Annotated in this window: 66 protein-coding genes and 2 tRNA genes (2 of these 68 cut by a window edge); 40 read left to right on the top strand and 28 right to left on the bottom strand. The window is 66.7% G+C overall.

Translation table 11 applies throughout. From position 1 onward, the window contains the following. The 3 genes in view from treY to OHB26_RS37325 are tightly spaced (at most 11 nt apart) and all read right to left on the bottom strand, a layout consistent with a single transcriptional unit that may run on beyond the window. A protein-coding gene (treY, locus tag OHB26_RS37335) for a malto-oligosyltrehalose synthase (RefSeq protein ID WP_330181945.1) crosses the window boundary here: on the bottom strand, positions 1-192 show its 5' portion. 2,217 nt of this gene lie to the left of the window's left edge; the window shows 192 of its 2,409 coding nt (coding positions 1-192); the start codon lies at positions 190-192; its stop codon lies off the left edge, out of view. Between the two features lie 11 nt (positions 193-203). Further along, on the bottom strand, positions 204-2,321 hold the full coding sequence (gene glgX, locus OHB26_RS37330; protein ID WP_330181944.1) for a glycogen debranching protein GlgX: 2,118 nt from the start codon (positions 2,319-2,321) through the stop codon (positions 204-206). A 9-nt stretch (positions 2,322-2,330) separates the two neighbouring features. Further along, a complete protein-coding gene (locus tag OHB26_RS37325; protein ID WP_330181943.1) occupies positions 2,331-2,726 on the bottom strand; it encodes a GNAT family N-acetyltransferase in 396 nt (131 codons plus the stop codon). 164 nt (positions 2,727-2,890) lie between these two features. Here OHB26_RS37325 and OHB26_RS37320 point away from each other — a divergent pair, with 164 nt between their 5' ends. After that, positions 2,891-4,159 (top strand): adenosylmethionine--8-amino-7-oxononanoate transaminase, encoded by a 1,269-nt coding sequence (locus OHB26_RS37320; protein WP_330181942.1) that lies wholly within the window; start codon positions 2,891-2,893, stop codon positions 4,157-4,159. A 3-nt stretch (positions 4,160-4,162) separates the two neighbouring features. On the opposite strand, the gene OHB26_RS37315 is transcribed toward OHB26_RS37320, so the two are convergent. Then, on the bottom strand, positions 4,163-4,474 hold the full coding sequence (locus OHB26_RS37315; protein ID WP_330181941.1) for a hypothetical protein: 312 nt from the start codon (positions 4,472-4,474) through the stop codon (positions 4,163-4,165). A gap of 75 nt (positions 4,475-4,549) precedes the next feature. On the opposite strand from OHB26_RS37315, the gene OHB26_RS37310 reads away from it, so the two are divergent. The 8 genes from OHB26_RS37310 (at position 4,550) to OHB26_RS37275 (ending at position 10,217) form a co-directional block, all read left to right on the top strand. After that, positions 4,550-5,704, top strand: coding sequence for an 8-amino-7-oxononanoate synthase (locus tag OHB26_RS37310; protein WP_330181940.1), 1,155 nt, complete (start codon positions 4,550-4,552; stop codon positions 5,702-5,704). Further along, complete coding sequence (bioD, locus tag OHB26_RS37305; protein ID WP_330181939.1) at positions 5,701-6,384, top strand: dethiobiotin synthase; 684 nt, start codon at positions 5,701-5,703, stop codon at positions 6,382-6,384. The genes OHB26_RS37310 and bioD overlap by 4 nt, the downstream gene beginning before the upstream one ends. Before the next feature lie 282 nt (positions 6,385-6,666). Continuing rightward, positions 6,667-7,902 (top strand): sensor histidine kinase, encoded by a 1,236-nt coding sequence (locus OHB26_RS37300; protein WP_330181938.1) that lies wholly within the window; start codon positions 6,667-6,669, stop codon positions 7,900-7,902. A gap of 62 nt (positions 7,903-7,964) precedes the next feature. After that, positions 7,965-8,444 carry an SRPBCC domain-containing protein gene (locus OHB26_RS37295; protein WP_330181937.1) on the top strand — a complete coding sequence of 160 codons (480 nt, stop codon included), beginning with the start codon at positions 7,965-7,967 and terminating at the stop codon, positions 8,442-8,444. A gap of 104 nt (positions 8,445-8,548) precedes the next feature. After that, entirely contained in the window at positions 8,549-9,700 is a 1,152-nt protein-coding gene (locus OHB26_RS37290) for an alpha/beta fold hydrolase (protein ID WP_330181936.1), read from the top strand. 90 nt (positions 9,701-9,790) lie between these two features. Beyond that, positions 9,791-9,865 (top strand) — tRNA-Met (locus OHB26_RS37285). Between the two features lie 3 nt (positions 9,866-9,868). Beyond that, positions 9,869-9,940 (top strand) — tRNA-Lys (locus tag OHB26_RS37280). 28 nt (positions 9,941-9,968) lie between these two features. Next, positions 9,969-10,217, top strand: coding sequence for a TetR family transcriptional regulator C-terminal domain-containing protein (locus tag OHB26_RS37275; protein ID WP_442943065.1), 249 nt, complete (start codon positions 9,969-9,971; stop codon positions 10,215-10,217). A gap of 15 nt (positions 10,218-10,232) precedes the next feature. Here OHB26_RS37275 and OHB26_RS37270 read toward each other — a convergent pair whose 3' ends face one another. Further along, positions 10,233-10,817 carry a TetR/AcrR family transcriptional regulator C-terminal domain-containing protein gene (locus OHB26_RS37270; RefSeq protein WP_330181934.1) on the bottom strand — a complete coding sequence of 195 codons (585 nt, stop codon included), beginning with the start codon at positions 10,815-10,817 and terminating at the stop codon, positions 10,233-10,235. Between the two features lie 107 nt (positions 10,818-10,924). Here OHB26_RS37270 and bioB point away from each other — a divergent pair, with 107 nt between their 5' ends. The 5 genes from bioB (at position 10,925) to OHB26_RS37245 (ending at position 14,404) form a co-directional block, all read left to right on the top strand. After that, positions 10,925-11,962: a biotin synthase BioB gene (gene bioB / locus OHB26_RS37265; RefSeq protein ID WP_330181933.1), complete on the top strand. Its 1,038-nt coding sequence runs from the start codon at positions 10,925-10,927 to the stop codon at positions 11,960-11,962. A gap of 37 nt (positions 11,963-11,999) precedes the next feature. Then, a complete protein-coding gene (bsaP, locus tag OHB26_RS37260) occupies positions 12,000-12,227 on the top strand; it encodes a biotin synthase auxiliary protein BsaP (protein ID WP_442942806.1) in 228 nt (75 codons plus the stop codon). Further along, positions 12,227-12,952, top strand: a complete 726-nt coding sequence (locus tag OHB26_RS37255) for a DUF2567 domain-containing protein (protein WP_330181932.1) — start codon at positions 12,227-12,229, stop codon at positions 12,950-12,952. The genes bsaP and OHB26_RS37255 overlap by 1 nt, the downstream gene beginning before the upstream one ends. 69 nt (positions 12,953-13,021) lie before the next feature. After that, positions 13,022-13,198, top strand: coding sequence for a hypothetical protein (locus tag OHB26_RS37250; protein ID WP_330181931.1), 177 nt, complete (start codon positions 13,022-13,024; stop codon positions 13,196-13,198). A 33-nt stretch (positions 13,199-13,231) separates the two neighbouring features. Beyond that, positions 13,232-14,404: a hypothetical protein gene (locus OHB26_RS37245; RefSeq protein WP_330181930.1), complete on the top strand. Its 1,173-nt coding sequence runs from the start codon at positions 13,232-13,234 to the stop codon at positions 14,402-14,404. 309 nt (positions 14,405-14,713) lie between these two features. On the opposite strand, the gene OHB26_RS37240 is transcribed toward OHB26_RS37245, so the two are convergent. Then, positions 14,714-15,118: a VOC family protein gene (locus tag OHB26_RS37240; protein ID WP_330181929.1), complete on the bottom strand. Its 405-nt coding sequence runs from the start codon at positions 15,116-15,118 to the stop codon at positions 14,714-14,716. Positions 15,119-15,173: 55 nt separating this feature from the next. Continuing rightward, positions 15,174-15,563: a VOC family protein gene (locus tag OHB26_RS37235; RefSeq protein WP_330181928.1), complete on the bottom strand. Its 390-nt coding sequence runs from the start codon at positions 15,561-15,563 to the stop codon at positions 15,174-15,176. Positions 15,564-15,898: 335 nt separating this feature from the next. On the opposite strand from OHB26_RS37235, the gene OHB26_RS37230 reads away from it, so the two are divergent. After that, the gene (locus tag OHB26_RS37230) at positions 15,899-16,576 is read left to right on the top strand and encodes a hypothetical protein (RefSeq protein WP_330181927.1); all 678 of its coding nucleotides are present in this window, start codon (positions 15,899-15,901) and stop codon (positions 16,574-16,576) included. A 25-nt stretch (positions 16,577-16,601) separates the two neighbouring features. Here OHB26_RS37230 and OHB26_RS37225 read toward each other — a convergent pair whose 3' ends face one another. The 6 genes from OHB26_RS37225 to OHB26_RS37200 form a co-directional block, all read right to left on the bottom strand. Continuing rightward, complete coding sequence (locus OHB26_RS37225) at positions 16,602-18,290, bottom strand: tetratricopeptide repeat protein (protein WP_330181926.1); 1,689 nt, start codon at positions 18,288-18,290, stop codon at positions 16,602-16,604. A gap of 105 nt (positions 18,291-18,395) precedes the next feature. Further along, positions 18,396-18,980 carry a dihydrofolate reductase family protein gene (locus OHB26_RS37220; RefSeq protein WP_330181925.1) on the bottom strand — a complete coding sequence of 195 codons (585 nt, stop codon included), beginning with the start codon at positions 18,978-18,980 and terminating at the stop codon, positions 18,396-18,398. A 304-nt stretch (positions 18,981-19,284) separates the two neighbouring features. After that, entirely contained in the window at positions 19,285-20,019 is a 735-nt protein-coding gene (locus OHB26_RS37215) for a TIGR03086 family metal-binding protein (RefSeq protein ID WP_330181924.1), read from the bottom strand. Next, positions 20,019-20,423: a DUF732 domain-containing protein gene (locus tag OHB26_RS37210; protein WP_330181923.1), complete on the bottom strand. Its 405-nt coding sequence runs from the start codon at positions 20,421-20,423 to the stop codon at positions 20,019-20,021. The genes OHB26_RS37215 and OHB26_RS37210 overlap by 1 nt, the downstream gene beginning before the upstream one ends. Positions 20,424-20,470: 47 nt before the next feature. Beyond that, the gene (locus tag OHB26_RS37205) at positions 20,471-20,812 is read right to left on the bottom strand and encodes a hypothetical protein (RefSeq protein ID WP_330181922.1); all 342 of its coding nucleotides are present in this window, start codon (positions 20,810-20,812) and stop codon (positions 20,471-20,473) included. Between the two features lie 186 nt (positions 20,813-20,998). Beyond that, positions 20,999-21,817: a TIGR02452 family protein gene (locus tag OHB26_RS37200; RefSeq protein WP_330181921.1), complete on the bottom strand. Its 819-nt coding sequence runs from the start codon at positions 21,815-21,817 to the stop codon at positions 20,999-21,001. 274 nt (positions 21,818-22,091) lie between these two features. Between OHB26_RS37200 and OHB26_RS37195 the strand changes: the two genes are divergently transcribed. Beyond that, complete coding sequence (locus OHB26_RS37195; protein ID WP_330181920.1) at positions 22,092-22,976, top strand: class I SAM-dependent methyltransferase; 885 nt, start codon at positions 22,092-22,094, stop codon at positions 22,974-22,976. Between the two features lie 30 nt (positions 22,977-23,006). Here OHB26_RS37195 and OHB26_RS37190 read toward each other — a convergent pair whose 3' ends face one another. From OHB26_RS37190 to OHB26_RS37180, 3 genes are all read right to left on the bottom strand, one after another. Further along, complete coding sequence (locus OHB26_RS37190; RefSeq protein WP_330181919.1) at positions 23,007-23,216, bottom strand: DUF397 domain-containing protein; 210 nt, start codon at positions 23,214-23,216, stop codon at positions 23,007-23,009. Continuing rightward, positions 23,213-24,106: a helix-turn-helix domain-containing protein gene (locus OHB26_RS37185; RefSeq protein WP_330181918.1), complete on the bottom strand. Its 894-nt coding sequence runs from the start codon at positions 24,104-24,106 to the stop codon at positions 23,213-23,215. Before OHB26_RS37185 ends, OHB26_RS37190 begins: the two co-directional genes overlap by 4 nt. Before the next feature lie 638 nt (positions 24,107-24,744). Further along, positions 24,745-25,182: a hypothetical protein gene (locus OHB26_RS37180; protein ID WP_330181917.1), complete on the bottom strand. Its 438-nt coding sequence runs from the start codon at positions 25,180-25,182 to the stop codon at positions 24,745-24,747. Positions 25,183-25,305: 123 nt separating this feature from the next. On the opposite strand from OHB26_RS37180, the gene OHB26_RS37175 reads away from it, so the two are divergent. Next, entirely contained in the window at positions 25,306-25,659 is a 354-nt protein-coding gene (locus OHB26_RS37175) for a VOC family protein (protein WP_330181916.1), read from the top strand. A gap of 12 nt (positions 25,660-25,671) precedes the next feature. On the opposite strand, the gene OHB26_RS37170 is transcribed toward OHB26_RS37175, so the two are convergent. Then, a complete protein-coding gene (locus OHB26_RS37170) occupies positions 25,672-26,460 on the bottom strand; it encodes an NUDIX hydrolase (protein ID WP_330181915.1) in 789 nt (262 codons plus the stop codon). Between the two features lie 77 nt (positions 26,461-26,537). Between OHB26_RS37170 and nadA the strand changes: the two genes are divergently transcribed. From nadA to nadC, 3 genes are read left to right on the top strand one after another with little or no spacing between them, the layout of a single operon-like run. Then, positions 26,538-27,599, top strand: coding sequence for a quinolinate synthase NadA (nadA, locus tag OHB26_RS37165; protein WP_330181914.1), 1,062 nt, complete (start codon positions 26,538-26,540; stop codon positions 27,597-27,599). A 36-nt stretch (positions 27,600-27,635) separates the two neighbouring features. Next, positions 27,636-29,279, top strand: coding sequence for an L-aspartate oxidase (locus tag OHB26_RS37160; protein ID WP_442942805.1), 1,644 nt, complete (start codon positions 27,636-27,638; stop codon positions 29,277-29,279). A gap of 56 nt (positions 29,280-29,335) precedes the next feature. Beyond that, positions 29,336-30,196 carry a carboxylating nicotinate-nucleotide diphosphorylase gene (gene nadC, locus OHB26_RS37155; RefSeq protein ID WP_330181912.1) on the top strand — a complete coding sequence of 287 codons (861 nt, stop codon included), beginning with the start codon at positions 29,336-29,338 and terminating at the stop codon, positions 30,194-30,196. 56 nt (positions 30,197-30,252) lie between these two features. Here the strand turns inward: nadC and OHB26_RS37150 are convergent, their stop codons facing one another. The 3 genes from OHB26_RS37150 to OHB26_RS37140 all read right to left on the bottom strand — a co-directional run bounded on the left by OHB26_RS37150 (position 30,253) and on the right by OHB26_RS37140 (position 32,497). Then, a complete protein-coding gene (locus OHB26_RS37150) occupies positions 30,253-30,432 on the bottom strand; it encodes a hypothetical protein (RefSeq protein ID WP_330181911.1) in 180 nt (59 codons plus the stop codon). Between the two features lie 83 nt (positions 30,433-30,515). Further along, entirely contained in the window at positions 30,516-31,001 is a 486-nt protein-coding gene (locus OHB26_RS37145; protein WP_330181910.1) for a tellurite resistance TerB family protein, read from the bottom strand. Between the two features lie 317 nt (positions 31,002-31,318). Continuing rightward, positions 31,319-32,497: a winged helix DNA-binding domain-containing protein gene (locus OHB26_RS37140; RefSeq protein ID WP_330181909.1), complete on the bottom strand. Its 1,179-nt coding sequence runs from the start codon at positions 32,495-32,497 to the stop codon at positions 31,319-31,321. An 89-nt stretch (positions 32,498-32,586) separates the two neighbouring features. Between OHB26_RS37140 and OHB26_RS37135 the strand changes: the two genes are divergently transcribed. The 4 genes from OHB26_RS37135 to OHB26_RS37120 all read left to right on the top strand — a co-directional run bounded on the left by OHB26_RS37135 (position 32,587) and on the right by OHB26_RS37120 (position 37,289). Next, positions 32,587-33,540, top strand: a complete 954-nt coding sequence (locus OHB26_RS37135; protein ID WP_330181908.1) for an alpha/beta hydrolase family protein — start codon at positions 32,587-32,589, stop codon at positions 33,538-33,540. Between the two features lie 268 nt (positions 33,541-33,808). Further along, the gene (locus tag OHB26_RS37130) at positions 33,809-34,726 is read left to right on the top strand and encodes an arylamine N-acetyltransferase family protein (protein ID WP_330181907.1); all 918 of its coding nucleotides are present in this window, start codon (positions 33,809-33,811) and stop codon (positions 34,724-34,726) included. A gap of 270 nt (positions 34,727-34,996) precedes the next feature. Then, positions 34,997-36,589: a serine/threonine-protein kinase gene (locus OHB26_RS37125; protein ID WP_330181906.1), complete on the top strand. Its 1,593-nt coding sequence runs from the start codon at positions 34,997-34,999 to the stop codon at positions 36,587-36,589. Between the two features lie 100 nt (positions 36,590-36,689). Continuing rightward, complete coding sequence (locus OHB26_RS37120; RefSeq protein ID WP_330181905.1) at positions 36,690-37,289, top strand: maleylpyruvate isomerase family mycothiol-dependent enzyme; 600 nt, start codon at positions 36,690-36,692, stop codon at positions 37,287-37,289. On the opposite strand, the gene OHB26_RS37115 is transcribed toward OHB26_RS37120, so the two are convergent. Next, positions 37,286-38,134 (bottom strand): helix-turn-helix transcriptional regulator, encoded by an 849-nt coding sequence (locus tag OHB26_RS37115; protein ID WP_330181904.1) that lies wholly within the window; start codon positions 38,132-38,134, stop codon positions 37,286-37,288. The two genes, OHB26_RS37120 and OHB26_RS37115, sit on opposite strands and share 4 nt — an antisense overlap. Positions 38,135-38,255: 121 nt before the next feature. Next, positions 38,256-39,695 (bottom strand): alpha/beta hydrolase, encoded by a 1,440-nt coding sequence (locus OHB26_RS37110; protein ID WP_330181903.1) that lies wholly within the window; start codon positions 39,693-39,695, stop codon positions 38,256-38,258. Positions 39,696-39,931: 236 nt separating this feature from the next. Between OHB26_RS37110 and OHB26_RS37105 the strand changes: the two genes are divergently transcribed. The 4 genes from OHB26_RS37105 to yidC all read left to right on the top strand — a co-directional run bounded on the left by OHB26_RS37105 (position 39,932) and on the right by yidC (position 42,523). Beyond that, complete coding sequence (locus tag OHB26_RS37105) at positions 39,932-40,966, top strand: aldo/keto reductase (RefSeq protein ID WP_330181902.1); 1,035 nt, start codon at positions 39,932-39,934, stop codon at positions 40,964-40,966. 44 nt (positions 40,967-41,010) lie between these two features. Next, positions 41,011-41,298 carry a putative quinol monooxygenase gene (locus tag OHB26_RS37100; RefSeq protein WP_330181901.1) on the top strand — a complete coding sequence of 96 codons (288 nt, stop codon included), beginning with the start codon at positions 41,011-41,013 and terminating at the stop codon, positions 41,296-41,298. Between the two features lie 66 nt (positions 41,299-41,364). After that, entirely contained in the window at positions 41,365-41,661 is a 297-nt protein-coding gene (locus OHB26_RS37095; protein ID WP_330181900.1) for a DUF6412 domain-containing protein, read from the top strand. A gap of 82 nt (positions 41,662-41,743) precedes the next feature. Next, the gene (gene yidC / locus OHB26_RS37090; protein WP_330181899.1) at positions 41,744-42,523 is read left to right on the top strand and encodes a membrane protein insertase YidC; all 780 of its coding nucleotides are present in this window, start codon (positions 41,744-41,746) and stop codon (positions 42,521-42,523) included. Here the strand turns inward: yidC and OHB26_RS37085 are convergent, their stop codons facing one another. Beyond that, a complete protein-coding gene (locus tag OHB26_RS37085; RefSeq protein ID WP_330181898.1) occupies positions 42,524-42,691 on the bottom strand; it encodes a hypothetical protein in 168 nt (55 codons plus the stop codon). It lies immediately after the preceding gene. 21 nt (positions 42,692-42,712) lie between these two features. Here OHB26_RS37085 and hisD point away from each other — a divergent pair, with 21 nt between their 5' ends. From hisD to OHB26_RS37060, 5 genes are all read left to right on the top strand, one after another. After that, positions 42,713-44,050 carry a histidinol dehydrogenase gene (hisD, locus tag OHB26_RS37080; protein ID WP_330181897.1) on the top strand — a complete coding sequence of 446 codons (1,338 nt, stop codon included), beginning with the start codon at positions 42,713-42,715 and terminating at the stop codon, positions 44,048-44,050. Continuing rightward, entirely contained in the window at positions 44,047-45,177 is a 1,131-nt protein-coding gene (locus tag OHB26_RS37075; protein ID WP_330181896.1) for a histidinol-phosphate transaminase, read from the top strand. The genes hisD and OHB26_RS37075 overlap by 4 nt, the downstream gene beginning before the upstream one ends. A gap of 38 nt (positions 45,178-45,215) precedes the next feature. Continuing rightward, complete coding sequence (hisB, locus tag OHB26_RS37070; RefSeq protein ID WP_330181895.1) at positions 45,216-45,830, top strand: imidazoleglycerol-phosphate dehydratase HisB; 615 nt, start codon at positions 45,216-45,218, stop codon at positions 45,828-45,830. Continuing rightward, the gene (hisH, locus tag OHB26_RS37065) at positions 45,827-46,459 is read left to right on the top strand and encodes an imidazole glycerol phosphate synthase subunit HisH (protein WP_330181894.1); all 633 of its coding nucleotides are present in this window, start codon (positions 45,827-45,829) and stop codon (positions 46,457-46,459) included. Before hisB ends, hisH begins: the two co-directional genes overlap by 4 nt. Positions 46,460-46,658: 199 nt before the next feature. Then, positions 46,659-47,012, top strand: coding sequence for a hypothetical protein (locus tag OHB26_RS37060; RefSeq protein WP_330181893.1), 354 nt, complete (start codon positions 46,659-46,661; stop codon positions 47,010-47,012). 8 nt (positions 47,013-47,020) lie between these two features. Here OHB26_RS37060 and OHB26_RS37055 read toward each other — a convergent pair whose 3' ends face one another. Next, positions 47,021-47,461 carry a nuclear transport factor 2 family protein gene (locus OHB26_RS37055; RefSeq protein WP_330181892.1) on the bottom strand — a complete coding sequence of 147 codons (441 nt, stop codon included), beginning with the start codon at positions 47,459-47,461 and terminating at the stop codon, positions 47,021-47,023. A gap of 99 nt (positions 47,462-47,560) precedes the next feature. Here OHB26_RS37055 and OHB26_RS37050 point away from each other — a divergent pair, with 99 nt between their 5' ends. The 6 genes from OHB26_RS37050 (at position 47,561) to hisI (ending at position 51,471) form a co-directional block, all read left to right on the top strand. After that, the gene (locus tag OHB26_RS37050) at positions 47,561-48,013 is read left to right on the top strand and encodes a MarR family winged helix-turn-helix transcriptional regulator (protein ID WP_330181891.1); all 453 of its coding nucleotides are present in this window, start codon (positions 47,561-47,563) and stop codon (positions 48,011-48,013) included. An 88-nt stretch (positions 48,014-48,101) separates the two neighbouring features. Continuing rightward, a complete protein-coding gene (locus OHB26_RS37045; protein WP_330181890.1) occupies positions 48,102-48,635 on the top strand; it encodes a hypothetical protein in 534 nt (177 codons plus the stop codon). 115 nt (positions 48,636-48,750) lie between these two features. Further along, positions 48,751-49,482, top strand: a complete 732-nt coding sequence (priA, locus tag OHB26_RS37040; RefSeq protein ID WP_330181889.1) for a bifunctional 1-(5-phosphoribosyl)-5-((5-phosphoribosylamino)methylideneamino)imidazole-4-carboxamide isomerase/phosphoribosylanthranilate isomerase PriA — start codon at positions 48,751-48,753, stop codon at positions 49,480-49,482. Between the two features lie 6 nt (positions 49,483-49,488). Then, positions 49,489-50,328, top strand: a complete 840-nt coding sequence (locus OHB26_RS37035) for an inositol monophosphatase family protein (protein WP_330181888.1) — start codon at positions 49,489-49,491, stop codon at positions 50,326-50,328. Between the two features lie 4 nt (positions 50,329-50,332). Continuing rightward, positions 50,333-51,106 carry an imidazole glycerol phosphate synthase subunit HisF gene (gene hisF, locus OHB26_RS37030; RefSeq protein ID WP_330181887.1) on the top strand — a complete coding sequence of 258 codons (774 nt, stop codon included), beginning with the start codon at positions 50,333-50,335 and terminating at the stop codon, positions 51,104-51,106. After that, a complete protein-coding gene (gene hisI, locus OHB26_RS37025) occupies positions 51,103-51,471 on the top strand; it encodes a phosphoribosyl-AMP cyclohydrolase (protein WP_330181886.1) in 369 nt (122 codons plus the stop codon). Before hisF ends, hisI begins: the two co-directional genes overlap by 4 nt. A gap of 20 nt (positions 51,472-51,491) precedes the next feature. Here the strand turns inward: hisI and OHB26_RS37020 are convergent, their stop codons facing one another. From OHB26_RS37020 to OHB26_RS37005, 4 genes are all read right to left on the bottom strand, one after another. Next, the gene (locus tag OHB26_RS37020; RefSeq protein WP_330181885.1) at positions 51,492-51,989 is read right to left on the bottom strand and encodes a MarR family winged helix-turn-helix transcriptional regulator; all 498 of its coding nucleotides are present in this window, start codon (positions 51,987-51,989) and stop codon (positions 51,492-51,494) included. Between the two features lie 190 nt (positions 51,990-52,179). Next, entirely contained in the window at positions 52,180-52,788 is a 609-nt protein-coding gene (locus tag OHB26_RS37015; protein ID WP_330185898.1) for a permease, read from the bottom strand. A 109-nt stretch (positions 52,789-52,897) separates the two neighbouring features. Next, positions 52,898-53,356 (bottom strand): peroxiredoxin, encoded by a 459-nt coding sequence (locus OHB26_RS37010; RefSeq protein WP_330181884.1) that lies wholly within the window; start codon positions 53,354-53,356, stop codon positions 52,898-52,900. 106 nt (positions 53,357-53,462) lie between these two features. Next, positions 53,463-53,774, bottom strand: a complete 312-nt coding sequence (locus OHB26_RS37005) for a hypothetical protein (protein WP_330181883.1) — start codon at positions 53,772-53,774, stop codon at positions 53,463-53,465. Positions 53,775-54,416: 642 nt separating this feature from the next. Between OHB26_RS37005 and OHB26_RS37000 the strand changes: the two genes are divergently transcribed. Continuing rightward, positions 54,417-54,626 carry the 5' portion of an anthranilate synthase component I gene (locus tag OHB26_RS37000; protein WP_330181882.1) on the top strand. Its footprint extends 1,338 nt past the window's final position, so only the first 210 of its 1,548 coding nucleotides appear in the window; the start codon lies at positions 54,417-54,419; its stop codon lies beyond the right edge, outside the window.

Genomic DNA, 54,626 nt, shown 5'->3' with positions numbered 1-54,626 from the left:
CGTGGAGCCGCGGGTGGCGGTGAGTACGGGGGACAGGTACAGGTGCGAAATCCCCAGTTGCTGCAGGTATTCGGCGATGCCTCGGGCATCGGCGAAGGTCAGTGCGTCGGGGCGCAGCTGCAGACGATAGGTGCTGCGCACGGGCGTCTGCCGCGCGATGGGGCCGGTGTGATGTTCGGGCGTGCTGGTCATGGCCTTCTGAATCATGCCGTACGGCGCAGGACGAGGAGACAGCGTGCGGGCACTGCCATGGTGGACGAGGCGGGAAACTGCTGGTCGTGCGCTGCCGCACCGGTGGGTGTGGAGCAGTCCAGCTCCACCGACCAGACCGCGCCGTGTTCGGCGGGCGGGAGGGTGAAGGCGAGGTCGGCGTCATGGGCATTGAAGCAGAGCAGGAACGAGTCGTCGCCGATGCGCTCCCCGCGCGGCCCTGGTTCGCGTATCCCGTCGCCGTTGAGGAAGACGGTGAGCGAGCGACCGAAGCCGGTTTCCCAATCGGCATCGGTCATTTCGGCCCCGGCGGGGGTGAACCAGGCGATGTCGTCGGGATGGTCATGGGTGGTCGCGGGCCGTCCGTCGAAGAACCGCCGCCGCCGGAACACCGGATGCGCGGTGCGGACGGCGACCGCGCGGCGGGTGAATTCGAGCAGTTCGGTATTGGTATGCATGAGGGACCAGTCCATCCACGACAGCGGTGAGTCCTGACAGTAGACATTGTTGTTGCCGCCCTGGGTGCGGCCGAGTTCGTCACCGTGTAGCAGCATCGGGGTGCCCTGGGAAAGCAGCAGGGTGGCAAGCAGATTGCGGCTCTGCCGAGCGCGCACGGCCAGAATCTCCGGATCGTCGGTGGGGCCTTCGACGCCGCAGTTCCAGGAGCGGTTGTAGTTCTCGCCGTCGCGATTGTCCTCACCGTTGGCGTCATTGTGTTTGTCGTTGTAGGACACCAGATCCGCGAGGGTGAAGCCGTCGTGTGCGGTGATGAAATTGATACTGGCGCTGGGGCGGCGGCCGGTGGCCTCGTACAGATCGGAGGAGCCGGTGAGCCGAGAGGCGAACTCGCCCAATGTGGCCGGTTGTCCGCGCCAGTAATCCCGCACGGTGTCACGGTATTTGCCGTTCCACTCGGTCCAGGCGACCGGGAAATTGCCGACCTGATAGCCGCCCTCGCCGACATCCCAGGGTTCGGCGATGAGCTTGACCTGGCTCACCACCGGATCCTGGTGCACCAGGTCGAAGAAGGTGGAAAGCCGGTCCACATCATGCAATTCGCGTGCCAGGGTGGCGGCCAGATCGAAGCGGAAGCCGTCGACATGCATCTCGAGCACCCAGTAGCGCAGCGAGTCCATGATCAGTTGCAGGGTGTGCGGATGCCGCACATTGAGGCTGTTCCCGGTGCCGGTGTAATCCATGTAGTGCTGTGGATCATCGTCCACCAGACGGTAATACGCGGCATTGTCGATACCCCGGAGGGACAGCGTCGGCCCGAATTCATTGCCCTCGGCGGTGTGGTTGTAGACCACATCGAGAATCACCTCGATGCCCGCGGCGTGCAATGCCCGCACCATGGCCTTGAATTCGGTGACGGCCGCACCGGGGGTCTTGCTCGCGGCGTACTCCAGATGCGGGGCGAAGTAGCCGAAACTGTTGTAGCCCCAGTAGTTTCGCAGTCCGCGATCGAGCAGGACGCGGTCGTGCAGGAACTGGTGTACGGGCATGAGTTCGACGGCGGTGATACCCAGGCTCCGCAGATGCGCCACGATCGCCGGATGCGCCATTCCGGCGTAGGTGCCGCGCAGCTCCGGCGGCACGTCCGGATGTGTGATGGTCATACCCTTGACGTGGGTCTCGTAGATGACCGTCTCGTGGTACGGGCGTTTGGGCGCGCGGTCGTCGGCCCAGTCGAAGAACGGGTTGATGACCACACCGGTCATGGTGTGCCCGAGGGTGTTCTGTCCGTAATTGTAGGGTGCGGCATCGGCCCCGAAATCGCCCTCGAACGCCTTGCCGTAGGGATCGAGGAGCAGTTTGCTCGGATCGCAGCGCAGCCCGCGCGCGGGATCGAAGGGCCCGTGCACGCGGAAGCCGTAGCGCTGTCCCGGGCCGACTCCGGGCAGATAGGCATGCCAGACATATCCGTCCACCTCGTCGAGGGGGATGCGCGTCTCGCGATCGTCCACGCCCAGTAGGCAGAGATCGACCCGCTTGGCGACCTCGGAGAAGACCGAGAAATTGGTGCCCGCGCCGTCATAGGTGGCGCCCAGTGGATAGGCGGTTCCCGGCCAGACACCGAGCGGTGCCGTATCGGTAGTCGCGGGAGCCATGCCCAGACCCTATCGGTCCGGATCGGCTCCCGAATCAAGTGCCCTCCGCCAGGTCCGGCCGAGCAGATCCACGCCGAAGCTGTGATGCGGATTCGATTCCACCAGTTCGAATCCGGCGCGGTGGTGGATGTGCCGTGCGGAGGTGCGGACATCATTGGTCCAGAGCACGATCTCGCGGTATCCGGCGGCGGTGGCGAAGCGCGGGCATTGTTCGACCAGGGCGCTGCCGACGCCGAGGCCGCGCGCTGAGGTTTCCACCGGCAGCAGGCGCAGCCGGGCGGCGTCATCGCGCATGCAGTAGACGCAGCCGACCGGTGCGCCGTCGTACTCGGCGATCCAGGCTCGTTCTCGTTGTGGGTCATGGGAATTCAGGAAGTCCGCGACAATCCGCTCGATGGTGTGCACGGCCCCGACCAGCCGGGTGTGGTATCGGGGGAGTGCGATCGCAGGAGTTCGCCGATCTGGCGCTGGGTGAGTTCGTCGACTTCGAATATGTCTTCGACGTTCGTCGTGGACCGGTTCTGGTAACTTGAACAGCGTTCAAGCCGCCGCCCGTGAAGGAATCTCCCGTGGCACTGACACCTGACGAGATCACCGCCATCGATACCGCGCACGTGTGGCATCCGTACGGCGGCTTCCCGGCGACCACCGAACCGCTGATCATCGCCTCCGCCTCCGGCACCCGGCTCACCCTCGCCGACGGTCGTGAGCTCGTGGACGGTATGAGCTCATGGTGGGCGGCGGTGCACGGGTATCGGCATCCGGTGCTCGATGCCGCGCTGCTCGCCCAGTCCCGGCGCATGAGTCACGTGATGTTCGGCGGGCTCACACACGAGCCCGCGGCGCGGCTCACCCAGCTGCTCGTCGAGCTCACCCCCGAGGGGCTGGACAAGGTCTTCCTCTGCGACTCCGGTTCGGTCTCGGTCGAGGTCGCGGTGAAGATGTGCCTGCAGTATCAGCGCGCGATCGGGCGGCCCGGGAAGAGCCGCCTGCTGACCTGGCGCGGCGGATACCACGGCGACACCTTCACACCCATGAGCGTCTGTGATCCCGAGGGCGGTATGCATTCGCTCTGGACCGATGTGCTCGCCCGGCAGATCTTCGCGCCCGCACCGCCGAGTGACTATGCGCCGGAATACGTTTCGGAGCTGGAACGGCTGATATCAACGCACGCGGGCGAATTGGCGGCGGTGATCGTGGAGCCGGTGGTGCAGGGTGCGGGCGGTATGCGCTTCCACGATCCGCGCTACCTCGCCGAGCTGCGCAGGCTCTGCGATGCGAACGACGTACTGCTGGTCTTCGATGAGATCGCCACCGGATTCGGCCGCACCGGAACGCTTTTCGCCGCCGAGGCCGCCGGGGTGCGCCCGGATGTGATGTGCGTGGGCAAGGCGCTCACCGGCGGATATATGACACTGGCCGCGGCGCTGTGCACCTCGGAGATCGCCGAGAGCATCAGTCGATCGCACGGCGGGCTCATGCACGGGCCGACCTTCATGGGTAATCCGCTCGCCTGTGCGGTGGCGGTGGCCTCGATCGAGCTGCTGCTGTCCCGGGACTGGCAGGGTGAGGTGCGGGAGATCGAGGCCGGGCTGCGCGCGGGTCTGGCTGGCGCACAAGATCTTTCCGGTGTCGCCGAGGTACGAGTGCGCGGCGCGATCGGCGTCGTCGAACTCGATCATGACGTGGATATGCGCAAGGCCACTCACGCCGCGGTCGAGTCCGGCGTGTGGTTGCGGCCGTTCCGCAACCTCATCTACACCATGCCGCCCTTCATCAGTTCGGCACAGGACGTCCAGCGCATCACCGCCGCGGTGCTCGCCGCCGCGGCGGTGTGACGCTCACCGACTGGCGCGTTTCTCCCGGGCTCGATCGGGATTATCGCTGTCCGACAGCACTTCCCAGACGCGGAAGACGCAGTGGTAGTCGTCGGACCAGCCGCGTGCGATCAGCATGAAGGTGTCACCGTCGCGCAGGATGGTGCGGCGGCTGATCAACTTCGGATGATCGGGAATGAATTTCTGGACGAGATCGGGCACCTTGGCGAGGGCTTGTTCGCGGGTGCCGACCACTTCGGTGAGAACCTTCGGTGACCAGGTTTTGCTGTCTCCGAAGCCGGTCGTCTGCTCGACCACTATTGCCCATCGTGGCATCGCGCAGCCTCCTTATGGCTTCCAGCATAGCCCGGCGGATGCCTCCTGAACGGTGTTCAAGTATGCTGCGGAGCTGTGAGTGCCGATCCCCTGAGTTGGTTGGACGAACGCGCCGCCGAGCGCGTGGACGCCGGGCTGCGCCGAGAGCTGCGCCCCCGCGCACCGGAGACCGCCACCATCGACCTGGCCTCCAATGACTACCTCGGGCTGGTCCGGCATCCGGAGGTGATCGACGGCGCGGTCGACGCGGTCTGCAAATGGGGCGCGGGCTCCACCGGATCGCGACTGGTCACCGGCACCACCGCCGAACACGAACTCCTCGAGGCCGAACTCGCCGAATTCGTCGGCGCCGAGGCCGGATTGGTCTTCGCCTCCGGTTACGCGGCGAACCTGGGCGCGGTCACCGCACTGGCCGGGCGCGGATCACTGGTGGTCTCGGACGCGGGCAGTCACGCCTCCCTGGTGGATGCCTGCCGTTTGTCCCGGGCGCGCGTAGAGGTTGCCGCACACCGGGATCCGGCCGCGGTGGATCGATTGCTGGCCGAGCGCACCGAGGAGCGGGCCCTGGTGCTCACCGACTCGGTCTTCAGCGCCGACGGCGACCTCGCGCCCCTGACCGAACTGCACCGGGTGACCCGGGCCAATGGCGCGGTGCTCATTGTCGACGAGGCGCACGGCCTGGGCGTGCGCGGCGCGGGCGGTCGCGGTCTGGTCCACGAGGTCGGCCTCGCCGGTGAACCCGATCTGGTGATCACCGCCACGCTCTCCAAAGCCCTTGCGGCACAGGGCGGTGTGGTCCTGGCCAGCGCCCGGGTGCGCGCCCACCTCATCGACTCCGCCCGCACCTTCATCTTCGACACCGGTTTGGCTCCGGCGGCCGTCGGCGCGGCCCGTGCCGCCCTGCGCGTGCTGCGCCGCGACCCCGACATGGCCGGGCGCGTGCTGGCCCGCGCCGCCGACCTCGCTCGCATAGCCGGTGTCCCCGAACCGGATTCGGCCGTCGTCTCGGTCGTCCTGGGTGAAGCCCAGATCGCCTACGACGCCGCACAAGCCTGCCTGGCCCGCGGCCTCAGCGTCGGCTGCTTCCGCCCACCCTCGGTCCCCGAAGGCACCTCCCGCCTGCGCCTGACCGCCCGGGCGAACCTCACCGAGCACGACATCGCCACCATCGCGACGATTCTCACCGAGGTGCTGGACGAGGCCCGCGGTCGTACAGCGGCGGTGTCATGAGCCTGCTGTTCATCACCGGCACCTCCACCGATGTCGGCAAGACCATCGTCACCGCGGCGCTCGCTGCCACCGCCCGTGCGGCGGGTGCCACCGTCGCGGTCTGTAAACCCGCCCAAACAGGCGTGGCCCCGGGCGAACCCGGCGACCTGGCCGAGATCACCCGGTTGTCCGGCGTCACCCGCACGGTGGAGTTGGCCCGCTACCCGGAGCCCCTCGCCCCGGACACCGCCGCCCGCCGCTGCGGCCAACCCCTGCTCACCCTCGCCGAAACCGTGGCGGGCATCGAATCCTGCGCCGACGCCGACCTCACCCTGGTCGAGGGTGCGGGCGGCTTGCTGGTCCGCATCGGCGAATTCACCCTCCTGGACCTGGCTCAAAAGCTGAACGCCCCGGTGCTACTGGTAGCGGCGGCAGGTCTGGGCACCCTGAACCACAGCGAACTGACAACGCGCGCACTGCAATCCGCCGGCGTCCCCTGCGCGGGCCTGGTCATCGGCTCCTGGCCCGAAACCCCGGACCTGGCCTCCGAATGCAACCGCACCGACCTCCCCGCCGTCACCGGCGTCGACATAGTCGGCACCCTCCCCGCGGGCGCGGGCTCCTGGGACGCCCCCCGCTTCACCACCACCGCCCCCACCTGGTTCGCCCCCACCTGGACTGCCCGATACCTCCACCCCTGACTCCAGCTGAGCGGCACTCATCGCCCAGCTGCGCCGCAAACTCGGCGAACCGGCACTGATCGACACCGTGCGCGGAGTCGGCTTCACGATCGCCGAATCCCCGTGAACGACAGCCGCTCCCGGCCGCGCAGCTCGGGCGCGAGTGCGCTCGCCCCGGGGTGGTTCGCGGGGACGGCTCGTTTCGTCCGGGGCTGGCTCGCGCGGCTGCGCGCTGGTGCACCGGGGCGTCTCCGATTGCGCCGCAACCGTAGTGGCGCGCCGACCTCGCCCCGCACACGCGGGGTGAACCCGACCACTCCCGGGCGGCTGCGGCGTATGCGCTGGTTGCTCACCGCGCTTTTCACCGTCCTCACCGCAGCCTGCCTGCTGGTGCCGGCCACGGTCGCCGCCTCGATCGATACGCAGTCGCGGGAGCGGGCGCTCGATGCCGGGGTGGATCGGGTGGTCACCGGATTGGCGCGGGTCGTGTACTGGAATGACGACGGCGCCATCGATTTGGAGACGCTGCGGGAAGACGATCTGGCGCAGGGCAACTCCGCCGTCGCGGTCCTGGTACGCGGGACCGATGGGCGGTGGCGGGAAGGGTATGGGCACCTGCGTTCCACGCTGCCCGGGGATCTGACCGCATCCGCCGATGAGACGGCCACGGCGGAGGAGACCGTGCTCAGCACCATGAGTGATGGTGCGGGGCACCGTATTCGGGTGGCCGCGGCCCCGGTGTACGACAATGACGCCGCCATCAGCGCCGTGGTTTTCGCCGGTTCGGACCCCGCACCCTCCCAGCGCGATCATCGAAGGCTGGTGCTGGCACTGGAATTCGGCGGTCTGGCACTGATCGCCATGGCGGCCGTCATCGGTCACCTGCTCTCGGGGGTGAGTACCCGCCCGGCCGTGCGCATGCTCGCCGAACAGGAGCGATTCCTGGCCGACGCCTCGCATGAACTGCGCACCCCGCTCGCCACGCTGCGCCTGTATCTCGATGCGGCACTGCGCGATCCGCAGGACAACCGGCGCGCGGTCACCGAGGCGCGCTCGCTCACCGATCGGATGGGCCGCCTGGTGACGGGCCTGCTGGCGCGCACTCGCGCCGAGACCGGGTTCGGCGAACTCGATGCGGAGCGACTGCATCTCGACCAGCTCGTGGAGGGCGTGGTCGCCGAATGCGATATCCCCGGAATCGAATTGCGCACCGAACCCACCGTGGTGCGGGCGGATCCGGATCTGCTCGCCCTGGCGGTGCGCAATCTCATAGACAATGCCGTCGTACACGGCGGTACGCCCGTGGAGATCACCGTCGCCGAACACTCGGTCACGGTGCGTGATCACGGTCCAGGTCTGGACCCGGCGCTGGCGGATCCGTTCGCGCACGGCTCCACCGGTGCGGGCGGTCGCCACGGCATCGGATTGTCGCTCGTGCGGTGGGTGGCGCGGGCGCACTCCGGTTCGGTGGCCATCGGTTCCGCACCCGATGGCGGCACGATAGCCACGCTCACCCTGCCCGCCCCACCCCAGCTCTGACCTGCGCGCTGTCCACTCGAACCGGCCTCGCGGCGTCGTACACCCGGCGTATGGTCGCGGCCATGAACTCCACCCGCGTCGAGTGGTTCGTGAGTGCTCCCCGCCCGAATGTCTTCCGGGCGCTCCTCGATGCGCGGTCCGTGCGAACGTGGATGGTCCCCGATGGGATGACCAGTCGCATCCACGAATTCGACCCGCGCGTCGGAGGCCGCTTCCGAATCTCACTCAGCTACGACATCCCCACCGCGGCGGGTAAGACCTCCGCGCATACCGATACCTTCCACGGCCACTTCGTGCGCCTCGTCCCCGATACGGAGGTGGTGCAGAGCGTCGAATTCGAAACCGAGAATCCGGAGCTATGCGGCGAAATGACCATCACCTACTTACTGCAGTCCGAACGCGGCGGCACCCGCGTCATCGCCCGGCACGAGAACCTCCCACCGGGCCTGTCCCCGGACGACAACGAGATCGGCTTCCGCATGTCCCTGGCCAAGCTCGCCGACCTGGCCGAGCGAGAGGAAGCGGACGCGCCACCGAGCTGAACACCTCCGGGCGGCAAGGAGAACCTGGTCCGGGGCGTCTTCCGGTCCAGCATGGGTAGCGGGCGGATGCGCGATCACCGCTCGAGTGCCTATGGTGGATTGGTATGGCGCTGCCGGGCTATCCACGTCCGTCCACTGCCTCCGAATACGACGATCGGCGGCGGCAGGCTCGCCTGCGCGAATCCCGGCTCGGCCGCGGTTGGGTGGATTGGCGGCGCACCCGGCTGATCCTGGTGCGCGGCAGCCTGATTCCCCTGGTGCTGCTCGGCCTGTTCGCCCAGTATCTGGCCTGGGATGTCATGCCCGAGCGCACCCGGCTGGCGCGCACCGAACCGGCGGTCATGTCGATCGCCGGTCCCTCCACCCCGCAGGCCGCCGATACCGCCGTCTTCGATCTGGTCGGACTCGGCGTCCTCGATGCCGGTGATACCGCGCGCGCCCTGCCGTCGCTGAGCGAACTCGGTTCGGTCTGGGCGGTGCGCTATGACAATTCCGGTATCGACACCAAGGTCATCGCGGATCTGATCGTGAAGGTGGCCGAGGCGGCGAGGGCCTCGAACGTCATCCTGGTCGGGCACAGTATGGGCGGAGTCATCGCTCTGGAGGTCGCCAGCCATCTGCATACCGGGAGTGATCGCCGCGTCCAGGCTGTCGTCCTGGATTGCACGCCGGTGGACCTGCACGCGGTTCGCCCCGAATCTCGAGATCAGGGCGAGGAGATGCTGCGCTGGAGTGGCTGGATTCCCGGCGCGCGAGAAAGTCGCCTACTGCGGTTCATCGCCGAAATGTATGCCCGCCACGGCAATTACATCGGTGGCGGCCGTTACGGTTTTCGCGCCGATCGCCTGCGCGAGGCCATCATGAATGTGCTGCAGGACAAGATCCTGAGCACCGATGTCGCCAGCAACGGACTTATCGAGGCCCAATTCAAGGCGATCGTGGCCGGCGGCGCGATAGACGATCTGCGAGCGCTGGCCAAACCCGCGAAAGGTAAGCCTCGTCCCGCCGTAGTCTTCATCCGACCGCATGACGCCTACCGTGACCCGATTGTCAACGTCGATTACTCCCAACGCGTACTCATCGAACAATCCGGTGGCGTCAACGGCACACTTCTGGTGGTCACCACCCGAACCACCGCCCACGCCAACCCGATTCAGCGCCCGCGGGAGTACAACGCGGTCATCGATCAGCAGGTGGTTCCCTTCATCCGCCTCACTCAGCGTGAGCCGATCTCCGTCGCCGCGGAACCCCGCTGAACCCCGTCGGATTAATTCGGTTGCCGCAATTCACGATCACTGCGAATCTTGTTTCACCGCCGATTCATTCGAATCAGCGGAACACAACACAGCGGTGTAGCGCAGTTCGGTCAGCGCGACGGGCTCATAACCCGTAGGCCGCCGGTTCGAATCCGGCCACCGCTTTATGCCTCCGTAGCTCAGTGGCAGAGCTTTCGCCTCTTAAGCGAAATGTCGTGCGTTCGATCCGCACCGGGGGTACGTAAGCCTTTGTAGTGGCCGACCGGCCATCGAGGCGGCGGTCCGCGAACATATCGGTGAACTGGCCGGAGTCATCACCGAAATCGTGGTCAGAGGCCAGCGCGAGGGTGATCTGCGCGCGGATCTCGACCCGGAGGCAGCCGCCTGGATGGTGCTGTCATTCCTATCGGCACACGGCTTCCGTGCCGCCGTCATGCCGAACCGGCGTCACCTCGAAGAGCATCTGGCCGCGATGACCCTGCGCGTGCTGGTGAATCCGGACGCCGCACCCGAGTGACCGGGCGGCGCACCTTCAGCGGATGCGGCTACCCAACAGGTGGCGCACGCCCGAGATGAACAGTTGCAGGCCGAAGTCGAAGCGGGAGGTCGCGTCCGGGCTGTCGTAGAGGGGGGAGCTCTCCTCGGAAAGGGCTCCGACGGAGTCCATTTGGATGCGGGACTGCTCATCGACGGTTTGGCCGAGGACGTAGTAGAGCAGGGTGTAGGCGGCGAGGTCGGCCTCCTCGCGGGTCATGCCCGCGCGAATCGCGGCCCCGGCCAGGCGTTCCCGGCCCTTGCTGGTGGTGAGCCTGGAAGCGTATGTGGCGGAGACCAATTCGGCGCCGTCGCGGTAGGCGAGCAGGCAGGAGCGCAGGCGGTGCGCCAATTCGGTGATCTGGCCGGACCATTCGGTGGTCTCGACCGGCTCGTCCATGGGCGCGAGAATCCGGTCCGCGACCGCGCCGAGCAGGGCCTGCTTGTTGGGGAAGTGCCAATACAGCGCACCGGGCTGCACATGCAGTGATCCCGCCAATCGGCGCATGGTCAGGTCGGCGAGCCCGTACTGGTCGAGAATGGCGATGGCCCCGTCGACCACGTCCGTGCGGTGCAGTTGCACTGAAATCCGACCCCTTCGTGTTCCGGCTCACGTTCCGGACTGCTAGCCTACCCTGAACACCGTTCAAGTTGCTCGGCCACACCGGCCGGACGAAGGGATTCGAGCGAATGACCCAGGCAGCCGTCAGGACCGAAGCCGACAGCGCGGCAGGCGAAGACATTCTGACGATCGCCCGCGAGCAGGTGCTCGAGCGCGGCGTCGGCCTCACCCAGGAGCAGACCGTGCAGGTGCTGCGCCTCGGCGACGATCGGCTCGAGGAGCTGCTCGCCCTCGCCCATGATGTGCGCATGAAGTGGTGCGGACCCGAGGTCGAGGTCGAGGGCATCATCTCGCTCAAGACCGGCGGCTGCCCCGAGGACTGCCACTTCTGTTCACAGTCCGGCCTTTTCCAGTCGCCGGTGCGCGCCGCCTGGCTCGATATCCCGAGCCTGGTCGAGGCCGCCAAGCAGACCGCCAAGACCGGCGCCACCGAATTCTGCATCGTCGCCGCCGTGCGCGGCCCGGACGAGCGGCTGATGGCGCAGGTCGCCGCCGGTGTCGAGGCCATTCGCAATGAGGTCGACATCCAGGTCGCCTGCTCGCTGGGCATGCTCAACCAGGAGCAGGTCGACCAGCTCGCCGCCATGGGCGTGCACCGCTACAACCACAATCTCGAGACCGCCAAATCGCACTTCCCGAACGTGGTCACCACGCACTCCTACGAGGAGCGCTGGGACACCCTGCGCATGGTGCGCGAGGCCGGTATGGAGGTGTGCTCCGGCGGCATCCTCGGTATGGGCGAATCCATCGAGCAGCGTGCCGAATTCGCCGCGCAGCTGGCCGAATTGGAGCCCGACGAGGTGCCGTTGAACTTCCTCAACCCGCGCCCCGGCACCCCCTTCGGCGACCTCGAGGTGCTGCCCGCCGCCGACGCCCTGCGCGCCGTCGCCGCCTTCCGTCTCGCCCTGCCGCGCACCATCCTGCGCTTCGCGGGCGGTCGTGAGATCACCCTCGGCGATCTCGGCGCCAAGCAGGGCATCCTCGGCGGTATCAATGCCGTCATCGTCGGCAACTACCTCACCACCCTGGGCCGACCCGCCGAAGCCGATATCGATCTGCTCGGCGAGCTCAAGATGCCGATCAAGGCGCTCAACGAAACCCTCTGAGATCAGCGGGTTATCGAAGACCGGTAGATTCACACAGGTGGGCGTGAACGTGGATATAGAGGAGCGCTACAACCCCTTCACAGGTAAGCGAGTGGTGCCGGGTCTCGACGATCCGGTTCCGCCCGCCGCCGCCATGGGGTTGGAGCCGCCGCGGTTCTGTGAACACTGCGGCCGCCGCATGGTGGTGCAGGTGAGCCCCGACGGCTGGTGGGCCAAGTGCTCGAGGCATGGCGTGCTCGAATCACATCAGCTGGAACGCCGCTAGTGGCAACCGTATTCACCGCCGCCGAGCAGCCCTGGACGCGTAACGACAGTCTGATGCGTGAAGGGCGCGCGGCGGCGGTGGTGTTCGCCGCCACTGCCGCGGTGAGCGCGCTGGGCGGGGTGCTGTGGGGATTCCTCGCGCCCGCCGAGCAACTCCTGGTCGTCGATCCCGAGCGGGGTGCGGCGCTGACGGGGGAGAGCACGCATCGATTCGACGCGGTCGCGATCTTCGTACTCATCGGCGTGGTGATCGCGGTGCTGTCCACCGCCGCGGCCTGGCGGTGGCGGAGTGCGCGCGGGCCGGTACTGCTGCTCGGGCTGCTGGCCGGATCGGCGCTCGGCTCATCGGTCATGCGCTGGGTGGGCGAAGCCATTGCCCAGCAACGACATTCGCGTCCTTCGCATCCGGCGATCCATACCATCGTCGAATTCGCGCCGACCGTGGAGGGGTGGCCCGCCCTACTGGTGCAGCCGCTGCTCGCGGTTCTGGTCGTGCTGATCATGGCGGCGCTGAGCACCTCCGACGACCTCGGCAGCGGGCAGTTCCTCCCGTTCGGTGGTCGTCCGCCCGAGCCGGTCGTCCTGGCTCCCGGACAGTACGGCTCCGCGATCAGCTACGGCCCGTACGGTGGTCCGGCGGGCGGAAACGTCGGCGCCGATTATGGTCCTCGCGATCCGGTCGTACCCTTCGACGCACCCGGCTCCAGCCCCGAGACCACCCGCTGAAATTCGCTGGATCCGGCGGCCGAATCCCCCTACCGTGGTGTTCTCACGACATCGCAGGGGGGATCGGCCATGAAAGCCGCACCACACGCCGATCGTGCCCCGGATACCGCGACGGTCCCGGCGGAACGACCGGACCTCACCGCTTGGCGGCAGCGCCATGCCATCCGGCAATCCAATGCGGCGCAACCGATTCCGAGTGCGCGCAAGTACAAGCGCACGTCCAAGCATCGCAATCGCGGTTGGTGATCTTTTCGTAGGCCGAGCCGGTACGTTCGGGTGATGGGGAGTCCGTCCGGCCCGGTGCGCCGGTTGCAGAGATTTCGTCGTCCGGTCGCGATCATTGCCGGGCTGGTGGCGGCGCTGCTCGTCGTGGTGCTGGTGCCGAACCGATGGTGCGGTCGCGATGCCGATGCGTGGTTCCAAGGCGATCCGGTCCGCATGCGCGCCCTCGCCGAAGAGCTGGTCGTCTTCGAGGCCGATGACGATCAGCAGCGCGCCACCGGCGGCGGTGCACTTGCCGATATGTGGGGTCTGCTCACCCATCAGATGACAGCGCTGGGCCTGGCGCAGATCTGCCTGTCCCATCCAGAATGGCGAGATCGATACGCCCCCATCGCAACACGTGCCGCGGCCAAAACGCTGCTGCCCGAAATGCGCTCCGCCTTCACCGCCGCCTGGCACGGCGAAGACGGTCTGACGGTCCCCGACAGCCCGCACGGCCACGCCTACCTGTCCTACCCGGCCCTGGCTCTGGGTATGGCGCGCCTGGTCGATCCGGCGTTCCCGGCCGACCTTGCCGCGCAACAGGACACGATCATCGCTTCGTACGAGCGTCGCGTTCTGGCCTCTCCGACCGCCCTGCTGGACACCCTGCCCGGTGAGGCGTACCCCACCGATATGGCGGCGGTAGCCGCCGCGATCGCGGTGCACGGTCGCGCGACCGGCACCGACCATTCGGCGGTGCTGGCGCACTGGGCGCAACAGGTCCGCGCGGTCCAACTCGATCCGGCCACCGGACTTGTGGTGCAGCGCATGGGCACCGACGCCCACCCGCACGATGCTCCCCGGGCCTCGGGTACCGGTCTGGCCGCCTACTTCGCCGGTTTCGCCAACCGCTCCCTGGCTGCCGAGCTGACAGCCGCCTTCTCTCACCAGGAGCGAACCCTCTTGGGTTTCAGCGCAATTCACGAGTACGCCCCCGGTACCACCGGCCCCGCCGATATAGACAGCGGCCCGGTGGTGCTGGGAATCTCGGTCTCCGCCACCAGTTTCGGCCTGGCGACGGCCCGATCCCTGGGCAACCGCCCGCTCTTCACCCGTCTGTTCCGCACCGCCGACCTGCTCGGGCTTCCCCAGCGCACCGGCTCGCGCCTGCGCTTCACCACGGCCGGAGCGACCGGTAACGCCCTGCTGCTGGCCTTCCTCACCTCCGGTCCGGAGCTGGCCTCATGACCGCATCCCGTCCGCCGCGGCCAACCGCGGAACCTCGGATCCGCGATGCCCGGCAACGTTTCGCGCGGAGGCTTCGCACGCCTTGGCTGCTCGCCAGCTGGCGGCACCTCCGCATACCCCTGGTCCTGCTGGTGCTGTACCTCGCGATCAAGCCAGTCCTCGCGGCACTTTCAGCCCGCCACGGCTTCGGTTCCCCCGACGGTCTGAGCATCACCTACCTGGCCGTAGCCGCCCTGACACTGCTCCTACGCGTACTGCTCCTGGTCGTCGTGCCTGCTGTCCTCGCCTACCGTCTCGTGGCCGGATCGGTCAGGTACCTTCTGCGCCAACCCGATTCGTCGCCGCAACCCGCCGCCGAAGCAGGCAGAACTCATTCCCCTCCGGATCGGCCAGCACATGCCACGACTCGGCCCCGGTCTGCCCGATATCAACCTTCCGCGCCCCCGCGGCAAGCAACCGCTCCAACTCCGCATCCTGATCGCGATCGGTCGGATTCACATCGAGATGCATCGGCAGCTTCCCCCGCCGCGGATCCGCACTGCGACTGAACAACAGCGTGATCGCGGGCCCACCCGCACCGGACCCCGGCGGCCCGATCTCCACATCGCCGTCATCCCAATCGATTTCGACATAACCGAGCACTTCGCACCAGAACTCCGCCAGCCGCCGCGGGTCGGCACAATCAATGACAAGTTCGGTAATCCTGCATGCCATGCGCCCGACCTTACGCGCGGGGCCCGCGGCGACGGGTCATCGCGCCGAACGACCCTCAGCCGAACGCTGAATCAGCGAGACGCCAGGGGGGATTGCGCCGATTGTCCCCGCCGTGGAACAGACACAGCAGGTGTCCGTCCGGATCGCGAAGCCGCGTCTCCCGCCACAACCACGGCTGATCGCTCGGCGGGTGGTCGAACACAATCCCCGCCTCCCGCAACCGCGCGCATCGATCGTCGAGATCATCGGTCTCGAAGTAGAGGGTCACCTGCTCATCGTCCGGGACGGACGGGACCAGATCGACCGAGAACGTGCTGTCTCCGTCCGGACACTCGAAGCGCAGGTAGTGGTCGTTCTTGACGATAAGTCTCAGTCCGAGAAGCAGATAGAACCGCTCGGAACGAGCGAGGTCGGTGCCACCCACGGTGACCTGATTGAGCCGCATCCACCGATGGTGCAACCTCGAGTGTGGTCGAGGTCAATAGATCAGGTCGACGCAGGCTGTCCACGCTCATCGGTCGTCGGTGCCGGTGGATCGGTATTGCGGTGCCCGTCATGGGAATTCGCGTGACCAAGGACCCTGGTCGGTCTAGTACGCGAGCGGTGCAATGGGGGAGTGGCCGGTCCCGTGATATCCGAGAACCTGAAAACCCGCAGACGCTCCGGTCGGCCACGCGCCGTACCGTTCCCCGAGTCGGAGACGGCGGACCGGCGGCAATGACAGAAGAACAGGAGACCGAAGAACCTCGCACCGTGGGTATTCGGTCGACCGTACGGCGCGTGGCGACTATGCGGAACCTGGCCGCCACAGTCGGCGTATCGGCTGGCGTCGGGGGCTTGGTCCACGGCATAGGGGAGCTACTACAGGGCAGCGGTCCACCTCGTGGTGTCGTCTTCGATTCCTGGACTCAGGGCCGCATTGCGACGAACCTCGGAGGTGAGCCCGCGCTGACGATCATCCCCGACCTGCTCGCCACCGGTGTGCTCGCCACCGTAGCTTCCGCGGCTGTCGCGTTGTGGGCCACGCTATTTCTCGATCGCAGGTTCGCAGCGGCAGGACTGGCCTTGTTGTCCGTGCTGCTGTTGCTGCTCGGCGGCGGGTTCGGGCCACCGGTGCTGGGCCTGCTCGCCGCGCTGGTGGCCTCGGGTTCGCACCGCGGTCGTCATCGCAGCCACAGCTGGGTGCGGGACCGGCTCGGTCGAGTACTCGCTGCCATGTGGTCACCCCTGTTCTGGCTGTGCCTCACCGATGCGGTGTTCCTGGTCCTCGGATCGGTCGTCACCGGTGTGGTGTTGAACCTCGACATCTCGGCCGCCTTCGTCTACGCCCTCTTCCTCGCCGTCCTCGCCATGCCGATAGCCACCATCGCTGGAATGGCGCACGACATCGCCGTTGGCGATGGTCAGGCACGGAATGAGCCCCGGCCGCCTGATACTCAACCGAAGCCGTACAGCTAGGGCACCGGTGTGGCGACCCTTCCTGCTACCGGTTTGTAGGGCGTGCTTCGGCGCGCTGCGCGAGCACCAACGCTTCTCGCGTGACAGCGGTGTACCGGTGGTCCGCACCGAAGACTCGGACGCGGTCGGCCAGGGCGCGGGTGAGGGTGGTGATCGCGGCGTCGCGGTGACCGGCCGCGTGGTGGGCGCGGCCGAGCAGGTGTCTGGTCGACAGCGCGCCCGGGTGGTCCGGGCCGAGTACCCGTTCTCGGTCGTCCACTGTGCGCGCGGCCAGGGCGATCGCTTCGTCGTGGTGGCCGGCGGCGAGGAGGGCGAACGCCAGGTTGTGCGAGGAGGCGAGTGTGTCGGGGTGGTCTGGACCCAGGATGTGGCCGCGTCCGGCAAGTGCGAGTTTGTGTTGTTCGACCGAGTCGGTGTAGCGGCCCAGTGCGCTGTAGGCGGCGCCCAGGTTGTCGTGGGTGAGTAGTGTCAGCGGATCGCGCGGTCCGACAACGCGTTTGCGAACGGCGAGGATTCGCTCATAGGCGTCGGCGCAGCGGTCGTGCTGTTTGAGCTGTTCGTAGATCGCGGCCAGATTGTGCAGCGTCAGCAGGGTATCGGGGTGGTCCGATCCCACGGTGTCCATGCGGATGGCGAGGACGCGTTCGTGCAGTTCGATCGCTTCCGGAAGGCGATCGACCTTGTGGTAGGCGTGGGCGAGGTTGTTGCAGACCACGAGGGTGTCGTTGTGGCGCGGGCCGTAGTTCCGTTCGTGGTGTGCGAGTAGGTGTTCGCACTGGTCGGCGGCCTTGTCGAACTGCTCGAATTCGGCGGCGTAGAGGTGGGACAGGATACGGCGCACCGGAATGGTGTCGTCATGGCCGGGGCCGCGTAGCCGCTCGTGAGCGGCCAGGACCTGCTCGAAGAGCGGCAACGCGTGCTCCGGATGACCGGAATGCCATGAACTCCAGGCGAGTTGGAACCTCGATTCGATAGTGTCGTCGTGGTCGGGGCCCAATTCTCGCTCGCAGACGACCAGATCGTAGGCGAGCAGCGGAATCTCCGAGGCGTAGCGATCGGTGCCCCGATACAGGGCGGCCAATCCCTTTCTGGCATGGACTGTCTCGGGGTGATCCTTACCGTGGACGCGCTCGGCGGAGTCGAGAATGCGCTCCAGCAGCGGGATCGCCAGTTCGTCACGGCTGGTTTCCACGTAGTACGACATCAACCGGTAACGAAGGTCGACGGCGACCGCATCGTCGAGGTCGATGATGCGCTCGCGATCCCGAAGCGCTTGTCCCATAACGACAATCGCGTCCGATACCCGGTCGGGAAGGCTGAGCAGCGCCAATGCCAGATGCTCACGTGCCTCCAGGGTGAGGCGACTGTCGATGCCTCGAACCCGCTCGTTGTCGGCCAGGCTGCGTTCGAGCAGCCCGATCGCATCATCGTGTCGGCCACGCCGATTCATATCGACCGCGACCGCGGTGCGCACATCGATCGTCTTCGCATCGTCAGCGCCATAGAGCGTTACGCAGTCGGCGATCAACCCCTCGAACTCCGGCGCGTCGACGTACTCCGCCGAGTCCAGCATTACGGCCAAGGCCCGAGGATGCCGTGAACCGAGCTCCTGCGCGACGGTGTGCAACGAATACTCGTGGAGCCGAACCGAATCGTCGTGCCAACCCGCGAGTTGATAACGAAGATGATCGTGTTCGCCGGTGGAGATCGACATGTCGAAACTGTATCCGCCGCTGCGGAAGTCGTATTCCCACCAGCAGTTACCGCGCTGGGCGGGGCAACAGTGTTCGAGAACGCGGAAGAAGTCACCATTGCCTCGTCAGCGCCTGGTCTCGTACCTGGTCAGGACCACGCCGCCGGGAAAGGTCCGGGTCTCCACCAGGGTCAGGTTCACCCAGCTGTCCAGCGCGGTGAAGAACGGCGTGCCGCCACCCACCAGGACCGGATGGGTGACGATCACGTACTCGTCGATCAGCCCGGCCCGCATGGCCACCGCGGCGAGCGTCGCGCCGCCGATATCCATGGGCCCGCCGTCCTCGGCCTCGAGCCGGGTGATCTCGGTGACCGCGTCGCCGGTGACCAGGCGGGTGTTCCAGTCGACCGTGCTGGTCGTCGAGGAGAAGACCACCTTCGGCATGTCCCGCCAGCGGCGGGCGAACTCGATCTCCGCCGGTGTGGCGCCCGGCTGCTGGTCGGCGGTCGGCCAGTGCGAACTCATCGCCTCCCACAGCTTGCGCCCATACAGTGCCAGGCTCGTCGCCGCCACCCGGTCGGACCACCATTGGAACAACTCGTCGCTCGGCGACGAGTCCGGTCCCTCACCCCCACTCCAGCCGAGGTCGTCGCCGGGCGCGGCGATGTAGCCGTCCAGGGTCACATTCATGCCGAACGTCAGTCTCCGCACAGTGCCAGCCTCCCGTGAGTAGTACTCGATGTACAGACCAGCACAGCGCGGAAAAATCATTGGTCAGGCCCACCGAGGCGTCCGCATGATCAGCCCGCCGAAATCGAATATCCCTAGGTCGAAACCAGGCTCAATCGGCTGTCTCGCGCCAGATGATTGCACCGGACACCTTGCAACGCATTTCACTCGGCACAGAAAGACGTTCTGTGCGTCCCCCGCGGCCGAACAGCGCTCTGCCCGTTGATCTTCGGCAGGCAGGTGCTGCCGCTTCGGAACGCGCGCGTTGCGGCATATGTGGATGGACTCAGCGGCCTGTCCGGTCGGGCGTTCTGCCCATCTGTCGGAGTAGCCGATCCTGTTGCGGCGCATCGTCGTTCGACCCGGCTCGGGGTGCGGCGAAGAACCGATGAGTTGTGTCGGGAGCCCTGGGTGTTTCCGAGAGGCCGGCGTAGATCTCGTCCAGATGGTCGTCGATCCAGGCGACCAGGCCGGGGTCGAGGGTTTCCTCGGCACCGACCGATCGCGCGAGGTCCCAGGTGTGGATTGTCGTATCTGTGGTCCGCACCGCGAGCGCTTGTCGGGCGACCACTCTTCCCAGGGGGTAATCGAGTTCCCGGCGCAGTGCGCCCGGTCGAGCGAACGCCTCCGCACACGTGGACACGGACCGAGCGAAGGCACCCACTGGATCGCCATCCAGTGCGTCGACCTCGCGTAGGCGCAGAAACGCCGCGGCGCTGGCGCCCTCGACAAGGTTCGCGTAGTTGAGATTTCCTCGAGTCACGTGGTTGACCAGTTGGCGTACGTTCCACTCCGTGCAGGGAGTCGGCCAGACCCATTGCTCGGGCCGAACGGGTTGCAGCGTCCGTTCGAACTCGCTGCAGGACAGCAGGAAACGATCGATGATCCCCTCGAAACAATCGGTCATATAACCCAGCTTGCCTTTCGCGAGCGGTAGAGGCCGGCGGATATCGGGCGTTGCGTTGCGAGAGCCAGCGAGGACGAGGCGAACGTTCAGGGCGGGCCGGCCATGCACCGGCATCAGCCGGGGCAATAGGCAGTCTCGGCGGCGTTCACGAAGGCCATCGCCGAGCCGAACTCGCCTGGCTCCTCGCTCAAGAACTCGGCCAGACTGTTCTTCGACAGGCCGTCCGCGAGCAGATCGCAGACGGCATGGCCGCCCTCGGAAATGACCGGGAAATCCGAGATGATGTCGGGAAGTGCCTGAATGCCGTCCCGCTGGATGAGCAGGAACCCGAAATGCGCGTCCTGTAACGGGCCGTAGTTGTGGGGCCCCGCGACCGGCCGAAGCTCTGTCGACGGCAATGCCGAGGCGGGGGCGGCGAATAGAACAGCAGCGGCCGCGGCGGCGAGCCCTGTAGCGATCTTCGGGAAGAGCAAGACGATTCCAATCGTGGGACAACTGCGCGACCCGGTGATCGCCACGAAGATCGTAAATGAGGTCGCCGAACTCCGCCGGGCGTCAATTCGCGTTACGCCACTGGACCCCACGTGGCGGGTACCGGCGCTGGTGCGGCGGCCGTCGAATGATGGTGCGCCCGAACCGATCCGCCCCGCATCCAGCGGAACGCTCGGCGTGCCCCGGCAAGGCTGCTGTCGGCCACGACATGCATGGATGCCAATGCGATCTTGGTTTCGGCCGCTGCCTGGGCCGTGAGCACGAGGACGATGCCGATGAGGCCTACCGCCAGTCCTCCTGCGGCGAGTACCCGTCGGAGTGACTCTCCTCGGCTGGTCGGAAACGCCAGCGCAAGAGTTGCGATCGCGATGGCAACGAACAAGGCGCCGAGGATCACGCCGATCCCGATGGTCATCGTCTGACCTCCGTAATGCCGCATGGCCGCTTCGAACCGCGCGCCACGCGGCAGGAGAGGACGTTCCTGTCAGCCAGTGTTCGACTTCGTGGTGGTCAGCCGCGGCCATTCGTGCCAGCACTGGTGGCAGTCGGCCGCACGGCAGTGCATCCAGCCGCCGAAATCCGCATCCGGTGTCCACAGTCCCTACGCTGCCGCGAGGACGGTTCGGAAGGCGGTGCGGGTGGTCTCGCCGGCAGTCCGGTCCAGTATTGCGAAAGTGATCTCGTCGAAGTGCCCGTTGAACCGCCCACCATCGGCCAGCAGTGCATGGAAGACACCGGCCACCATGCCCGGGTCGTTGCCGTAGGCGCCGCAGCCCCAGGCTCCCAGCACCAAACGCCGGTAGTCGACGGCTGTTTCGAGAATGCGCTCGGCACGCGTGGCCAGCACCTCGGGAACTCGATACGCCTCGCCCGGTAGCTCCTGCGCGATCACGTTGGTTCGGGGTGCCGGGCAGGTGAGGAAGCCGACCGTATAGGGGTCGTCGAGCAGGATGCCCGTGTCGTCGCGGAAGACGGGCACGGCGGGAGACAGGATCACGCGGTCGCTGTAGAACGGGTCCGGTGTGCCGCGGTGATGCTCGTAGTATTGCGGCACGGCCAGCAGCGTGGTGTACAGCGCCGACGCTCGGCACAGGGCTTCCTCTTGGGTGCGAGCGCCAGCGAGGTAATGGCCGCCGGGATTGCGGGCGGACGCGAAATTCAGGACGGCGACCGGCTCCGGATCGGTGTCGAGCATTCGGCGCGCCGCGGCGAGGCTGCTCTCCCCGGTCACCGAGATGACGGTGGTGGCCTCGCCGCGGGTGATGATCGGGACCGGTTCGGGACCGTACATCCGAGTGCCCTGGACGGCGGCCCGCACCCTCGATGTCAACGACACATAGTGTCCGCCGGGCGTCCGGTAACCGCCGGCTGCGATGATCCGCTCGTTGTCGGCGGCGATGGCTCGCAGGTGTTCGGTCACGTCCCCAATGCTCTCATGGCTGGATAGGCCCGTCAGCCCTCGCCATACGAACGGATTTGCGACACATCGACTTTCAGCAGCTCCGCCAACCACGCCAGGCGTACGGATCGACCAAGGGAAAAGGTGTTGGCACGATAGCCGAGATTAGCGGAGGACTGGTATCCGCACTTCGGCTTGCCTGGCCGTGCGATGAGTTCGGCTCTCGGAGCGTATGTCGACGATGTATGACCGAGTTCACGGTGCTCGTGCCATCTTCATGAGTAGCGTCTCGAGTATGGAGAATCAGGGACCCAGTCGGACGGCGCTCGTGACGGCCTATGCCCGTGCCTATCATCAAATCGCTGACCGGCCAAGGATTCTCACCGATCCGCTGGCAGCGCGCCTGCTGGGTGTGACCGTGGATGAGCTGGCCGAATTCGGTCGGCCCGCGGCGGATCTTCCCGATAGTGATGTCGACTCGGGAATCCTGCGGCTGGGCGTCAGTGATCGGCCGCGCCGCCTGTTCTTCGCCGCTCGTGCCCGTTTCGCCGAGGATCGCGTGGCCGAAGCCGTCGCTGCCGGAGTTCGGCAGGTCGTGATCCTGGGCGCGGGCCTGGATACCTTCGCCTACCGCAACCCGCATCCCGGCCTGCGTGTATTCGAAGTCGACCATCCCGCTACCCAAGAGTGGAAACACCAGCGCCTCGCCGCCTCCGGTATCGACCTGCCCGAGCGGTTGACGTTCGTTCCGGTCGACTTCGAAACCGACACGCTGGCAACACGATTGGAGTCCGCCGGATTCAACCGGACCGATCCGGCTGTCTTCGTCTGGCTCGGTGTCGTCTTCTATCTGACCCCGGACGCCGCCCGCGCCACCCTGGAATACATTGCGGGCCAATCCGAGTCGGCCGAGGTGATCTTCGACTACCTGGCAGACGCCGACGAAGATCGCGCCCAATTGCAGGCGCGCGCCCAGCACGCGGCAGCTGTCGGCGAACCCTGGTTCAGCTACTTCGCTCCTGACGACCTCGCCGCACAGCTGCGCGAACTCGGCTTCACCGACATCGACGACCGCCCCGCCACGGACCTCATCACCGGGTACCTCGACGGATCCGCGGACTTCGAAGGCGAACCGCCCCAGGCACTTCGCCCGGTCCGCATACTGCGGGCGGGCCGCTGAGGATCTCCGATAACAGCTGTTGGGGGACGGTCAGGGCTGGTCGAACCAGCCCGTTTTGATCGCGTCGTTGAAGTTGTCCCACGCGTCCGGAGGGAAAACCAGGACCGGGCTGGCGTCACCGAGTTTCGAGTCTCGTACTCCGACCGCGCCCCCGTTCAAATGCGCGGCTTCCACGCAATCCTTGCCCGATCCGCTCCGGGTGGACTTGAACCAGTTGGCTCCGGAAAGGTCGATGTTCACTCGCCGAGCTCCTTTGCTGCTGCCAGGATCATTTGCCTGGACCGAACTTCGTCCAACGCTACCTGCCCGATCTCGCGCAGCGCATCCCGATATCGCCGCACTTCAGCCTCGCGTTCCAGGTAGAGATCACCCGCATACTCTTCGACATAGACGATCGGCGGGTTGGTCAGCTTCGACTGCGGGAGTTCCGGGAACTCGAGAAGGCTGAACGATCCAACCAGAATGCCCAGATGCCGCGGGGCGGTGAATGGGACTACGCGCAGTGAAACATTTTGCAGTTCAGTCACTTCAGCGAGATGCGCCAACTGCCGACCCATCACGGACCGCCCGCCGACCTGCTCTCTCAGTACCGCCTCGGAGAGCAGCGCGATCATCGAGAAGTCCGGGTCTTCCAAGCGAAGTTGCCTGCGCGTGGCCAGTTCGATTCGGCCTTCGATGGCCTCTGCGGTCAGCGGCGGTATTTCGGACCATGCCAGCGCCCGGCGGTACTCGGAGGTCTGCAGCATTCCGGGCAGGACGCCGATCTTCCACGCGGTGAACCGATTTGCGGATTCCTCCAGGGACAGGAAGTGGTCGAACCCGGTGGCGATCTGGGCATCGGCGTATGCCCGCCACCAGCCGCCGCCGCGCTCACGCGAGGACCGAACCTCCTGGAGTAGCGCCAGCAGCATCTTCCGTTCGTCGTCGTTCGCGCCGTACATATCGCACAGGGCGTTGACCTGAAATGAGGTGAGCCGCGTAAAGACGCCGTCCTCCGTACGGCTGATGGATTGCGGGGAAGTCTCTGCGGCCCTTGCCGCTTCGGACATTTGGATGTTCTTGGTTGTTCGCAGTCGGCGCAACTCCCGCCCGAACGCACGACGCGCAAGGGTGCTCCCGGTAACGCTCATGTCGTTAGCCTCACTATGCAGTGACCCGGTTTCTGGATGCCATCAAGTGGCTGTCTTCAGATAGAGGTGACCGTACAGAAAGTCTGAGGTAAATCACTCAGAATCGGCGAATTGGCATATCCAGTTTCGCGTACGCGGGTGTCTACTTGATTCACCACGCCAAAACCGACCGATGGGAAGTGAAACCCGATGTCAGGCACTGCAATTGAGAACCATCAGCCCGTCGCTGTGATGACCTTCGCCGACGCGCGGGAGGCTATGCGAGCACACGAATACTGCGCGATGTTGGCGTGCCCCAGGAAACGCCAAGCAATCGCAAGATTGGTCGAGGCTCGACTGTTGGTGGCCAATCCTTCGACCTCGAAGAGGAAGTGACCCCATGGCCCTGAGCCACGAGCCGCCGGACTACCCGGTAATGAACCTCGAAGTAGCACGACGAGGCCGAGTCGCTCACGCTGCCTGCGACGCCGAAACATGCTCAGCCAAAGCCTATTTCGACAGGCGCGTCGTACGTTTGGAGAGTGAATCCAGCACTCTGAGGAGCTCCCGCAACCCCACCTCCCTGCGAACGACATGGAACATCTGGTAACACACCCGGTGCTCCACGGAGACGAAGAACGATGGGGTCGAGTGGGACTTCACTCCCTTTCGCTGGTCGGAATGGCACCTTCGGGGGACACGACTCTCGTTGTCGCCGTGCCATTGTCGAAGGTGACCGAAGCGGCAGCGACTCGATAATTCGGATCGGCAGCCTCCCACATTTCGGTGAGGGGATCGGCGGTATCGAACACGACCCTGGTGAACTCGTAATTCGGCTCGATCGCCATTCCGTCGGACCGGTAGGTGGACAACATGATCCAGTCGCGGACATCTCCGGCGCGGGTATCGAACGGTGCGCGGGTCCGAAGTACGATATTGCCGTGCCGGATCGGTTCGAGCACACGGGCTTTGGACGCGGCGCTGCGTCCGGTCAACATGGTGAGCGCTTCGAGATGGCCCGGCCTCGAGGACCGGAACCCCACCACCCTGCCCGGATACCGATTGCGGCCGAAATGCTCACGAATCTCGACTGGCATCGCGCTCCCGATCGTCAGTTCCGAAACCTCCACAACACGATGCATCCAATCATGCGAAGGAAGGGCCGTTCAGCATTCGCCGTCCCGAGCCGCGGTCGTCGACAACAAGGGGAGGACCGCGATATGGCGAATCGCTGGGTCGGAGTGACCGTCGACTGTGTCGATGTCGAACGGGTGGCGACCTTTTGGAGTGTGCTGCTGGACCGTCCGCGTGGGGCGTCCGAGCCCGGTTGGGTCTACCTCGGGCATGCCGGCGATGCGCTGCCTCGCCTCGTTTTTCAACCTGTGACCGCGCGCAAGCGCGGCAAGGTGCGCCTGCACCTCGATGTCGCCGTTGCTGACATCGAGGCGGGTATCGCCCAGGTCATCGCGCTCGGTGGTCGGTTCACCGGAGAACGACACGACTATGCCGAAGGCGTGGTCGTTGTCATGACCGATCCGGAAGGCCATGAATTCTGCCTGGTTCAGTACTACTGACAGGATCGTCCGTCAGCTCGGGGGGCGCAGGGCGGCGAATTCGTCGGTGACGCGGATTTCGGAGTCGGTGAAGCGGTAGAGGGCGGCGGGGCGGCCGCCGGCGCGGCCGGGGGAGGCGGTGGCGCCGGTGGGGGTGATGACGCCGCGGCGGGTCAGAACGCGTTGGAGGTTTGTGGTGTCTACGTCGTATCCGAGTGCGGCGCAGTAGATTTCGCGCAGGGTGGACATGGTGAATCGTTCGGGGGCAAGCGCGAAGGCGATATTGGTGTAGGAGAGTTTCGCGGCCAGGCGGTTGCGCGCGTGTTCGACGATGCCGCCGTGGTCGAAGGACATGGCGGGCAGGGCCGAGACCGGATGCCAGCGGGTGTCCGGGGGCAGGGCCGGTTCGGCGGTGAGGGGGACCAGCCCGAGGTAGGCCGAGGCGATACGGCGGTCGCCGGGGACTCGATTCGGGTCGCTGAATACCCAGACCTGTTCCAGATGGGTCAGTTCGCGGACATCGACCTTCTCGGCGAGCTGGCGGGCCGCCGAGGCGTCCAGGTCCTCACCGTCGCGCAGTTTGCCGCCGGGTAGTGACCAGGTGCCGATCGCGGGGTCCAGTGCGCGTTCCCACAGCAGTACGGCGAGTTCGGCGGTACCGCGTCCGGTGGGCGCGGATTTGCGCGCGGCAGCGGTCCTTGTGCCGCCGATACCACCTTCCGCACCGATTGAATCGCTTTGACCTGCGCTGATTCTGTCGGGGAAGCGGCGAACCTGGAACACGGCGGTGAGCGTTTCGTGAACAGTGCTACGATGGGCCACGTTTTCGATTCTAAGTCGAAAACCGGTTGTATGCGAATCGGCGAAGCGGCCGACCGCAGGAGAGAAGGAGCCATCCCATGGCTGCACTAGGTGCGACGATGCCGCTCACCGAGCGCATTGTGGACGGGCCCGCGGGGTACACCGGCGTCAACGCCACCCCCGAGTGGGCGCAGGAGATCAAGCGACTCGCGCGTGAGCGCAATGCGACGATCCTGGCGCACAACTACCAGCTCCCCGAGATCCAGGACATCGCCGACCATGTCGGCGACTCCCTCGCGCTCTCCCGGATCGCCGCCGAAGCGCCCGAGGACACCATCGTCTTCTGTGGCGTGCACTTCATGGCCGAGACCGCCAAGATCCTCAGCCCGGAAAAGACCGTGCTGATCCCGGATCAGCGCGCGGGCTGCTCGCTCGCCGACTCCATCACCGCGGACGACCTGCGCGAGTGGAAGGCCGAACACCCCGACGCCGTCGTGGTCTCGTACGTGAACACCACCGCCGCGGTGAAGGCGCTCACCGATATCTGCTGCACCTCGTCCAATGCGGTCGACGTGGTCGCCTCCATCGACCCGGACCGCGAGGTGCTCTTCCTGCCGGACCAGTTCCTGGGCGCGCACGTCAAGCGCATCACCGGCCGCGAGAACATGCACATCTGGATGGGCGAATGCCACGTGCATGCCGGTATCAACGGCGATGAGCTCAACGCGCAGGCCAAGAGCCACCCGGATGCCGAACTCTTCGTGCACCCCGAATGCGGTTGCGCCACTTCGGCTCTCTACCTGGCGGGCGCGGGCGAGTTCCCGGCCGAGCGGGTGCACATCCTGTCCACCGGCGGCATGATCGACGCCGCGAAGGCGGCGGCGGCGCGCAGCGACACAAAGGGCACAGCGAATCAGGTTCTGGTCGCCACCGAGGTCGGCATGCTGCACCAGCTGCGAAAAGCCGCCCCGGGCATCGACTTCCAGCCGGTCAACGACCGCGCCTCCTGCCAGTACATGAAGATGATCACCCCTGCCGCCCTGCTCCGCTGCCTGGTGGAGAACCGCGACGAGGTGCATGTGGACCCGGAAACCGCTGCGCTGGCTCGCAATTCGGTGCAGCGCATGATCGAGATCGGCAACCCCGGCGGCGGGGAATAGTCGAAGCTCGGTCGTTCGCCGGAAAGGGTGACAGCCGTGAGTATTTCCCTCACCTGGGAGGCCGAAGCGGATCTCGTGGTGGTGGGCGGCGGTGTCGCGGGACTGACCGCGGCGCGTACCGCCTCACTGCGCGGCCTGCGCGTCCTCACGCTCAGCAAGGGCGGGGCCACCGACACCTCCACGCAGTACGCGCAGGGTGGTATCGCAGTGGTCGCGCCGCACGGTGATTCGGTGGAATCGCATGTACAGGACACCGTCATCGCCGGGGCCGGACTCTGCGATCCCGAGGCGGTGCGCTCGATCGTCGAGGGCGGCCAGCACGCGGTCGCCGCGCTGACCGATCTCGGCGCGGTCTTCGATCAAGGTCGCGACGGCGAGGTCTCCCGCACCCGCGAGGGCGGCCACAGCACCCGGCGCATCATTCACGCGGGCGGCGACGCCACCGGAGCCGAGGTGCAGCGGGCCTTGAACGCGGCCGGACTACCGGTGCTCTTCGGCGCCGCCGTGGTCGAGATCGTGACCGGCCCGGATGGGGTGCAAGGCGTTATCGCGGTGTCGGACAAGGGATTCGGCATGGTGCACGCACCCGCCGTACTCCTGGCCACCGGTGGTCTCGGGCAGCTGTACGCGTGCAGCACCAACCCGCCCGGAGCCACCGCCGACGGTATCGCCCTGGCTCTGCGCGCCGGAGCCGTGGTCGCGGATCTGGAGTTCCTGCAGTTCCATCCCACCGTGCTGTTCACCCCGGGCGGTGTGGGCCGCAGGCCCCTCATCAGTGAGGCCGTCCGCGGTGAGGGCGCGATTCTGGTGGATTCCCAAGGGAATTCGGTCACCGCCGGAGTGCATCCGCGCGGCGATCTCGCACCCCGCGATGTGGTGTCGCGTGCCATTGCCGCGCGTATGCACGAACTCGGCACCGATCACGTATACCTCGACGGCCGCGCCGTCGAGGGCTTCGAGAAGCGCTTCCCGACCATCACCGCCTCCTGCCTGGCCGTCGGCATCGATCCGCGCGTCGATCTCATCCCCATCGCACCCGCCGCGCACTATCAGTGCGGTGGTGTGGTGACCGATACCAGCGGTCGCACAACGGTTCCCGGCCTGTACGCGGCGGGTGAGGTCGCCAGGACCGGACTGCACGGTGCCAATCGTCTGGCCTCCAACAGTCTCCTCGAGGGCCTGGTGGTCGGCGAACGCGCCGGCGCGGCCGCCGTCGAACGACTCGGCCGAGCCGAGCGCATTCCCGCGGGCAGGCAGTTCGCCGGAGTCGCCGCGCTCCCACGCGCGGACCGGAAACTGTTGCAGGAGTTGATGTCCGAGCACGCCGCGGTCGTCCGTGACGGTGACGGCCTGCGCGCCGCGGTGCTGCGACTGGTCGGTCTGATCACCGGCGGCGAAGCCGATGAGAGTGCCGATGTGCGGGCCGATGACCCGGCCGCGGTACTTCGGGATCTGGAGGACGCCGCGCTCACCCTGACCGCGCGCGCCCTACTCCTCGCAGCGGCCGCACGCACCGAAAGCCGTGGCTGCCACACCCGTTCGGACCATCCGGATCCGCGCGAGGAGCAGCGCCGCAGTATCGCGGTGCGCCTCGGCTCGGACGGCCGCCCGCAACTGATCACCGATGGCGCCGGTATGACGCCGTCCTGGCATCGCGACGCCTGCCCCGCCGCTCACTAGTACCCGCATTCGCTCGGTGATCCAGCGCGATCACACACTGAAGAAGGAGTGCCGCAATGTCTCTCGACGCCGGATTGGATCGCGACGAGGTGATCGCGCTCATTCGCCGGGCTCTCGACGAGGACCTGCGCTACGGGCCCGATATCACCACGGCCGCAACGGTTCCCGCCGATGCGGTGGCCAAGGCCGATATGGTGTCCCGCCAGCCCGGTACCGTCGCCGGACTCGATGTCGGGCTGCTGGTGCTGGATGAGGTGATCGGCGCGGGTAATTACGAGGTCACCGGCCGGGTCGCGGACGGCACCCGGGTGCAGCCGGGCGATACCGTACTGAGTCTGGTCGCGCCGACGCGTGGCCTGCTCACCGCGGAGCGCACCATGCTCAATCTGGTATGCCATATGTCCGGAATCGCGACGGCGACCTCCGCCTGGGTGGATGCCGTGGCGGGCACCGACTGCCGGATTCGCGACAGCCGCAAGACTTTGCCGGGTCTGCGCGCCCTGCAGAAGTACGCGGTGCGCACCGGCGGCGGCGTCAACCACCGCATGGGGCTCGGCGATGCCGCGCTGATCAAGGACAATCATGTGGTGGCCGCCGGTTCGGTGGTCGCGGCGCTGCGCGCGGTGCGCGAGCTGAATCCGACCATCGAATGCGAGGTCGAGGTGGACAGCCTGGAGCAGCTCGATGCCATCCTCGATGAGGATGTGCAGCTGGTGCTGCTGGACAATTTCCCGCTCTGGGCCACCCAGGCCGCGGTGCAGCGACGCAATAATCGCTCACCGCGGACCAAGCTGGAATCCTCGGGCAGTCTTTCGCTGAATGTGGCTGCGGAGTACGCGGGCACCGGGGTGGATTATCTCGCGGTCGGCGCACTCACCCATTCGGTCCGAGTATTGGACCTGGGTTTGGATATGTGAATCGCAATCCGAAATGTCCGAGATTCCCGAATTCAACCAGGAATTTCGCTGCGGGTTCAGCGGCGGTATTGCGGGGCCTCGGTAATCCAGCCGGTGCCACCGCATACCGAACACCACTGCACCACGCCGTTGACCAGGCCGTAATCGCCCTGGCCATCGCACATCGCGCAGTACCGCCAACCCCTATTCGGTGCCACGGTATCGAAGAAGATATTCAGAAAACCTTGGATCGCCATACAGCGCGCACTCCTCGCTCGGAATCCAAACTCACCAAGGGTGCGATATTCACCGAGCGATGTAAAGCGGTATCCAGCGGTCTTTACACGCCGAATTCGTGTGAATCCAGGTGCAGCACCTGACAAGCCTCCAGGACGGCGGCAACCTCGTGGGCATCGAGCCCGCCATTCACCGCACCGATCATGATTCCCAATTGCATTACAGCCCGCGCTTCGACGGGAGTATCGGTGCATTTGGCGATCTGCGCCATTACATAGGCGCGGCCGAACGCCGGATCCATACTCATGCGAGAGCAATTGTCCTCGAAGAGATTTCGCAGCTCATCGGCTGGAAACTGCTGTAGCGCCGGATCCGCTCCGATGCGCTGGGCCACCCGCGCCCGATGTTCGGGATCGACACCGCCGTCCGCCGCCGCCACCAGGGCGCAGAGACCGACGGTGGCATCCCGGAATGACCCACTACGCAACTCGTTTCGCTGGGTGAGCAACTGCTCCCGCCAGCGCACCGTCTGCTCGGGCAACCGGCCGAGGGAGATCGAATGGGGAACCAGGCGGTTCAGGAAAGCCATGACACACTCCGAAATGATCTCCCGGACTCACGGATCCCGCGTCGGTGTCCGGACTGTGCAGATGTACGAACAGACCCTAACAGTCGGACACCTGGTGAAGACTGGGAAATCCGTGTGCGAACCCACAGTATTCGCTGATTGGCGGGGCGCGAGAACGGTTCCGGCCGTGCGGGATTCGGCTGAGGAATGTGGATCCCGGCCAAAAACATGCCGGGATGACGGAGGGTTCGTGCCGGGGTGGCGGGGGATTCTCGTCGGGCTTATGCGGGGATTCGTGCCGCGTGGGAAGGGTTCGGGCCGGGCTGGCGCGGGCTTTGTCAGGCGGTGAGTTCGCGTTCCAGGGGAGTTCGGAAGCGGGGGATGGGGCGGACGTCGCCGTACCAGGTGGTCAGGCGGGCGGCTTCGGCTTCGATGCGGGATTCGGCCTCGGAGCCGATATCTTCCAGTAGCCGCCAGACGATTTCGCCGTCGGGGCGCTGCGCCCAACCACCGACGATGCGGCCGTCGCACCAGATGGTCGGGCCGACATTGCCATTGCGGTCGAAGAGCGCCGGACCGTGTTCGCCCAGATACCAGTCGCGGGACTGCCACCCCATCGGTGTGGGATCGAGGGCGGGTAGCAGGGCGACCCACGGGTCGGGAGTCGGCACGGGATCGAGATCCTCGGCGAGCAGCACCCCGGTCCCACCGCCGAGGTCCACCTCGGCGGTATCGAGTTGCGCGAGGGTTTTGCGGACCTCGCCGAGGGTCCAGCCCGTCCACCATTTGATATCGCTCACCGGCGCGGGACCGAAGGCGGACAACCACTTTCGCACCAGCTCGGCGCGCGCCTGCTCGGCGGTGAGCGCCGGAATACCCTCGGGCAGCCAGGATTCGATCGGCGCCCAGGTGTATTGGCTGCTGCTCCAACTCCCATTGGGCCGCCCGCGCACAATGCGGCCCTCGGCACCGAGAATCACCAGCACCCAGGTGGTGATGCTGGTCGGCTTGGAGTACGACTTGCCCGGCGCGGTATCGACCTGCGTGCGCAACCGCGGCACCAGCTTGCTCAGCTGCGCCCCGGTGGCGGTGCCGCGCGTCAGCAGTGCGTCATGCGTCTCGGCCTCTACTTCGCGCAGCCACGCGGCCACATCACCGTCCACTCCCTCGGCGCTCTCGAGATACCGCCCATAGGTCTTGCGCTGCTTATGCGCCAGCGCGTCCGCACACGACGCCTGCAGCGCCGGAACCAATTCGATCGGTGCGATGAACATGGTGCGCCGCATGGCCAGCATGCGTAGCAGCGTCCGGTCCTCGTACAGCGCCTTCTCCACATGCCCGGGTTCCAGACCCCGGCTGCGCGCGGCCACCGACAGGAAAACCGTCGCCGGGTCGGTGGCGTGCAACACCACCAGCGACCGCACGATCGCCTGCACATCATCGGTGCGTTCGGCCGTGGCCAGCCGATGCCGTACCCCGACCCGAGCCCGCCGCTCCGCAACATCCATCGAACGCATGGGCGAATATTAGCCGCCGAGTACGACATTCGACCGACATCCGCCGCCGGGTCCGCGAACCGGTGTCGACCACATGTCATGATTCGGCCATGTCAGGTCGGCGATGGGCGATGTGCGGCACGGTTCTCGGCGTTCTCACCACTCTGCTGATCGCCGCGCCGGAGGTCTCGGCCGAGCAGCCGGTCGCGGTCCGCGAGGTGACCTTGACCGTGGATGGCGAACAGGCCACCGGGCGGGTGTACGAGCCCGAGGGCGCCGCCGGGGATCTGATCGTGGCGGTGCACGGGCATGCGGGCAGCGCCGCCGACTTCCCCGAGTACATGGCCTCGATCGCCCGGCAGACCAACGCGGCCCTGCTGACCATGGACCAGCGCTCGGACACCGGACGCTGGCGCACCGGCGACTGGAATGTCTGGGCGGGCTGGCAGGACGTCGTGGCCGCGACCCAGTGGTATCGCGGTGAACATCCCGGTGGCCGCACCCTGCTGTGGGGTTGGAGCCAGGGCGGATTGACCAGCGGCCTGGCCGCCGCCTACGCCCCGCCGGGGACCTACGACTACTGGGTCGACACCTTCGGCCAGGCCGATGACTTCCTGTCCTGGGCCGAGGCCCCGCTCGCGGGTCCGGGGCTGCGCCCGCAGATCGAGCGTGATGCGGGGGATTGCGGCCCGCTGGCCTGTCCCGGTGCGTACGCCGCTCGCTCCCCGGCACTGCAGGCGGCTCGAATCAATGTGCGGCGCACCGTACTTCTGCACGGCACCGCCGACAGCCTCGTTCCGTTCAGCTCCACGCTGGAGATGCGCGCGGCCCTGGCCGCCGCCGGAAAACCGGTCTCGATGTACACCATTATGAGCGGCCGTGACCTGGACGGCAGCGTAGCGCCCGCCGGACACGGACTCGGTCCGGTCTTCTACGAATCCGGTTGTGTCGTACAGCGATTGCTCTTCGATACCGAGCCGCCGGGCCCTGACTTCCTGGTCGACACCGCGAACGGCATCAACACCGCGCCCCCGCCGCCGCCGAACTCCAAGTGCGCCAACTGATTCGATCCGCTCAATCGGCGCTGACCGCCGGTGGGTGGCGAACTCACGAATCGTGAGCAGCCGCAACCGATCCAGCAGCGCGATCCTGGGCTGAGGCTAGGGGGCGGCGATCACGGTGTCCATGAAATCCGGATATGCCGTCTCGGACGATCCCGGTCGGTGGCGTCCAGTGATCTCCGGGCAAACTTGGGAAGAATGCCCAAAATCGGAACATCTTCGTGTTGTGGCGAGTTGGCGCAGAAGAACCTGAATGAAAATGGAGGCCGTGATGACGAACCAGGTGGATCCGTCCTATCTGTGGAGCGGTGCGGAGCTGGATCTCGACGCGTATCTGAACCGCATCGGATTCACCGGTGAGCGCACGCCCACCCTGGCCACACTCCGAGCTCTCGTCCGGGCGCACACCACCACCATCCCGTTCGAGAATCTGGAGTCGATCCTCGGCCGCGGTGTGCCGCTGGATCTGGAGTCGTTGCAGGACAAGCTGATCCGGCAGCGCCGCGGCGGCTACTGCTACGAGAACGTGCTCCTGTTCGCCGCGGCGCTCGAGCGTTTCGGCTTCGTATTCACCGGCATCTCCGGCCGAGTCACCATGGGCGCCAGTGGATTGCGCCCCGCCACGCACGCCCTGCTGCGCGTGCGCCCGGTCGATGACGAGCGGGCCTGGCTCTGCGATGTCGGGTTCGGGTCGGGGCCGCTCGAACCGATCGAACTCACCGCCGATCGCGGCGAATTCTCGCTCGGCGCATGGCGTTACCGCCTCGAGCTCGGTGCGGACGCACTCGGCGGTGAGCTCTGGACGCTCTTCCAGTTCGGCCGGGACGGCTGGGTGGATCGCTATACCTTCAGCCCGAATCCGCAGTATCGAGCGGACTACACGGTCGGTAATCACTTCGTCTCGACTTCACCGCGGTCACCGTTCACCGCGCGTCCGTTCATCCAGCGCTTCCTGTCCGACGTGCATCATCAGATCGACGGCACCACCTGGACAATCGGCTATCCGGACGGAACGGGCGAAGTTCGCGAATTGGACGCGGCGGAGCTGCCCAAGGCGCTGAGCGAGGTGTTCGACATCGAACTCTCCGACGCCGATGCGGCGCAGCTCACCCGCGCGGAATGGCCCGCCGCCACGGCGGATCGCGCCGCGGCGCCGCTGAATCCACCCACCGCGACACGCGAGAACTGAAATCCCGTCCCACGCGGTGAGATCCGAGTTTATGCGGCAGAATTCGCTGTCATGTCATGGAACTACTCTGAGCAGCAGATTCACGTGGCCGGTCACATAAACGTCACCTGGCTGCGGCATTGATCTCACCGAGATCTCGCTCATATCTCACGCTGACGTCGGCGCGACGCCTACGGCCCGCTACACTCATGCGGGGAAACACGCGGGCAACCGCGTCGTCACAGTCACCATCGCGCAGAATTTCGGAGTAGTGCCATCGAAACCGGCCAAGTGATCGCAGGGCATTACCGCCTGGTCGAACGGATTGGTAGCGGCGGCACAGGCGTCGTCTGGCGAGCCGTCGACGAGCGGCTGGAGCGTTCGGTGGCGATCAAACAGATCATCACCCAGCCGAGCCTGTCCGCGGCCGACAAGGACATCGTGCGTCAGCGCGCTGCCCGTGAGGCCCGCAATGCCGCTCGCTTCCAGCATCCCAACGCCATCGTGGTGTTCGACATTACCGAGCACGAGGGCGACCCATGCCTCGTCATGGAGTACCTGCCGTCGCAGAGTCTGGCGGTGGTGCTCTCCTCGCAGGGCACGCTGCCCCTGCCGCAGGTCGCTCGCATCGGTGAGCAGGTCGCGTCGGCGTTGATCGCCGCGCACCGGGTGGGCATCGTGCATCGCGATGTGAAGCCCGGCAATATCCTGCTCGGCGACAACGGGGCGGTGAAGATCACCGACTTCGGCATCTCCAAGGCCAAGGGTGACGTCACCCTGACCGCCACCGGACTCATCTCCGGCACCGCCGCCTACCTCGCACCCGAGGTCGCGCGCGGCGCCGAACCGAGCCCGGCCGCCGACGTATTCGCCTTGGGCGCAACACTTTTCCACGCTCTCGAGGGTGAACCGCCGTACGGCACCAACCCGAATCCGCTCGCACTGCTCTATGCGGCGGCCAATGGTCAGATCAGCACGCCGCGCAATGCCGGACCGCTGAGTGATCTGCTGCTGGCCCTGCTCAGCTTCGAGCCGGAGGATCGGCCGAGCATGACCGAGGTCCGCGACATCATGGCGGAGTTCGCGGAGATCGGTCCGGATGCCGAGGCCACCCGGGTGATGGCCGCGCGCCGTAGTGGGGCCCTGACCCCGCCTCCAGCGAAACCGGTCGGTACTCGGCCCGCGCCGCAGCGCGGCAATACCCGGCAGATGGATCGCCGCGGCGCCAATGCCGATATTCCGACCGGCGCCATGAGTCAGGCGCAGCTGCTGGAGACCCCGCCGCCGCGGCCTTCCGTCGACGGCGGTCCGCCGACGCGCTCCACTCCGCGTCCGGATATCGAACCGCGCTCCAACAAGAAGATCGTATGGGCGGCCCTGATCGCGGCGGTCGTCGTGGCCGGCGCCGTGGTCGCGGGCATTCTGAGCTCCTCGGGCTCGGACAACTCCGGCGGTCCGTCCGGTGACACCAGCGCCACCAAGGCGGCGGTGCAGACCACCACCGGTAAGGGCACCGCGGGCGCGCTCGGCCAGACCAAGAGCGCCGGACAGGTGAGCGTGCAGAACGGCGCGGACGCCGTCCAGGCGTTCTACGACGGCCTGGTCTACCTGAGCTTCGGCGATGCGTGGAACAAGCTCACCCCCGCAGCGCAGCAGGTGTACGGCAGCCAGTCGGGCTTCCAGTCCTACTGGACCGATAATCGGGTGCAGCGGTACTCCACCATCACCGGTGCGCGCGGCGCCTCGGACAGCGTGAATTCCGATGGCTCGGCCGATATCTCGGTGGGCAGCGTCTCGGCCGGTGGGCAGACCAAGTCCTTCACCCTGCGGGTGATCGACGCGGGCGGCGGCACCCTGAAGATCGACAGCGATACCAAGATGTAGTTCGCACAAGCTAAGTCACTGCGCCGCACCGGAATCCCGGTGCGGCGCACTGCTTTTTCAGGGCCTGTTACGGAATCGCCGGAGTGGTTAGTCTTTCGATATGAACGTGCGCCAGCTGCTCAGGGATGAGCGCGGGGAACTGGTCGAGCTATTGCGGTCGCTGAGCGATCAGGAGTGGGAGACGCCGTCGCTCTGTGCGGGCTGGCGGGTGCGAGATGTGGTCGGGCATTTGCAGACCGATTCGGTCGGGCTGCCGAGCTATCTGCTGATGGGATTGCGCGCCGGATCGGTCAATGGCACCAATACCGCAGTGGTGGAGCACTTTTCGACGCTTCCCAATGCCGAACTGGTGGATCGGCTGGAAAAGGCCAACGGATGGTTCTCGCGGTACATGCCCAAGACCGCGCTCGCGGATACCTTTGTGCACCAGCAGGATATTCGCCGCCCGCTGGGGCGTGAGCGCAAGATTCCGGCCGAACGGTTGATCGCGGTGCTCGAGCATCCCGACCCGTTCGCCTCGCCCGGACGGTACCTGAAGGGGCTGCGCTGGGAGGCCACCGACGCCGACTGGTCGCGTGGCTCCGGACCACTGGTGCGCGGTCCGGGCGAGGCTTTGGCGCTGGCCATGGTCGGGCGGACCGTCGCGCTGGACGATCTCGACGGCGACGGTGTTCCCGAACTGCGGGTGCGCTGCGGCTAGACGGACCGGGTCTCGGCGGCGAGGCTCGCCAGCAACTGTAATGCGTTGGCGCTGGGTGAATCCGCCTCGACGGTATGCGCGATCAAGCCCTGATCGGGATCGTCCGGCAGGCGCAGGGTCTCGAAGCCGAGATCGATACGGCCGACCACCGGATGCAGGTACACGTACCGGCCGTGCGTCTTGTCCTCGAGCGCGTGCTCATCCCAGTGCTCGCGGAACTCCGCACTGGAGTCGAGCAGTTCGGCAATGAGATCCGCAATGCCGGCATCGCCGGGATTGCGTGAGGCGTCCAGGCGCAGATACGCCACCACATCGGCGGCCTTGCCGGGCCAATCCTCATACAGCTCGCGCATGCCCTCATCCAGGAAGACCAGCCGCGCCAGATTCCGCTCGCGCGGCGGGAGCGCCGAGAAGTCGGTGATCAGCGCCGCCGCCAGTCGATTCCACGCCAGCACATTGGTACCCCGGCCGACGATATACGCGGGCACATCCGCCGCCGACTCCAGCAAGCGCCGCAATCCCGGCCGGACCTGCTGCTCCCCGGGCTGCTCCGCACCGGACCAGGGCCGCGCCAACCGGTAGAAGTGCTCTCGCTCCACCGGATTCAAGCGCAGTGCCCGCGCCACCGCATCGAGCACCGACTCCGAGAAGTGCAGTGTGCGCCCCTGCTCCAACCGCACATAGTGATCGACACTCACCCCGGCCAGCAGCGCCAACTCCTCGCGCCGCAGGCCGGGCACCCGCCGCCGCGCCCCATGATCGATCAGCCCCACCTCCTGCGGACTCAATCGAGCCCGCCGCGAGCGTAGGAATTCACCGAGTTCGGCACGCCGGTCCAAGGTCATGCGATGAGTATCGCGTGCTCGCCCACGTCTATTCCTGGTCACGCCATGCCCAGGCTCCGAGCTGGAGCTGCCTGCCCCGCCTGACGAAAGGGCCTGGTGCGCATGGGCTCGGGCGTGGTGGTCAGCGACAGGTCAGGTCCCGGTCGGGGCGGGTGCCGTCGCGCAAGAATCGTTCGACGGCCTCGTTCGCGCAGGACAGCGGTGACGGGTAGGCGCCGTGACCGCCGGAGCCTACGGTGATCATGCGGGCGCGGTCGCCGTAGGCAGTGCGCAGGTTGAGCGCGCCGCCGTACGGCGTGGCCGGATCGCGCAGGTTCTGGATCATCAGCACATTCGACGGGCCGTCCGGGGTGACGACCGTCTTCTCGGCGGCCGGGTAGGGCCAGAACGTGCAGGGGGAGACGTTCTGCGGCAGCCCGGCCGTGAGGGGATGCTCGGCGCGACTCTTCGCCACCGCGCCCACGTAGTCGGAAATCGTTGTGGGCCAGGCGGCGTCATTGCAGATGGTGCCCACCGCGACCGCGGTGCGCTGCTGGACGACGCGCTCCGGTGGGCCGGGCTCGGCCTCGGGCAGCGTGGCCGATGCCGCGGCCGCCCGGATCATTCGCGCCAGATCGGGAAAGCGATCATCGCGGTAGAGGGCGTCCAGCAGCATTTGCCGCAGGCCATTGCCGGTCAGTTGGCCCAGTCGCGATCCCGGCCAGGGGAGCGGTGCGCTGTCGAGTCGCGCTGCGAGGTCCAGGAATTCGGTGCGGACGGCCTCCGGCGTATCGGCAACGCGGTCGGGGTTGGCCGGATCCGAGGCCCAGCGCGCGAAATCCGGGAACCGATCCTCCACCCCGACCGCGTAATTGGCGTTCCATTCCCGCTCCACCCGTTCGGGGGCGGGATCGTCGTTGCTGTCCAACAGGATTCGATCGGTCCGCTCCGGGAACAGCGTCGCGTACACCGAGGTCGCGTAGGTGCCATAGGACTCACCCCACGCCGAGATCGTGTTCTCGCCCAGCGCCGCTCGAACGCGATCCATATCGCGGGCCTCGGTGCGCGTGCCCATGGAGCGCATCAGCGCACCGCCGTTATCGGCGCAGCCCTTCGCGATTCGCTGGGAGACGGCGATATTCGCCGAGATATCCCCATCGCCGCGCGGCCAGCCGCGGAACCGCTCCAGGACGAGGTCATCGGGGTCCAGTCGGCAATCGGCAGTGGTGCTCTCGCCCGAACCGCGCGGGTCGAAGCTGGCCAGATCGTAGATATCACGCACTGCCGCAGGAAGTTTCGCGCTCGCGGTGCTCGGCTGGTTCAGGCCCGGCCCGCCGGGGCCGCCGGGCACCAGCAGCATGACGCCATGCCTGGACTCCGGATGCGCGCTGCGAATACGGGAGACGGCGAGGGTGATCTGCTCGCCGTCTGGATGGGAGTAGTCCAGCGGCACCTGAATGCGGGTGCACTCCTGTCGCGGATCGAGTCCGCTGCCCCGGCAGCTCTGCCACTCCAGCGCCGTCGCGGCGGGGGAGGTGCGGCAGGCCGAGATCGTCGAGACCGAGAGAACCGTAAGTGCCACAAGGGCTCCGAGACGATATGTGCTCTTCACCCCGTCGACGCTAGGAACCTCGCGCACCCGCCCGCATCACCCTCCGGAGCTGTCCCGTCCTGCCTCCACGGTCGCATCCTGGTCATGCCGTGCCCAGGCTCGCGCGGCACTGTTTACCGTGCTCGCACCGTACGAAAGTAGTGCTCACAGCCGGAACGGATCCGGCCCCGCGGCTCGCCGCGACAGGATTTCTACAGGAGATTCGCATGAGCAACACCCGCCCCTTCGGCGATACCGGTATGGATATCACCCCGCTGGGCTTCGGTACCTGGGTGATCGCCGGCCCCGGCTGGGAGTACTCGTGGGGTGCCACCGATGACGCCGAATCCATCGCCGCCATCCGGCACGCGGTGGACAGCGGCCTCAACTGGCTCGACACCGCCGCAGCGTACGGTCTCGGCCACGCCGAAACCCTGGTCGGCCGGGCGCTCGCCGACCTGCCCGAGGCCGACCGGCCGTACCTGTTCACCAAGACCGGTCTCATCTGGGAGGAGGGCGACGACCGCTCCGGTCCGCCGCGCCGCATCATGCGACCGGAGGTCATTCGCGCCGAACTGGAGTCGTCACTGCGCCGCCTGCGCGTCGACCACATCGACCTCTACCAGGTGCACTGGCCCGACACCGGCGCGGTCTTCGTCTACGGCGGCGAGGGCGAGAGCCTGGTGCAGCCCACCCCGCTGGAGGAGTACTGGCAGCTGATGGCCGACTTCAAGAAGGAGGGCAAGGTCCGCGCCATCGGCCTCTCCAATCACTCGGTGGCGGAACTGGATCGGGCCGAGGCCGTGGCGCACGTGGATGCCATCCAGCCGCCGTTCTCCGCGATCAACCGCTCCTCCGCCCCCGAAATCGCCTGGGCGGAGCAGCATTCCACCGGCGTGATCGTCTATTCGCCGATGCACTCCGGCCTGCTCACCGGCGCCTTCACCGCCGACCGCGAACTCGCCGCCGACGACTGGCGTTCCGCCAGCCCGGATTTCACCACCGGCCTGCCCGCCAATCTGGCCCTGGTCGACGCCCTGCGCCCCATCGCCGCCCGCCACGGTGTGACGGTCGCCGAGGTCGCGCTGGCCTGGGTCAACTCCTGGCCCGGAATAACCGGCGCCATTGTCGGAGCCCGCAATGCCGCCCAAATCGACGGCTGGACAGGCGCTCTCACCCTCGAGCTCACCCCCGCCGACCTCGGGGAAATCGCCACGGCCATCACCACAACGGGTGCGGGCACCGGCCCCAACCGCGCCTGAGATCGAGCCAGGCACAGATATCCCATCCCTCGAAAGAGAACCCCATGTCCCTGCACGTCGTCGCCGAACTCCGCGCCCTCCCCGGCCACGAGGACCGCCTCCGCACCGCCCTCGAGGCCATGATCGAACCGTCCCTCGCCGAGCCCAACTGCCTGAGCTATCAGCCCTTCGGCAACCCGAACGAACCCGCCCATATGGTCGTGGTCGAGGAGTGGGCCAGCGCCGGCGACCTCGAGGAGCACTTCACCACCCCGCACTTCCGGCATATCGCGGGTGTCCTCGAGAGCATCCTCGCCGAGCCGATGATCATCCGGCGGCTCGTCGCCGAATGACCGCGGCGCCGACCGATCGGGTCACAGGCCCGGCCGGTTCGGTGATCTGTGGGTAGTGTCGAGGCCATGGTTACGCGGATCCGGACGGCTGTGGTGCTCGTGTGCGCCCTCGTCGTCGCCGCGTGGGCCGTGCTCTACCTCGCAGCGGCGCAGCCGAACTCGCTGATCGTGCTGGGTGCCGCCGCGCTGGTCGCGTTGACGGCGGCGGCTATCGCGGCGCGCGGGCCGGTGCTGCGGGCCGTCGCGAGTGTCGGACTACCGGAGTCGGCGGAGCGACGACGCCGCGGAGCGTTTCTGCGACAGAGCAATCCGGATACCGCGGGGCGGCCTCGGCCGCGAGCGCCGGGAGCCTGCCCGGCCTGATCGTGTGCGCACGATCGGGTCCGCGGCTGCCCTGAATCGCTCCACCCGCGTTGTCACGCGGGTGCCTCGCAGTGAGGTTCCCATGCTCGACTTCATCTACTACCCCGTCTCCGGCGTGCTCTGGTTGTGGCACACGGCCTTCGCGGCGGTGCTCGGCACCTCCAGCGGATTGGCCTGGGTGCTGGCCATCGTCTTCCTCGTGCTGACCCTGCGCGCGCTGCTGATCCGCCCGTTCCTGGCACAGCTGAGATTCCAGCGCACCCTCGCCAAGATCGCTCCGGAGATGAAGGAGATCCAGCGCAAGTACAAGGACGACAGGCAGAAGCAGGCCGAGGAGGTACGCAAGCTACAGCAGGAGCACAGGTTCAATCCGCTGCTCGGCTTCCTGCCGATGATCGGTCAGATCCTGGTCTTCATCGGCCTGTTCCACGTGCTGAATTCCTTCCACGCCGGCACAGCGAACTACGTGTTCTCAACCGAACAGGTGCAGTCGTTCCTACAGGCGAAACTCTTCGGCGCACCCCTCTCACTGAGCCTGTCCCACGCCGGTGACGCTCTCGGTTCGGTTACCGCGGTGGTGATTCCACTGGTGGTCATCGCCGCGATCGCCACCCATTTCACGGCTCGTTTCTCCGCGGCTCGACAGCGTGAAGTCGCTCCTGAAACGGATCGGACCCGGGTGATGAACCTGCTGTCCATGTGGGTCTTCCCCATCGGAACCCTCGTGACGGGCGTGCTGTGGCCGGTGGCGATCCTGCTGTACTTCGTCATCCAGAACGCTTGGACCTTCGCTCAACAGCACCTGGTCTACCGACGTTTCGACGCCGAGGCTGCCGCCGACGCGGTCACGCCCGTGTCGTAATCAGCCGAGTGCGACAGCCGTGCGCCGGTCCGGATCGACCACGGTGAACACCATGGTGGTCACCGGCCCCGGTCGTCCCGGCGAATAGGCGGTAGCCCGGACCCGATAGTCTGGTAGCTGGTCGCGGGCCGTTTCGACGGCCCGGCGGACCCCTTCGATGATCAGCACAGACAAGGACTTGACAGCGCTATGACAAGCCGCATCGAGCTCGCCCGCGTGGATCTGCGCGGACGTACTCCCACTGCTGCCGAACTGCGCGCGGCCCTGCCGCGTGGAGGCGTCGACGTGGACTCGGTGCTGCATCATGTGCGGCCCGTCGTGGAGGCGATCCGCGATCGGGGTGTCGAGGCCGCGCTGGAGTTCAGCGAGAAGTTCGACGGCGTGCGACCCGCCTCGGTGCGCGTGCCCGCCGCCGAACTCGACCGCGCTCTCGAAGAGCTCGATCCCATGGTGCGCACCGCCCTCGAGGTCGCCATCGAACGCACCCGCAAGGTGCACGGCGATCAGCGGCGCACCGATAAGACCACCCAGGTCGTACCCGGCGGCACCGTCACCGAACGGTGGATTCCGGTCGAACGGGTCGGGCTGTACGTGCCCGGCGGCAATGCCGTCTACCCGTCCAGCGTGGTCATGAATGTGGTTCCCGCGCAGACCGCGGGCGTCGATTCGCTGGTGGTGGCCTCACCGCCGCAGGCACAGTTCGGCGGATTGCCGCACCCGACGATTCTGGCCGCCGCCAAACTGCTCGGCGTCCAGGAGGTGTGGGCGGTCGGCGGTGCGCAGGCGGTGGCCCTGCTCACCTACGGCGGTATCGATACCGATGACGCGCAGCTGGAACCGGTCGACATGATCACCGGGCCGGGCAATATCTATGTCACCGCCGCCAAACGGCTCTGCCGCGGCCTGGTCGGCATCGACGCCGAGGCCGGACCCACCGAGATCGCGATTCTGGCCGATGCCACCGCCGATCCGGCGCATGTGGCCGCGGACCTCATCTCGCAGGCCGAGCACGATGTGCTGGCCGCGAGTGTGCTCGTCACCGACAGCGTCGAACTCGCCGATGCCGTGGACAAGGCGCTCACCGCGCAGATGGCCGTGGTCAAACACCACGATCGCGTGACCGAGGCGCTGTCCGGCAAGCAGTCCGGCACCGTACTGGTCGACGACATCACCCAGGGTCTGCGGGTGGTCAACGCCTACGCGGCCGAGCACCTGGAGATCCAGACCGCCGACGCCTCCGCCGTCGCCGCCCGAGTACGCAGTGCCGGAGCGGTTTTCGTCGGCGCCTGGTCCCCGGTCAGCCTGGGCGACTACTGCGCGGGCTCCAATCACGTGCTGCCCACCGCCGGATGTGCCCGGCACTCTTCGGGTTTGAGCGTGCAGACCTTCCTGCGCGGCATCCACGTCGTGGACTACTCCGAGGCGGCGCTGAAAGACGTCGCCGGATATGTGGTCGCGCTCGCCGATGCCGAGGACCTGCCCGCACACGGTCAGGCCGTCCAGGTGCGATTCGGAGAGCTGCGGTGAATGCCGTGACCGTCCCCGGAGCCGTCGTCTCGCTGGATGATCTACCGCTGCGGGAGAACCTGCGCGGTAAAAGCCCTTACGGCGCACCGCAATTGACGGTGCCCGTCCAGCTGAACACCAATGAGAACCCACACCCGCCGAGTAAGGCGCTGGTCGACGATGTGGCCGAATCCGTACGCGCCGCCGCCACCGACCTGCACCGCTACCCGGATCGCGATGCCGTCGGCCTGCGCACCGATCTGGCCGCCTACCTGACCCGGCAGACCGGCGTCACGGTCGATGTGTCGAATGTGTGGGCCGCCAACGGCTCCAACGAGATCCTGCAGCAGCTGTTGCAGGCGTTCGGCGGACCGGGCCGCAGCGCACTGGGTTTCGTCCCGTCCTACTCGATGCACCCGATCATCTCCGAGGGCATCGATACCGAATGGGTCGAGGCCAAGCGCAATGGCGACTTCTCCCTCGATATCGACTACGCCGTCATGGCGATCGCCGAGAAGCGGCCCGATGTGGTCTTCGTGACCAGCCCCAATAACCCGACCGGGCACAGCATTCCGCTCGCCGACCTGGAGCGGATCCTCGATGCCGCACCCGGCATCGTGGTGGTGGACGAGGCGTACGGGGAGTTCTCCAGCGCACCCAGCGCCATCTCGCTGATCGACCGGTTCCCGGCGAAACTCGTTGTCAGCCGGACCATGTCGAAGGCGTTCGCCTTCGCGGGCGGGCGGCTGGGTTATCTGGCGGCCGCGCCCGCGGTCATCGATGCCATGCTGCTGGTGCGGTTGCCGTACCACCTGTCCGTGGTCACCCAGGCCGCGGCGCGGGCGGCGCTGCGGCATGCCGATGAAACCCTCGGCAGTGTCGCGGAATTGGCGGCGCAGCGCGATCGCGTCATGGCCGCGCTGACCGAAATGGGTTACGAGGTCATCCCCTCCGACGCCAACTTCGTCCTCTTCGGCCGCTTCGCCGATGCGCCGCGCGCCTGGCAGCACTACCTCGACGAGGGCGTGCTCATTCGCGATGTCGGCATCCCGGGGTACCTGCGCACCACCATCGGCCTGGCCGCCGAGAACGATGAATTCCTGCGCGTGAGCGCGAAACTTATTGCGACCGAGGTGGTTGCCCGATGAGCACGGCGGCGGGCCGCCCCGTGGACAGGGAAGCGAACATGGACCGAATCGCCCGGGTGGAACGCACCACCCGTGAATCCAGCATCGTGGTCGAGTTGAACCTCGACGGCTCCGGTAAGACCGATATCTCCACCGGCGTCCCGTTCTACGATCACATGCTCACCGCCTTCGGCCAGCACGGCAGCTTCGACCTGACCGTGCAGGCCAAGGGCGATATCGAGATCGAGGCGCACCACACCGTCGAGGACACCGCCATCGTGCTCGGCCAGGCCCTGGCGCAGGCGCTGGGCGACAAGAAGGGCATCCGCCGCTTCGGCGACTCCTTCATCCCCATGGACGAGACTCTCGCGCAGGCCATCGTCGATGTTTCGGGCCGACCGTACTGCGTGCACACCGGCGAGCCGGAACACCTGCTGCACACCGTGATTCCCTCCGCCGGTCCGGGCGTGTCCTACTCGACGGTCCTGAATCGCCATGTCTTCGAATCGATCGCGCTGAACGCCCGCATCGCCCTGCACGTGCGGGTGCTGTACGGCCGCGACCAGCACCACATCACCGAGGCCGAATTCAAGGCCGTCGCACGGGCTTTGCGTGCCGCCGTGGAGTTGGACCCGCGGGTGACCGGTATCCCCTCGACGAAGGGAAGCCTGTGACCAAGAAGCTGGCCCTGCTCGATTACGGCTCCGGCAATCTGCACTCCGCCGCACGCGCCCTGGCGCGCACCGGCGCGCAGGTCACCGTCACCGCCGATCCCGAAACCGCCTTGAACGCGGATGGTTTGGTGGTTCCCGGGGTCGGCGCCTACGCCGCCTGTATGGCGGGTCTGCTGGGCGTGCGCGGTGACCGCATCATCGGCAAGCGCCTCGCCGGTGGCCGTCCCGTGCTCGGCATCTGCGTCGGCATGCAGATCCTGTTCGAACGCGGCGTCGAATTCGGTGTCGAAACCGAGGGCTGCGCCGAATGGCCCGGCGTCGTAGAGCGTTTGGACGCCCCTATCCTCCCGCATATGGGCTGGAATACGGTCAAGGCGCCGCAGGACAGCATCCTGTTCGCGGGTATGGACGAGGACACCCGCTTCTACTTCGTCCACTCCTACGCCGCCCAGAACTGGGAGCTCGACGACAGCGGCCCGCTGGCCCCGGCCAAGCTCACCTGGGCCGAGCACGGTGTCCCGTTCCTCGCCGCGGTGGAGAACGGCCCCCTGAGCGCCACCCAATTCCACCCGGAGAAGTCCGGCGACGCCGGAGCCCAACTCCTGCGGAACTGGGTCGACTCCCTCTGAGTCGCCCGCACCGAATCCGAAACCCCCGCCCGGCGCGGGGGTTTCGTATTTCCTTTGCCCGTATCGAATCCTCATGATGGGGTGAGCTCGTCCGGCCGCTCATCGCCGGACGGAGAGCAGTCGATATGGCCAGTGATCTGTCCGCCCTCATCGGGCGCTACACCCAGCTGCGTGAGCGGTGCGCGAAGCCGATGTACCTGTGACGGCGCTGCGTCGAGGACTCGGCCTACTGCCCCTGACCCGCGAGCTCGGCACCGGATTGAGCCAGGCATGCGGCGGCCTGACCGACCGCTGTCCCCGCTGGTCGACGGGAGCTCCGATCCTGCTCGCCCGCAATGAAACTCATGGCGGCAGCCCCGGAGAGCAGTCCGCCGAGCTCTGGCTGAACAGGCGAATCATCTTCTCCCAGTCCGGATTCGCCTACCACGGCCCGATCTCCATGGCGCTGCTGCGCATGGGTGTCACCGACGGTCGTATCGGCCGGTACGAGGCCGAACTGATCGGCCTGTCGCGGCACGCCACGACATCCGCTTGGCGGGCGGACGCCGAGTAACCCTCAGTTCAGGCCGCCAGGGTGGGACGGGTGCCGGTCTCCCAGACCGGGACCGTCCGCATCCGGTTGAACAGCCAGCCGGTGGAGGTGCGGACGGCGTCGAAGCGGTAGACCTCGCCGAGGGTGTAGAACGGCGGGGAGAGTGGGGTTTTCGCGGTGGGGGCGGCCGCGAAGATGGCGACGAGGTTGGCGCGGACGGTCGCCGTATCGCCGTCCAGGTCGATGATGACGCTGCTGATCAGGTGTTGAATGCGCCGGTCGGGGGAGTGGGTGCGGGTCGCCTGGTTGGTCATGGCGGAGAGGCCGCGTGCGATACCGCCGGGTGTTTCGACCGTGGCATCGGCGGTGTAGATCTCAGCCAGTTCGTCGAAGCGACCTTCATCCAGGGCTCGGCCGAGTCTGTCTACGAGAGTGGTGATTTCGGCGCGGTCAAGCAGGATCGTATTCATGGTGAACGGCTTTCGGAGAAGTGATGGGTCACGCCAACGTTGGTGGCACCAACGGTACAGACTGTTGGTGCCACCAACAAGAGTTGTAGATTGCTCGGTATGGACAATGCGCACACCGGCGCCTCCGGCAGGCTGCGCGCCCTGCCGACCCGCCTGGTCGGCCAGGTCGCCATCCTCGCCAATCGCGCCACCGAACGCGCCCTGGAGCCGACCGGCTCGCGCCGCTACCACTACGCACTACTGGCCACTCTCGACGAACACGGGGAGCTCAGTCAGGCCGAGGTCGGCCGTCGCACCGGCATCGACCGCAGCGATGTGGTCGCCGCCGTCAACGACCTCGCCGACCGCGGTTTCCTGACCCGCACCCCCGACCCGTCCGACCGCCGCCGCAATACCCTCGCCCTCACCCCGGCGGGCCGCACCCACCTCCAAGATCTCGACACCCGCCTCGAAGCCGCCCAAACCGAACTCCTGCCCGGCTTCACCTCCGCCGAACGCGCCAACCTGGTCCTGACCCTCACTCGCATCCTGGAACTCCACGCTCGCAACTGAATCAGGGTGGATTCGGGGTGGAATGCGGGTTGATTCCGGATCCGGCCGTCGTGGCCCGCGACCTACCGTCGAATTCGAGGAGGTCGCCATGAAACCCGCCACCGCACCACTCTGGATCTCGAGCACCTACGCGACCGTCGCCTGTTTCGCCTTCGCGACCACCGCGGCGGAAACAATGCTCCTGTATCCCAACATCTTCCACGACATCCCCGACTCCCTGGCCCTGACCCAGCAGTTCATGGGCACCGTCGCGGTGGGCGACATCATGCGCCCGCTCGGCGGTCTGCTGACCCTCTGCGCCCTCCCCGCCGCGTACATCGCCGTGCGCCACCGCACCGCCCGCGCGTGGACCGCCTCCTCCCTGGCCTTCATGATCACCGGCCAATTCCTGCTCTCGATCCTCTACCAGTGGCCCCGCGCCACCATCCTCTTCGATGACCGAGACCAGCACACCCGCGCCGAGATAGACCGAGCCGCAACGGAATTCCTCATCGGTCAGGGCTTCCGCATTGCGGCCGGTCTGGCCGCCGCAATCCTCGCCACCGCGGCCGCCCTCATCTGGTACCGAGCCCGCGTCCTGGCCGATGCCGGGCGCCCAGCCCCGCGGTCACAGCTCGCATAAGGTCCTTCGACGCAATTCCGCACCGGCGGTCGGCTCCGTCCGGAATGACATCCGGCCGATCGGGCAACCGCGGGCCGACGGCGGGGGACCGGTCGGTAACCACTAGGATGCTCCCGTGAGTCTTGTGCTGCTACCTGCCGTCGATGTCGCCAATGGGGAGGCCGTGCGCCTGGTTCAGGGGGAGGCGGGGAGTGAGACCAGTTACGGCTCGCCTCGGGACGCCGCCCTGGCTTGGCAGAACGACGGCGCCGAGTGGGTGCACCTGGTGGATCTCGATGCCGCGTTCGGCAAGGGATCCAATCGCGAGCTGCTGGCCGACGTCATCGGTGAGCTCGATGTGAAGGTGGAGCTCTCCGGCGGTATTCGCGATGACGAATCGCTGAAGGCGGCGTTGGCCACCGGGTGCGCGCGGGTGAATCTGGGTACCGCGGCGCTGGAGAATCCGGAGTGGTGCCGGCGCGCCATCGGCGAGTACGGCGACAAGATCGCGGTCGGTATGGACGTCAAGATGATCGACGGCGAGTACCGGCTGCGCGGGCGCGGCTGGGTCACCGACGGCGGTGATCTGTGGGAGGTGCTCGAACGGCTCGAGCGGGACGGCTGCTCGCGATACGTGGTCACCGATGTCAGCAAGGACGGCACACTGACCGGGCCGAACCTGATTCTGCTGCGCGATGTCGCCAATGCCACCGACTCGCCGGTCGTCGCCTCGGGCGGAATCTCCACCCTCGACGATCTGCGCGCCATCGCCACCCTCACCGAGGACGGTGTGGAGGGTTCGATCATCGGCAAGGCCCTGTACGCGGGCCGTTTCACCCTGCCCGAAGCTCTCGCAGCGGTGCGCTGATATCTGATGGCCGCCGAACTCGCCGAGCTGCTCACCATCGCCCGTGACGTACTCGACGCTGCCGCACCGCGTTTCGTGGAAGGCGTCGGCGCGCCCAGCGCGGTCGACAAGGGTCGCGGCGACTTCGCGACCGAACTCGATCTCGAGCTGGAGCGCACCCTCTCACAGCAGCTGACCGAGCGCACCGGATTCGAGGTGCACGGTGAGGAATTCGGCGGCCCGCAGCTCGCCACGGGGACCGCGTGGGTGCTCGACCCCATCGACGGCACCTTCAATTACTCTGCGGGACACCCGCTTTCGGGCATGCTGCTGGCGCTGGTGCGCGACGGTGAACCCGTCATCGGCTTGACCTGGCTGCCCGGGCTCAATCAGCGCTATGCCGCGACCGTGGACGGGCCGGTGCTGTTGAACGGCCAGCCGCTGCCGAAACTGGAGCGCGGCAAGCTCTCCGACGCCATGATCGGCTTCGGCGCCTTCAATATCGATGGGGCGGGCCGGATTCCGGGCATCTTCCGCTTCAACCTGCTGGGCGCGCTGAGTCGCCTCTCCGGTCGCGTGCGCATGCACGGCTCCACCGGAATCGACTTGGCATACACCGCATCCGGGGTGTTGGGTGGAGCGGTCGTCTTCGGTCACCACCCCTGGGACAATGCCGCGGGCGTGGCCCTGGTGCGCGCCGCGGGCGGTGTGGTCACCGATCTGCTCGGCCGCGACTGGACCATCGAATCGAAATCGGTGCTGGCCGCCGCGCCCGGCGTGCACGAGGAACTACTGGACATGATCGGCGAGACCGTCAGGGCCGATACGGCGGGCCGCGGGCCGGACGCCGGGTCCGAGGAGAGGTAGAGCAATGACGTTGGCAGTGCGGGTAATCCCGTGCCTGGATGTGGACGCCGGCCGCGTGGTCAAGGGCGTCAACTTCGAAAACCTGCGTGACGCGGGCGATCCCGTCGAACTCGCCGCCACCTATGACGCCCAGGGCGCCGACGAACTCACCTTCCTCGACGTCACCGCCTCCACCGGCGATCGCGGCACCATGATCGACGTGGTCACCCGTACCGCCGAACAGATCTTCATCCCGCTCACCGTCGGCGGCGGCGTGCGCACGGTGGCCGATGTGGACCGGCTGCTGCGCGCGGGCGCGGACAAGGTCTCGGTCAACACCGCCGCCATCGCCAACCCCGAAGTGCTGCGCGAGATGTCGGAGCGCTTCGGCTCCCAGTGCATCGTCCTGTCCGTGGACGCCCGCACCGTCCCCGAGGGTCAGGCCCCCACCCCGTCGGGCTGGGAGGTCACCACCCACGGCGGCAAACGCGGCACCGGCATCGACGCCGTCGAATGGGCCGTCCGCGGCGCCGAACTCGGCGTCGGCGAAATCCTGCTCAACTCCATGGACGCCGACGGCACCAAAGCTGGCTTCGACCTCACCATGATCCGCGCCGTCCGAGCCGCCGTCTCGGTCCCCGTCATCGCCTCCGGCGGTGCGGGCAAGGCCGCCGACTTCGCCCCGGCGGTCCAGGCCGGCGCGGACGCGGTGCTGGCCGCCAGCGTGTTCCACTTCGGCGACCTCACCATCGGCCAGGTCAAAACCGCCATGCGCGACGAAGGTATCGTGGTCCGGTGAGTCTCGATCCCGCAATCGCCGCCCGGCTCAAGCGCAATGACGACGGACTGTTCGCCGCCGTGGCGCAGGAGCGCAGCACCGGGGATGTGCTGATGATGGCCTGGATGGATGACGAGGCGCTGGCGCGGACGCTGGAAACCCGTAAGGGGACGTACTATTCGCGGTCTCGGCAGCAGTACTGGGTGAAGGGCGAGACGTCCGGGCACACCCAGTACGTGCACGAGGTTCGGCTCGATTGTGATGGCGATACCGTGCTGCTGATCGTGGATCAGGAGGGCGCGGCGTGCCATACCGGGACGCACACCTGCTTCGATACCGACGTGCTGCTCGCGCGGGGCGACAAACTGCTCTCCGACGAGGGCTGAAGCGGGAAGATCGCTGGGCGCTAGCGGTTTTCGCGGCGGTCGAAATCCACGTGGCTGTTGGGGCGGCCGGAGCGGCCCATGCCCCGGGCCATACCCTTGTCGAGCTGCTGGAGCATGGCTTCGCCGAGTTCGAGGAGTTCGCTGGTCTGGTCCTTGTCGAGGCCGTCGAAGACGAGGCCGCGGACGGTCTCCAGATAGCCGGGGGCGGCGTCGGTGACCTTCTGGAAGCCCGCGTCGGTGAGGACGGCCTGGGCGCCGCGACGGCCGGAGATCGACACGCGCTCGGCCCAACCCAATCGCTCGAGCTTGGAAATGACGTGTGAGAGTCGCGATAGCGATGCGTTTGCCTTTTGCGCAAGCTCACTCAGTTGCAATCGGTGGCCCGGTTCTTCGGAGAGCAGAGTCATCACGAAGTATTCGAAATGGGTAATCCCGGACTCGCGTTGAAGCTGGGTATCCAGTGCGGCTGGGAGTCGGGTCGTCAGCGCTATGACGGTACGCCAAGCTCGCTGTTCCATGGGGTTCAACCACTTTGTCACCGTGCCAGCCCTCTCGTAGCAGCCAAGTGACATGTTGCGCTGGTCAGTCCGGCAGTCGGTGGAGCATCAACAGCGAGTCACCCGCAAAGGAAAGTTTGCCACGATTTCGCTCGTCAGTCACGGTGTTCATGAATGACGTGACATCGATCACGCGTGTCGCATGCCGAAATCAGTACGCGCCGGGTTCTGGAGGATTTGGCGGGGTTTCCACCGAAACGCGTTGCTTTTCCTGGTCGGCCCGCTGCTTCGCGGCGCGATTTTTGCGGATTCGCCTGCGCACCAACAGAAATGCCACCAGTAGGAACAGCACCGCGGCCACGATCGCGCCCGCCAGCGAGGCGCCGCGAAATGCCGGCGCGTCCACGTCGAGAATGCGTTCTCCGGCGTGTGCGGCATTGGAGTTGCCCAGTACGACCGTCAGCGTCATCAAATTCGGGATGGCGGTTATGAGCGCGAGAACCGCGGCCGCGCCCGCTATAAACGGACCGCCCCGTTTTCGCCAGGTCATTCCCGCGAGCAACAGGAGGAAAAGCGGCAATGCGGTACAAACCGCACCCATCACCAGTCCGGACCAGATGCCTTTCGAGAAACTCCCGTGCACGTTCTCGGCGATCCGCTGCGCCCACCAGCGTGGAATGAACGCCGCCAGAATCAGATACGACAACCACAGCACCACCGCCGCGATCACCAGCGCGATGATGCGGTTGCGCCAGGTGACGAACGACGATCGCTTGCGCTCCGGCAGTTCCTCGGTCGGCGTCGGGCTGGGCGTAGTCATAGCCTCAGCGTATGCCGCCCGGTGCGACGCGTCAGGGAGCGCCACTCCGGACCGAACGGACGCGACGGACGATTACGGCATGGCTGCCGCACATGTGCCAGAGGTGAAATCAGCCGCGGGCGCGCAGGAACTCCAGCGCCTCGTCCGCGTGCACATTGGCGCGCAGCTCGCTGGTGATCACCTTGGCGATGGTGCGATCCGGATCGATGATGAAGGTCGTCCGCTTCACCGGCATGATCCCGCCGAGCAGTCCGCGCTTCACCTCGAACTCGGCCGCCACCTTCGCGCCCTTGTCCGACAGCAGCGGATAGCCCAGGCCCTGCTTGGCCGCGAACCCGGACTGCACATCGACATCATCGGCGCTGATGCCGACGCACGATGCGCCCAGCGCCTTGAATTCGCCTGCCAGATCCCGGAAGTGACACGCCTCGGCAGTGCACACCGGAGTGTTGGCGGCGGGGTAGAAGAACAACACCACGGGCCCGTCCGCGAGCAGCGAATCGAGGGAACGCACGGTGCCGGACTGATCCGGAAGCTCGAACCGCGGGGCGAGCTGACCTGGCTTCATACGCAGCAGATTACGTGATTACCTTCGCGCACGAATCAGCCCGTGGACGGACCTGTCTGTACGGTCCCGCCACGGGCTGTCCGAAAACGCCGGGTACACCCTGGAATCACACACCGATGAGCGCTGCGACCTCAGGATTCTTGATATCCATGACATCGAGGATGCCGTGTGCGCGCAGGAACGGCTTGAGCTCCCGAATGCGATCGGTGTGCTCGGCGTACTCGTCCGGGAAACGCCGCGGATCGAGCGCCTCCATCGCCTTCACATAGGTGACGAACGAGGCGATGGCGCTGTACTTGCCGCCCTGCTGCTGGTTCATATTCATCATCCGCGGCGGCTGGCCGGGCATGGAGCCCTGACCGACCTGCGGAGCTGCGTGCCGTGGACCCTCCGGAGCTACCGGTTGCGAGGGGTACATCTGTGTTGAACTCCTCTCGATCGGGATACCGCGTGCGACCTCTCCATCTGCTGGAGGAGCAGATTGCGGCGAGTGTGGTGAATGAGCGCATCGAGTATTCGCCGCCGCAGGGCCTTCGGCTCTGTCTAATTTGCCCTCCGCTTCGCTACGGGCGGGTTCGCGGCCCTTTGAGGCTCGGTCTTCACTCCTGCGGTCAGTCGCTGCGCTCCCTCCCTGCGTCGCTCCAGAACCGAGCCGGGCCGCGAACTGTGCTTGTTTGCGCCGCCTTCGGCGTCGCGGTTCACGGCCCAGAGGGCTCGTTTCTTCACTCCTGCGGTCAGTCGCTGCGCTCCTCCCTGCGTCGCTCCAGAACCGAGCCGGGCCGCGAACTGTGCTTGTTTGCGCCGCCTTCGGCGTCGCGGTTCACGGCCCAGAGGGCTCGGTTCTTCACTCCTGCGGTCAGTCGCTGCGCTCCTCCCTGCGTCGCTCCAGAACCGAGCCGGGCCGCGAACTGTGCTTGTTTGCGCCGCCTTCGGCGTCGCGGTTCACGGCCCAGAGGGCTCGGTTCTTCACTCCTGCGGTCAGTCGCTGCGCTCCTCCCTCCGTCGCTCCAGAACCGAGCCGGGCCGCGAACCTGGAATGTGGGCCTGGAATGATGGGGGAATGTCCAGCGCGTCTAGTTCCTCGACCACCTCCCGTGAACAGTTCCGGTTGCTCGCGGCCGATCATCGGGTCGTTCCGGTGACTCGAAAGGTGTTGGCGGACTCGGAGACTCCTCTCTCTGCCTACCGCAAACTGGCGGGCGATCGGGCGGGAACCTTCCTGCTCGAGTCCGCCGAGAACGGGCGTTCCTGGTCGCGATGGTCGTTCATC

It is taken from the genome of Nocardia sp. NBC_01503 (assembly GCF_036327755.1).
Classification (GTDB): domain Bacteria; phylum Actinomycetota; class Actinomycetes; order Mycobacteriales; family Mycobacteriaceae; genus Nocardia.
This window is presented reverse-complemented; position numbering and strand designations above follow the sequence as displayed.

Coding starts and splice junctions, on each gene's coding strand:
- glgX (WP_330181944.1), bottom strand. CDS start 2,321: ATGGCTCCCGCGACTACCGATACGGCACCGCTCGGTGTCTGGCCGGGA.
- OHB26_RS37315 (WP_330181941.1), bottom strand. CDS start 4,474: ATGCCACGATGGGCAATAGTGGTCGAGCAGACGACCGGCTTCGGAGAC.
- bioD (WP_330181939.1), top strand. CDS start 5,701: ATGAGCCTGCTGTTCATCACCGGCACCTCCACCGATGTCGGCAAGACC.
- OHB26_RS37295 (WP_330181937.1), top strand. CDS start 7,965: ATGAACTCCACCCGCGTCGAGTGGTTCGTGAGTGCTCCCCGCCCGAAT.
- OHB26_RS37290 (WP_330181936.1), top strand. CDS start 8,549: ATGGCGCTGCCGGGCTATCCACGTCCGTCCACTGCCTCCGAATACGAC.
- bioB (WP_330181933.1), top strand. CDS start 10,925: ATGACCCAGGCAGCCGTCAGGACCGAAGCCGACAGCGCGGCAGGCGAA.
- OHB26_RS37250 (WP_330181931.1), top strand. CDS start 13,022: ATGAAAGCCGCACCACACGCCGATCGTGCCCCGGATACCGCGACGGTC.
- OHB26_RS37245 (WP_330181930.1), top strand. CDS start 13,232: ATGGGGAGTCCGTCCGGCCCGGTGCGCCGGTTGCAGAGATTTCGTCGT.
- OHB26_RS37240 (WP_330181929.1), bottom strand. CDS start 15,118: ATGGCATGCAGGATTACCGAACTTGTCATTGATTGTGCCGACCCGCGG.
- OHB26_RS37235 (WP_330181928.1), bottom strand. CDS start 15,563: ATGCGGCTCAATCAGGTCACCGTGGGTGGCACCGACCTCGCTCGTTCC.
- OHB26_RS37225 (WP_330181926.1), bottom strand. CDS start 18,290: ATGTCGATCTCCACCGGCGAACACGATCATCTTCGTTATCAACTCGCG.
- OHB26_RS37215 (WP_330181924.1), bottom strand. CDS start 20,019: ATGCCGGTGCATGGCCGGCCCGCCCTGAACGTTCGCCTCGTCCTCGCT.
- OHB26_RS37205 (WP_330181922.1), bottom strand. CDS start 20,812: ATGACCATCGGGATCGGCGTGATCCTCGGCGCCTTGTTCGTTGCCATC.
- OHB26_RS37195 (WP_330181920.1), top strand. CDS start 22,092: ATGGAGAATCAGGGACCCAGTCGGACGGCGCTCGTGACGGCCTATGCC.
- OHB26_RS37185 (WP_330181918.1), bottom strand. CDS start 24,106: ATGAGCGTTACCGGGAGCACCCTTGCGCGTCGTGCGTTCGGGCGGGAG.
- OHB26_RS37180 (WP_330181917.1), bottom strand. CDS start 25,182: ATGCCAGTCGAGATTCGTGAGCATTTCGGCCGCAATCGGTATCCGGGC.
- OHB26_RS37175 (WP_330181916.1), top strand. CDS start 25,306: ATGGCGAATCGCTGGGTCGGAGTGACCGTCGACTGTGTCGATGTCGAA.
- nadA (WP_330181914.1), top strand. CDS start 26,538: ATGGCTGCACTAGGTGCGACGATGCCGCTCACCGAGCGCATTGTGGAC.
- nadC (WP_330181912.1), top strand. CDS start 29,336: ATGTCTCTCGACGCCGGATTGGATCGCGACGAGGTGATCGCGCTCATT.
- OHB26_RS37150 (WP_330181911.1), bottom strand. CDS start 30,432: ATGGCGATCCAAGGTTTTCTGAATATCTTCTTCGATACCGTGGCACCG.
- OHB26_RS37145 (WP_330181910.1), bottom strand. CDS start 31,001: ATGGCTTTCCTGAACCGCCTGGTTCCCCATTCGATCTCCCTCGGCCGG.
- OHB26_RS37140 (WP_330181909.1), bottom strand. CDS start 32,497: ATGCGTTCGATGGATGTTGCGGAGCGGCGGGCTCGGGTCGGGGTACGG.
- OHB26_RS37135 (WP_330181908.1), top strand. CDS start 32,587: ATGTCAGGTCGGCGATGGGCGATGTGCGGCACGGTTCTCGGCGTTCTC.
- OHB26_RS37130 (WP_330181907.1), top strand. CDS start 33,809: ATGACGAACCAGGTGGATCCGTCCTATCTGTGGAGCGGTGCGGAGCTG.
- OHB26_RS37120 (WP_330181905.1), top strand. CDS start 36,690: ATGAACGTGCGCCAGCTGCTCAGGGATGAGCGCGGGGAACTGGTCGAG.
- OHB26_RS37115 (WP_330181904.1), bottom strand. CDS start 38,134: ATGACCTTGGACCGGCGTGCCGAACTCGGTGAATTCCTACGCTCGCGG.
- OHB26_RS37105 (WP_330181902.1), top strand. CDS start 39,932: ATGAGCAACACCCGCCCCTTCGGCGATACCGGTATGGATATCACCCCG.
- OHB26_RS37100 (WP_330181901.1), top strand. CDS start 41,011: ATGTCCCTGCACGTCGTCGCCGAACTCCGCGCCCTCCCCGGCCACGAG.
- OHB26_RS37095 (WP_330181900.1), top strand. CDS start 41,365: ATGGTTACGCGGATCCGGACGGCTGTGGTGCTCGTGTGCGCCCTCGTC.
- yidC (WP_330181899.1), top strand. CDS start 41,744: ATGCTCGACTTCATCTACTACCCCGTCTCCGGCGTGCTCTGGTTGTGG.
- hisD (WP_330181897.1), top strand. CDS start 42,713: ATGACAAGCCGCATCGAGCTCGCCCGCGTGGATCTGCGCGGACGTACT.
- hisB (WP_330181895.1), top strand. CDS start 45,216: ATGGACCGAATCGCCCGGGTGGAACGCACCACCCGTGAATCCAGCATC.
- OHB26_RS37055 (WP_330181892.1), bottom strand. CDS start 47,461: ATGAATACGATCCTGCTTGACCGCGCCGAAATCACCACTCTCGTAGAC.
- OHB26_RS37050 (WP_330181891.1), top strand. CDS start 47,561: ATGGACAATGCGCACACCGGCGCCTCCGGCAGGCTGCGCGCCCTGCCG.
- OHB26_RS37045 (WP_330181890.1), top strand. CDS start 48,102: ATGAAACCCGCCACCGCACCACTCTGGATCTCGAGCACCTACGCGACC.
- OHB26_RS37035 (WP_330181888.1), top strand. CDS start 49,489: ATGGCCGCCGAACTCGCCGAGCTGCTCACCATCGCCCGTGACGTACTC.
- hisF (WP_330181887.1), top strand. CDS start 50,333: ATGACGTTGGCAGTGCGGGTAATCCCGTGCCTGGATGTGGACGCCGGC.
- OHB26_RS37020 (WP_330181885.1), bottom strand. CDS start 51,989: ATGGAACAGCGAGCTTGGCGTACCGTCATAGCGCTGACGACCCGACTC.
- OHB26_RS37015 (WP_330185898.1), bottom strand. CDS start 52,788: ATGACTACGCCCAGCCCGACGCCGACCGAGGAACTGCCGGAGCGCAAG.
- OHB26_RS37010 (WP_330181884.1), bottom strand. CDS start 53,356: ATGAAGCCAGGTCAGCTCGCCCCGCGGTTCGAGCTTCCGGATCAGTCC.
- OHB26_RS37005 (WP_330181883.1), bottom strand. CDS start 53,774: ATGTACCCCTCGCAACCGGTAGCTCCGGAGGGTCCACGGCACGCAGCT.